This window comes from Embleya sp. AB8, assembly GCF_049739465.1.
Lineage (GTDB): Bacteria > Actinomycetota > Actinomycetes > Streptomycetales > Streptomycetaceae > Embleya.
In genome coordinates, this window is the sequence record NZ_JBMHHY010000028.1 from 112818 (window position 1) to 155723 (window position 42906).

The following is a 42906-nucleotide window of genomic DNA, read 5'->3' on the forward strand; positions in this document are numbered from 1 at the left end:
CGGACGCCGGTGATATCAACCATGCTTGGCGACTCTATGCCGCTCACCACAGGATCGCAGCGGTGCGTGCTGGCGAGCGCGTAGTCCTCGATCTCCCCCCGGAGTTGCGCGGCGATCGGCGATCGGCGTTGGTCGCTGTCCAGGAGCGCGGCGTGGACGCGGCGCGTGGACGCGACGATCCCGAACTTCCGGCGTTCGGTGCGGAGGTCGCATACGGGCCGTCAGCCCGTCGGTGCGTCCTGGTCGGGTCCGGACATGCGACCGCCCCGTCTCCAGTGGGGACAGGGCGGATGCGCGTTGTTCAGCGGTGCGAGTCGAGGAAGGCAGTCCATGCCTCGGTCCGGGTCGTGACGACCGGCGAGTCACCCACCTTGGTGTCGCGGACGCCGACCGCGCCGGTCAGCTCGGCGACCTCGACACAGTTGCCACCCTGGGTCCCGCTGTAGCTCGACTTCCGCCAGGCGGTGGTCAATTCGGATTCCATGGACTCCCCGCTATCTGCTCGAAGAGGGCGCGTGACTCTGTCTCGGACATCACGTGCGGGCGAACGACTCCGCACCGGATGTCCAGGATCCGGGCTCGCTTCGGATCCGCGATCGTCGAGCGTCCTCCGTGTCCCACAGCGTAGGCGGCATGCAGTCCGGTGTGCACCAGTCGACGCACTTCGACGAAGTACACGTCCGGTGCGCACCGTTCCGCTTCCGCCGTCAATCTGTCGGTGCTTCCTGCCCGGGCCCGGACATGTGACGGCCCCGGCTCCAGCGGACTTGGCGACAGGGCGGATGTGCGTTGTTCAGCGGTGCGAGTCGAGGAACGCGGCCCAAGCCTCGGCCCCGGTCGTGACGACCGGCGAATTGCCGACTTTGCTGTCGTGGACCCCTACCGTGCCGGTGAGTGGCGCGACCTCGACACAGTTGCCACCCTGGCTCCCGCTGTAGCTCGACTTCCGCCAGGCGGTGGTCAGTTCAGATTCCATGGACTCCCTGCCATCTGCTCGAAGAGGGCGCGTGACTCTGTCGCGGGTATCCCCTGCGAGCGAAAACGACTCCGCAGCGGACGCCCTGGATCCGGGCTCGTTCCGGATGCACGATGGTCGAGCCTCCGTCGTAGCCCTCAGCGTAGGCGGCATGCAGTCCGGCACGCACCAGTCGACGCACTTCGACGAAGTACACGCCCGGTGCGAGCCGTTCCGCCGTAGCTGTCAGCCTGTCGGTGTGTCCTGGTCGGGTCCGGACATGCGACCGCCCCGTCTCCAGTGGACCTGGTGACAGGGCGGATGCGCGTTGTTCAGCGGTGCGAGTCGAGGAAGGCGGACCATGCCTCGGGCCCGGTCGTGACGACCGGCGAGTCACTCACCTTGGTGTCGCGGACGCCGACCGCGCCGGTCAGCTCGGCGACCTCGACACAGTTGTCACCCTGGGTCCCGCTGTAGCTGCTCTTACGCCACACCGGGTTGGTCTCTGGCTTCATAGTTCTCCTGCCACTTTCCGGATGAGCGCGGTGGAGTCCGCGATCGTGAGCGCCTGCGCACGGATGATTCCATATCGCTGACGGAAGACCCTGACCTGTTCGGGATCGGTCACCTGCATGCCTCCGGCCTGGAACTCCAAGTGGGCGGTGACCTGACCGTCCGGCATCTCCAGCAACAACATCGGACCATCCAGCCCGACGTGCTCCATGCACTGTGTCGGCATGAGTTGGATTGACACGTTGCGCATGGCCGAGCATTCGAGGAGCCGTTCCAACTGGGCCTTCAGGATTGCCCTACTGCCGATGGGCCTGTGCAGAACCCACTCTTCTATGACGTAGCTACAGATCGCAGTTGGCTTGCGGGTGAGCAACTTCTGCCGCTCGACGCGACCCTGAACCCGCGCTTCGACGTCATCGTCATCGAGCGGTGGGTGACCGGCGCGAAGGAGCGCGCGCATGTAGTCCTCGGTCTGGAGCATGCCGGGGACGAGCGAGAGTTCGAGCGAATCCACGGCGACACACTTCTTCTCCAAGTCGGCCGTGTCGACGAAGGATTCGGCAACCTTCTCGCCGACCAGGTACTCGGCCGCGTCGACAAGGGCACCGCCTGCGTCGAGTTCCCGGTCGAGGTTTTCCAGGAGGGGTGAGAGCGCGGGGCGCCTGCCGCACTCGATGGCGTGGATGAGGGACGGCGACTGGTTCACCAACTCGGCCAGTCGCTCCTGGGTGAGTCCTTTCTTCTTGCGATGGAAGCGCACTTGCCCGCCGAAGAGCCGCTGGGCTGCGCTCGGGGATTTGGGCTTAGGTGGCATGGTTTCTGCCTCCCGTTTGTTGTGGTTACAGGAGATTGCCCGGACGGGACACGTGATTACGGATTTAGCCGTAGAAGGTACGGATCTGGGTGTAACCGCCGGTTGCCTCCTCACCGTATGTTGTTACGGGCAGTATCGGGGTCATGACAGTAGAACTCCCCGCGGTCGGGGTACCGCACGTCGCCTACCAGGCGTCATGGGTTCCTCGCGATCACATCGAACGGCGGCCCGCAGGCGTCGACTTCGACGCGGTTCGGGTGACCGGCCTCCTCGGTCTGGAAGTGGCGTGTGCGCTCGACGTTGCGACCGTGCGGCGCTCGGGCCCCGTCATCCGTGAGGACCCGGACGGTAGGGACGAGACGGCGGAATTGCTCTTCCTGGTGCCGGTGGGCGAGGGACTCGCCCGCCGCTGGCCGCCGGGAGTGCGGGTGTTCGGCTTCCCGACACAGGCCATCCGCGTCCCGGCCCTCTGGGGCAACACGTATCCGTTGCGGTGGCGTTCGACCCCGACGCGGGGTGCCGAACTGGTCGACGCCGAGCTGCTGCACCGCGCGCTGTGCGAGATCACGACCTGGTCCCCGCTGCCCGGCGGCACCTGAATCGTCTCTGTCGCCGCCCGTTCCCGACCGCACTTGGCGGGCGGCACCCGGTTCCGTAGTTGTCGGCGCGGCTGCGGGACCGGGCCCCACACTTCCTCGCCGGAGGTTTCCATGATTTCCGTGGCCCCGTCCGGGGACGAGGATCGGCCGATCCGGATCAGTGCGCCCGGCCGTGACCCGTTGGACGTGACGCGTGCCGAACTGACCGCGCTGGTCCACGAGTCGCGGGTGCATCTGATGCGTACGTTTCCGACGCCGCCGATCGGGGGCGGCATCACCGACTCGGGCGGCTGAGCCCCGCCCGACGCTGCCCGTCCCGGCCGTTTCCGGCGGGCGGCATCCCGGTCCCGTGGCCTTCGGCGAGGCTGCGGGACCGGGACCTTCTACCCCTTGTCCGGCCGGGTGCCTGAAGACCCCCGCACGCTCGGCCGGGCAAGGTCCGACCCGCCGCTCGGTCCGGCGACGTGCACCGCGACTGCGGGCCGCCTCGCCCAGGGACCCGACCAGGGGAGCCGTCCGGTCGGCGGCGCCGACCAAATACCCATGCCCACCCGCCCGTTGGAGCTCAAATGACCCAGGCCGAGGCACTCGTCCAGACCGTGACCATGCCCGCATGGAGCATCCACCTGAACCCGACCGACCACCCCCGGCCATGGCGCCTGGCCGTCACTACTTCGTCCTCCGACCCGGATGCGTTGCCGCGGGTCGCGTTCCACCTCACCGACGCCGAGGTGGCCGCGTTCGCCGCGACTCTGCTCCGCCCGCCGCGCCCGCAGGATTGGCCGCCGGGTCGAGCCCTGCTGATCAGGGACGGATTCGGGCTACGGCTGCGCGTGTTCGTCGACTCCATCCACGGCGAACGGCCCGAACCACGCGGGATCGTCCATGTCCAGGAACACCACCGCGAAGTTCTCCTCGACGACCTCGCCCGCCACCGCCCCGACCTGATCCCGACCGCCACCCCACCCGAACCCCGCCTGTGCCTCGACCCGATGCCCGTCACCGGGCTCACCATCGACCATGTCACCGAACTCCACGGCCGCCTGGGCCGATGGCTCGACAGCGAAGGCATCCGCGCCGCGATCGCCGACCGCGCCATCGCCCGCCGCCTCCACGCACCGGACACCGCCCGATGACCGAACCCGCCGCCCTCGCACACCTCGCCGCAGCCGCCGCCGAACGCAACCGGCTCGATGGCCGCCACCCGAACCCCGCAACGACATCCCACCGCGAACAACACGCCCACCGCTACCACTGCCGCACCGCCGGCGCCGCACTCCGCAGCGCAGTCGCCAACGCCCACCGCGACGGCGTACCCGTCGACACCATCGCCCGCACCACCGGCTTCTCGCCCGGCTACGTACGGATGATCCTGGAGCGCGAACACACCCCCATGCCGAACCGCCGCCAGGCACAGCCGGCCCGCACCGGACGCCCACTCCCCACGCACCCGGCCGCCGCCGCAATCGCTGTCCCCAACGGCCCGATTGCCCACGCCCCCAGCGTTCCACCAGCCCACATCGGCCCGATCGCGTGGAACACCCGATCCGCCGACCCGACCAGTTGACGGCAGCACTCGGTCTCGCGGCCGTCGGTGTGATCTTCCAGCCACACGCCGCGATGCCGGTCCCCGGCCGGCAGTCCGCGTCCATACGCGAAGGCGGCACCTGCCCCCAGCCGAGTTACGAGACCAACGCCCACACCAAGAAGAGCGGTTGACCCCGAAACAGGCCGACGAGGCCGAGAACATGAAGGCCCAGGCCCAGGCCCACCACCGGGATGCCGATCGCGAAGCGACGGCGGCGAAGGTATGCAGCCAGAGCCAGGCCGACGAGGGTTGCCAGATAGCCGATGCCGCACAGCCCGAGCAGCCATGTGACGCCGGTGCTTTCCGAGCCCCTGCCGAACCAGAGGAAAGCGTGCAGGTCCACCAGCGCCAACGCCACCATCACCCAGAACATCGCGATACCGCCCAGCATCGCCAGGAGTTCGCGAACACCGCCGCGCGGAGCGGAAACCGTCTTCGTCATGCCGAGCACGCTATGAAGACGGCCGGCCGCCGGACATCCGTACGAGTACTCAGTACGCCGCCCGAGTAGCGCCGCCGGCAGCCACCCCACCGGGTCGCCCTCGACTCCTGCCCCAGCAGGCGCAGGTGGCCAGGCGACCAGATCAGACAAGTCACCCGGCCACCCACCCAAACCCGTCACCCCACCCGCCGCGCCCCCGCCGCCGGCACCGCCTCGAAGAAGCGCGGCGCCGCAAAACCCCGTGCCGCGAAGGCCATCTCCACCGCTGCCGCCACCGCCCCACTCCGCCCGGCGTCCACCAACGCGATCGCCGACCCGCCGAAGCCCCCGCCGACCAGCCGCGCCCCCAACGCCCCCTCGCCCAACGCCGTGTCCACGGCCGTGTCCAGCTCCGGGCACGAGATCGTGTAGTCGTCCCGCATCGACGCATGCGACGCGGTCAACTCCGGTCCGATTGCCCGGACATCGCCCGCCCGCAGCGCCTCGACCACCCGCAACACCCGGGCATTCTCGGTGAATACGTGCCGCGCCCGCCGACGCAGCGGCCCGTCCGGGAGCGCCGCCAACGCCGCGTCCGGGTCGGCCACCTCGCGCAGCGACGGTACGCCCAGCAGCCGGGCCGCCTCCTCGCACGAGGCGCGGCGTTCCGCGTACCCGCCGTCCACCAACTCGTGCTGCGCCCGCGTGTCGATCACCAGCAGGCTCAGCCCGGCGCCCGCGCAGTCGAACGGGACTTGGCTGCCGGTCAAGTCTCGGCAATCCAGAAAGTACGCGTGCCCCTCGACGCAGCCGAGCGAGGCCATCTGGTCCAGCAGCCCGACCGGCACCCCCACGAAGTCGGTCTCCACCCGCTGTGCGATCCGGGCCAAGGAAACCCGATCCAGGCCCAGTTCGTACAGCTCGTCGACCGCGAGCGCAACCGCGCAGGACAGCGCCGCCGACGAGGACAGGCCCGCGCCCACCGGGACATCGCTGTCGATTCGGATGTCGGCGCCGCCGACCCGATGCCCCGCCGCCCGCAACGCCCAGAGCACGCCCGCCGGATAGGCCGTCCAGCCGGTCAGCGCACCCGGTGCCAAGTCGGCTACCGCGACGTCGACCGACTCGCTCCCGGGATGGCTGGACGCGAGCCGCAGTCGGCCGTCCGTACGCCGTCCCACCGACGCCCGCGCACTCTGCGGAATCGCGATCGGCAGCACGAACCCGTTGTTGTAGTCGGTGTGTTCGCCGATCACGTTGACCCGGCCGGGGGCCGCCCAGACCCCGTCCGCCGCGAAGTCCACGAACCCGCTCACCACCCCGCCTCGCCGTCCCGCAGGAACGACCACGCGTCCGCCACGATGTCCTCCAGCGAGGTGCGCGACGGCCGCCACCCGAGCACCTCCCGCGCCCGGTCCGCCGAGGCGACCAGCACCGGCGGATCGCCCGCCCGGCGCGGCGCCTCGTGGGCCGGCACCGCACACCCCGTCACCGTACGCACCGCATCCACCACATCGCGTACCGAGAACCCGGTCCCATTGCCGAGGTTGCACACCAGATGCCCACTCGCCGCGCCACCCTCGCCGGTCGCGTCGAGCGCGAGCAGATGCGCGTCGGCCAGGTCCGCGACGTGGATGTAGTCGCGCACGCAAGTCCCGTCCGGCGTCGGGTAGTCCGTGCCGTAGAGCGCCACCGACCCGCGCGTGCCGTTCGGCACCTGAAGCGCCAGCGGGATCAGGTGCGTCTCGGTCGCGTGCCGCTCGCCGTAACGCCCGTACGCACCCGCGACGTTGAAGTAGCGCAGGCTCACCGCGCGCAGTCCATAGGCGGTGCAATACGACGTGATCAGCTGATCCACCGTCAACTTCGAGGCACCGTAAGGGTTCGTCGGCGCACACGGCGCGTCCTCGGTGATCGGCGACACCTCGGGCGCGCCGTAGACGGCCGCCGTGGAGGAGAACACGAACCGGCCGATGCCGTGCGTACGCAGCGCGTCGAGCAAAGCCAGCGAGCCGCCGACATTGTTGTGCCAGTACTTCCCCGGATGCGTGACCGACTCGCCGACCAGGGAGGACGCCGCGAAGTGCAGCACCGCGTCGAACGACGCGTCCAGATACCGCGCGGCGTCCTGGACCCGCCCGTCGACGAACGCCGCCTTGTCCGGCACCGCGTCCCGATGCCCGGTGGACAGGTCGTCGAGCACCACCACGTCGTGCCCGGCCGCGACCAGATGGGCGGCCACGACGCTGCCCACGTAGCCCGCCCCGCCGGTGACCATGAGCCTCATTCGCCGACCTCCCGCAGTCGCGCCGCCGCGCTCTCCGGCGGTACGTCGCTGATGAATACGCCCATCCCGGACTCGCTTCCGGCAAGGTACTTCAGCTTGCCCGGTGCCCGGCGAATCGAGAAAAGCTCCAGGTGCAGTGCGAAGTCCACCCGCCCGGACCGGACCGGCGCCTGCTGCCACGCGGAGATGTACGGCGCGGGCTCACCGTCGAAGAGGCGGTCGAAGCGGCGCAGCAGATCCAGGTACATCCCGCCGAACTCGGCCCGCGCGGCCTCGTCGAGGGCGAGCAGGTCGGGCACCCGGCGGTTCGGGTAGAGGTGCACCTCGTACGGCCAGCGCGCGGCGGCCGGGACGAAGGCCGTCCAGTGCGCGCCCTCGGCCACGATCCGCGACCCGTCGGCACGCTCGGCGGCCAGTACGTCGTCGAACAGGTTACGGCCGGTGCGGTGCCGGTGTGCGGCGGTGTTGGCGATCATCGCGGCGGTACGCGGCGTGACGAACGGATAGGCGTAGATCTGGCCGTGCGAGTGCGGCAGCGTGACGCCGATCTCCCGGCCGCGATTCTCGAAGCAGTACACCTGCTCGACGCCGGCCAGCGCGGACAACTCGGCGGTCCGGTCGGTCCAGGTGTCCAGGACCAGGCGGGCGCGCTCGGGGGTGAGGTCCTTGAACGACGCGTCGTGCTCGGGCGTGAAGCACACCACCTCACACCGTCCGCCCGACGGCCGCCGCGGGAACGGCTCGTTCGCCCACCCGGGGTCGGCAGGAGCAGCAGCTCCGGCACCCGACATCGACGGGTCGGCCATCGACGGGTCGGCCATCGACGGGCCGGACATCGAAGGGCCGGACATCGAAGGGCCGGACATCGACGGGAAGCGATTCTCGAAGACGGCGACCTGATAGGACGCCTCCGGCACCTCCGTCGCCCGCTCCGGTGTGGACGGGCACAGCGGGCACGCGTCGGCGGCGGGCAGGTGGGTGCGGGTCTGCCGGTGCGACGCGACCAGGACCCACTCGTCGAGCAGCCGGTCGTAGCGCATCTCGGAGCCGCTGACCACGGGATCGAGATCACGCGTGTCGACGGCGGTGCGCAGCGCGTCGTCCCGTGAGTCGTAGTAGACGATCTCGCGACCGTCGGCCAACACGGCCTGCGTCTTCTTCATACATTTCATTTTGCGAAGCTTTCCAAATCTTGTCAATGAGAAAGCTTGAGCCAGCGCGTCACTTGCCATCGGCGCAGACGACCTGCGGTTTGACAAGTTTCGAAAGCTGTCCGCAAGATGCTGCCCATGCCAGACGACGACACCGACGGTCTCCCCGCCGAGGGCCGCCGTGCCCGGATGGCCGCGACGATCGCCGACCGGGGCTTCGCCAAGGTCACCGACCTGGCCGAGGCGTTCGGCATCTCGCGCGTGACGGTCCGCGCCGATCTGGAGGTACTGGAGCGGCAGGGCCGGCTGCGCCGGGTACGCGGCGGGGCGATGTTCACCGGCCGGGACCCGCGCGTCGAGCCGTCCTTCGAGGAGGCGTTGACCTCGGCGTCGCCCGCCAAGACGCTGATCGGGCAGGCCGCCGCGGCGCTGGTGTCCCCGTCGGAGAGTGTGGTCCTGGACGTCGGTACGACCACCACGTTCGTGGCCCGGGCCCTGGTGGACCGTGAGGATCTGCGCGACCTGGTGGTGTTCACCAACGGGCTGACCATCGCCCTCGAACTGGAGCGCGCCATCCCCCGGTTCTCGGTGGTGGTCACCGGCGGCACCCTGCGGCCGTTGCAGCACTCCCTGATCAATCCGCTCGCCGACCACATCCTGGAGCGGATCCACGCCGACACCGTCTTCGTGGGCTGCAACGGCGTACACCCCACCGGCGGCATCACCAACGTGAACCTGCCGGAAGCCGAGGCCAAGCGCGCGATGTTGCGCGCGGCCGGCCGCCGGGTCGTGGTCGCCGACGGCTCCAAGCTCGGCCGAATCGAACTCGCCGAGGTATGCCCGCTCGCCGACATCGACCTGCTGATCACCAGCGGCACGGCCGACCCCGAGGCCCTGGAGGCACTGCGCGACGCGGGTTTGGAAATCCTGATCGCCGAGTAGCCCGGCCGCCCCCTCGCGGGCCGGCGAACCGCCCATGGTCGGGCTGCCCTTGCGAACGGTTCACCGCAGCACGGCCCGCCGAGCCGACCGGTGCCGTCGAACGTGAATTCGGCCGGCCGTTCCGGTGTAGGCGGGGCATACGCTGTGTGGATTATCGGCCACGAAGCGCAGCTATCCGGAGCCCATTGCGGCGGTGTTGTCCGGACCGGAAAACCTTGCCGCGTATTCGCCGTGGCCATCCGTAAATGGATGGTGACAGTGGGGCAGTGCCGGGTCACCCGTGCGACCGACGCGACGGCTGCCCGGCACTTCGGCGGGCCCCGGCGATACCCGCGCCGACCCGTACTGACCTGCGCGGACGCCGCCCGGGGGTGGGCGGCGGACCACGACGTGGCGGTGCCCCCGGCAGGACTCGAACCTGCGACCAAGTGCTTAGAAGGCACCTGCTCTGTCCACTGAGCTACGAGGGCGTGGGCGAATCAGGATCTTGCACTGGATCCGGTCGCGGCACAACAGAATAGGGCCGTGTGCATGCCTCACCGACGTTTCGGTGGTCACCGTTACCTGATCAGACGCAGTTGGCGGCCAGAATGTGATCAGAGAAGGGCCGAAACGGACAGCGGGAGGCGCAGTGGGTCCCACCAGGACTGTACTTGTCGGTTACGGCGTAGGGGGCTCGGCCTTCCACGCACCGGTCGTGGCGGCCGTCGAGGGGCTGGAGCTGGCTGCCGTGGTGACCGGGAATCCGGCTCGGCAGGCCGAGGTGCGGGCGCGGTATCCGCGGGCCGAGGTGCTCGGGACGACCGACGAGATGTTCGCTCGCGCGGGTGACTTCGATCTCGTGGTGATCACCGTGCCGAACCGGTTCCATGTGCCGTTGGCCACTCGGGCGTTGGCGGCCGGGCTGCACGTGGTGGTGGACAAGCCGTTCGCGGGCAGCGCCGAGGAGGGGCGGGCGCTGGCGGCGACGGCGGTGCGTTACGAGCGGTTGCTGGGGGTGTACCAGAACCGTCGGTTCGACGGCGATTTCCGGACCGTTCGGCGACTGGTGGCGGAGGGTCGGCTCGGTGAAGTGCACCGGTTCGAGTCGCGGTTCGAGCGGTGGCGACCGCAGGTGCGTACGGCGGGGTGGAAGGAGCAGGCCGATCCGGCGGCGCTCGGCGGGATCCTGTACGACCTGGGGACACATCTGATCGACCAGGCGGTGGCGCTGTTCGGGCGGCCCACGCACGTGTACGCCGAGCTGGACACCCGGCGGGACGGGGCGCTCGTGGACGACGACAGCTTCGTGGCGCTCACCCACGTGGGTGGCGAGCGCTCGCACCTGTGGATGAGCGCGGCGGCGGCCGATCTCGGGCCGCGCTTTCGGGTGCTCGGCTCGACGGCGTCGTACCTGAAGTTCGGGATGGATCCGCAGGAGGACCTGCTGCGGACCGGGACCGGGGCCGGGGCCGGGACCGGGACCGGGGCCGGGGTCGAGGTCGGGACACCCGGGTGGGGGACCGAGCCGGCGGCGGCGTGGGGGGTGCTCGGTACGCCGGGCGACACCGTGCCGGTGGCGACCGAGCCGGGCGCCTATCAGGACTACTACGCCGCGATGGCGCGCGCGATCCGCGGCGAGGGGGCGCCGCCGGTGCCGATCGAGGACGCGGTGACCGTGCTGGAGACGATCGAGGCGGCGCAGCGGTCGTCCGCCGACGGAGTGACGGTCGCCATGTAGCGCCGGCGGCACGTTGGGAATGCGGACAATTCGGGCAGTGGTCGCCCGTGGTGATCATGGGCGGTGACCCCCTGTCCGCAGCCCTCGCCGACCTGCGGAATCGGGTCGTGGCGACGTGCTTCCCACTCGACCTGCCCGGTGCGGTACCGGCTCGCCTGGCCCGCCGCGAGTTGATCGACCAGCTCGGCGACTACCTGTTGCCGAGGTTGGCGGTGCCGCGCGCGCCGCTGCTCGCGGTGGTCGGCGGGTCCACCGGCGCCGGGCGGTCCACGCTGGTGAACGCGCTGGTCGGGCGCGAGGTCACGGCGGCCGGCGCGCTGCGGCCGACCACGCGGGTGCCGGTCCTGGTGTGCCGCTCCGGGGACCGGCACTGGTTCGCGGCGGGCGCCGGGGCCGGGGACTTCGGGGCTGCGGACGCCCGGGCTGCCGACGCCGGGGCCGCGGGCGCCGGGGCCGCGGATGTCGGGGCCGCGGATGTCGGGATCGAGCTGCGCCTGGACGAGCGGGTGCCGCCGGGGATGGCGCTGCTCGACGTACCGGACATCGACTCGGTCTCCGCGGACAATCGGCGGATCGCGGTACGGCTGCTCGGTGCCGCCGATCTGTGGATCTTCGTGACCACGGCGGCGCGGTACGCGGACGCGGCGCCGTGGCACCTGCTGCGGCTGGCGCGCGATCGGCACACGCGCCTGGCGATCGTGTTGAACCGGGTGCCGGCGGAGGTACTCGATCGGGTCCGGCCGGACTACGTACGCCTGTTGCGGCGGGCCGGGCTCGGCGGCGTGCCGCTGTATCCGATCGTGGAGACCGAGCCGGGGGCCGGGTTGCCCGAGCGCAACGTGGTGCCGATTCGTACCTGGCTCGCCGAACGCGGCGCGGATCCGGACGCGCGGGCAGCGGTGGTTCGGGGCACCCTCGGCGGGCTGCTGCACAGCCTGGAGCGGCGGGTGCCGCCGCTGGCCGAGGCGGCGGGGCGGCAGTACGCGGCGGCCGAGCGGGCGCGCGCGTGCGTGGATCGGGCCTACGCGGCGACCACGCGGTGGGCGCTGCGGGCGTTGGACGACGGCTCGTTGTTGCTCGGGGCGGCGACGGGGCGGTGGCGGACGGGGGACGTGGCGGGGGCCGCGCGGACGGTTCGGGAGAGCCTGGACGCGCTGGTGGCCGACGCGTTCGCGCGGGCCGCCGAGCGGTCGGCCGGCTGTGTCGTCCCGGCCGGTGGGGTGGATCGCCGCGGGCCCGGCCCACTCGACTGGCCCGACCCGGCCGAGCCGTTGGCGATGCTCGCGGCGATCGGCGGCCCGGGGCTGAGTCCGGGCATCGGCCGTGAGGCGGCGGGCCGGCTCGGCATCCGACTCGGCCCGGAGCCTGCCGCCCGGCTGATCCTCGACCTGCACCGATCGCTGCACGGCGTCATCGCGACCACCCTCGACGGCGAACGCGCCCGCCGGGTCGCGGCCGCGACCACGCTGCCGGCCGGGGCCGACGCGGAGTTGCTGGCGGCGCTGGACGCGGTGCGGAGGAGCGCGTGAGGGCGCGTGGGCAGTACGTGGACCGGTTCGTCGGGCGGCGGGCTCGGCAGGTGAGCGGGAGCGAGGAGTCGGGGCGGTTGGCGGCGCGGTTGGTGGCGTTGGAGCGGATGGCGGCGTTGGGTCGGGAGCGGCTGGCCGAAGCCGACCTGGCCTCCGTGGAGGATCTGCTCGGGCACGCCGAGACGCGGCTCGGTACCGCCGCGCGGCATACCGTGATCGCGCTCGCGGGGGCCACCGGTGGGGGCAAGTCGTCGTTGTTCAACGTGCTTTGCGGACTGCGCCTCGCGGATACCGGCGCCCACCGGCCCACCACCCGAACCACCCTCGCGTGCGCGTGGGATCCCGAGGGCGCCGCGCCGCTGCTCGACCTGCTCGGCATCGAACCGGCGCGTCGGGTGGCCCGGCACGGGGCGTTGGACGCGCGGCGCGGCGGTGGGATGCCGGTCGGGCTGATCCTGCTCGACCTGCCCGACCACGACTCGCTCGACCTCACCCACCGGGGTGAGGTGGACGCGGTGGTGGCGGTCGCGGACCACATCGTGTGGGTGCTGGATCCACAGAAGTACGCCGACGCGATCGTGCACGAGCGCTACCTGCGCGCGCTGCGCCGGCACGGGCGGTCGATGACCGTCGTGCTCAACCACGCGGACCGGCTGCCGGTGGGGGACCTCGCGGCGTGTCTGACCGACGTACGGGCGCTGCTCGCGGCGGACGGGCTCGCCGAGGTACGGGTGTTGGCCACCTCGCCGGAGACCGGGCTCGGGATCGCCGAGCTGCGCCGCGTGGTGGTGGGCGCGGCGGCGAGCGGTGCGGCGTCGGTGGCGCGGTTGGGCGCGGATCTGGACACGTTGACCGAACGCCTGGAGCCGTACTTCGCCGGTGTGGTGCCGAGCGTGGACGCGTTCACCGCCGAGGACCGGGACGCGCTGGTGACGGGGCTGTGCGACGCGGTCGGGGTGGGCGTGGTCGCGGCCGCCGCGGGGGAGGGGGCGCGGGTTCCTTCGGGGCCGCTGGCGCGGCGGGTACGGCGGGCGCCGGTGCGGCCCACGCCGGTCCAGGTGCATCGGGCCGAGCAGGTGATCCGGCGCGCCGGGGCGACGTTGACGCGGGGGGTGCCGGCGGCGTGGGTCGGCGGGGTGCATCGGGCGTTGGCGGAGGGGTTGCGGCGGTTGCCCGACGAGTTGGACGCGGTGCTGGTGGGGGCCGTGCCGGAGGCCGCGCCGACGGCGGGCGGGGTGCGGGCGGCGGCCGATGCGCAGTGGGTCGGGCTGCTCGCGCTGGTGGCCGGGGTGGTCGGCGCCGGGGCGGCGGTGACGGGCAAGCCGGTGGTGCGGTGGCTCGGGGTGCCGGGGCCGTGGTGGGTGGGGCTCGGCGGGCTGCTCGTGCTGGTCGTGGGGGCGTGGGTCGGGCGGCGCGCGGCGGCAGCGGCGGTGGCGCGGCGGACGGCGCGGGTGGCGGGGGCGCTGCAGACACGTGTGGGGGATGTGGCGGATCGGTTGTTGATCGGGCCGGCGGAGCTGGAGTTGGCGCGGTATCGGGAGGCGCACGTGTACTTCGTGGCGGCTCGGGAGCCGATGCGGCGGGGGTGAGGGGGCGGGTGGGGCGGGGGTGTCGCCCACGTGGGGGACGGCGGGGGCGGTCGTCACCCACGTGAGTGATGCCGCGTTGTCCACAGCGGCCGAGTTGTCCACAGCCCGCCGCGATCCGCCGCCGACCGACCGCCGCAGGGCGCATCGTCGAAGGCGGACGGCGATGTTGCGGGGCACGCCGGTGATCGAGGGAGGCAAGCGTGGACACCTACGTGACGGTGGTCGGCAACGCCGCGAGCGAGGTTCGGGTCCAGATGACCCAGAACGGCGTGCCGCTCGCGCGGTTTCGGATGGCGGTGTCGCCGAGACGCTATGACCGGGAGACGAGCCAGTGGGTGACGGGGGACGCGTCCTTCTACACGGTCGTCTGCTTCCGGGGGCTCGCGGAGAACGTGACGAGTTCGATCGACAAGGGCGACCCGCTCGTGGTCACGGGCCGACTGCGGGTGCGCGAGTGGGAGCGCGAGGGGCGGTGGTGGAGCGTCACCGAGATCGACGCGTCCTCGGTGGGACACGATCTGGCCCGGGGGGTCGCGGAGTTCCGCCGGGTGGGCCGACCGGCTCGACTGTCGGTGGTGGCGGACACGATCGCCGCCGGATCGGTGGCCGAACAGGGGAGCTTCGCGCTCGACACGGTGCCCGGATCCGGGCGCGAAGACGAGGCGGCATGAATTCCCGGGAGCGCCGACCGGATGTTCGGGAAAGCCATTCATTGGTGATAGCGAGGATAATTCGAGTCGGTTTCCGGGACGAATCTGAAACAGAATTGTGACGACCTTGCGCCAGGAATGATCCACATCGAACCGGGCCAACCGTCGCATGTCGAGCAACCGACCGGACGGAAGGGGCGGAAAGAGTCGGATCATGCCGGCAAATAGGGTCCGAGTCGAGGCATGGATCACTAAAAGACCGATTCCTTCGGTTATGCACCTTGACAAATCAATAGTGACCGAGATGCTCCTGATCATCAGCCATGCGGCTTGCCGCACCCCATAACCGGCTATATCCGTCGAGGACTTGTCGACTTCGCGATATCCGAATTGATGTCCTCGATGCGGATCTTCTCCCGAGGTAAAGAACGTGAAACAAATGCGTACCCCGGGTCGCGAGGGGTGGCCCGGCTGCTCATACCATTCAACGGTTCTTTACTCGCGCCGTGCTCGGGGGAACGATGCGCCGCGCGAGTCGGCTTACATTTTTCGAGGGGACCACCACATGTTCCGTACACCGGGACGGACGGCCACCCGCCTGTCGGCCATGGTCATTGCCACCGGCCTCGCGGCGGCCGGCGTGATCGGTTTCGCGGGTGCAGCCAGCGCGGAAGGCGCGAAGGGCGTCTATCAGGGTGGTGACGTCGGCGCGAACATCTTCCTGCAGGGCAAGAAGGACTCGATGCGCGCGTCGATCCTGAAGCTCCAGGTGGACGGAAAGATCCTCCGCACCTACTGCATCGACTTCCACACCATCGTGCGCAACGACGCGAAGTACGACGAGTCGAACTGGAAAGAGACCTCCTTCGGCACGAAGGCCGACAAGGCCAAGGTCAAGTGGGTCCTGCTGAACTCGTTCCCGACGGTGGACCTGGACACCGTCCGCACCACGGTCAAGGCTCCGAAGCTGAGCGAGGGCGAGGCCGCGGCCGCCACGCAGGCCGCCATCTGGCACTTCACCGACGGCCAGAACCTGGAAGAGACCAAGAACGACCCCGAGTTGGTCAAGCTGTACAAGTACCTGATCGGTGACGCCAACAAGGGCGACGTCAGCGAGCCCCCCGTCTCGCTCTCGATCTCGCCGGGCGAGAAGAGCGGCAAGATCAACGACAAGCCCGGTGTCGGCCCGTTCGAGATCAAGACGAACGCCGAGGGCAAGTCGATCAACGCGAAGCTGGTCGCAGGCGACTCCGACGGCAAGCCCGTGTTGGTGGACGCCGACGGCAAGGCCGTCGACAAGGTCGGCAACGGCGACAAGCTCTACGTGAACCCCGCCGGCGCGACCAAGGCGGGCAGCCAGACCGTCGAGGTCTCCGGCGAGTCGACCGTGCAGGCCGGTCGGGTCTTCCAGGGCACCAACAAGGACGGGTCGACCAGCCAACTGCTGATCGTCGCGGACAAGCAGAAGGTGCAGACCTCGGACAAGGCGATCGCCAAGTGGGGCATCCCCGGCAAGGGCGCGCTCCCCGAGATCAACGCCACCAAGGACTGCACCGTCGGCGGCGTGAAGGTCACCGTCAAGAACAACGGCGACGAGCCGTACAAGTTCAAGCTCGACGGCAAGGAAACCACCGTCGAGGCGGGCAAGTCGGTCGACCAGGTCGTCAAGGTCGAAGAGGACAAGGCGTACACGATCACGATCGTCGGCCCGGACGGGAAGACCGCCAAGGAGTTCACCGGCACCCTCGACTGCAAGCCCGCGGGCTCGTCCGAGGGCGTCACCGGTGGCACCACGGGTGGCAGCACGGGCGGGACCCCGGCTCCGGTGAACCCGAAGGGCCCGGACCTGGCCGCGACCGGTAGCGACAGCAGCAACACCCCGGCGATCCTGGGCGGCGCAGGCGCGCTCCTCCTCGCCGGCGGCGGCCTGGTGTTCTACATGCGCCGCCGCAACAACGGCTCCAACGGCGCCGCTGCGTAACCAGTAGCACCACCCCAAGATGACAGCCGGGCCCCGCCGCAACCCACCGCGCCGGGGCCCGCACCATCCGACGACACCCACACCACGTCCCACCCGAACCGCGACCCAATGCCCACGCGACACCCAACCCAGCCCGACCGGCCACTTGAGGACAGCCCCGCCGCAGGGGGCCGCGCCGGCCCGGCCCCGAGCGCACGCCTATGCAAAGCCGAGGCCGAGGCTCGTTCGGCAGCCTCAACCCAGCCCGTCCGCCGTTTGAGGACGCCCCGGCCGCAGGCCGCAGGTGCCGCGCCGGCCCTGTACCGAGCCCACGCCCAAGCCAAAGCCGAAGCTTGGTTGGCAGCCCCAACCCAGCCCGTCCAGGCGCTTGAGGACAGCCCCGCCGCAGGCCGCAGGGGGCCGTGCCGGCCCGGCATCGAGCGCACGCCCCAGCCAAAGCCGAGGCTCGTTCGGCAACCTCAAATCAGCCCGTCCGGCGTTTGAGGACCGGCGGGCCGCAGGCCGCCCGAGCCCGGCACCGAGCCAAGCCGAGGCCGAGGCTCGTTCGGCAGCCTCAACCCAGCCCGTCCGGCGTTTGAGGACGCCCCGGCCGCAGGCCGCAGGGGCCGCGCCGGCCCTGTACCGAGCCCACGCCCCAGCCAAAGCCGAGGCTCATTTGGCAGCCTCAAATCAGCCTGTCCGGCGTTTGAGGACCGGCGGGCCGCAGGTCGCCCGAGCCCGGCACCGAGCCCAAGCCCAGGCTCGTTCGGCAGTCCAACCCAGCCTGTCCGGCGTTTGAGGACGGCCCGGCCGCAGGCCGCAGGGGGTCGCGCCGGCCCGGTACGGAGGGGGCTCAGGCCCAAGCCGAGGCTCGTTCGGCAGCCTCAAATCAGCCCGTCCGGCGTTTGAGGACAAGCCCGGCCCCAGGCCGCGCGGACCGCCCCGGCCCAGCCCCCGTGCCAAAGCCCAACCGGAGCCTCGTCCGTCGGCGTCAATCCAGCCCGTCCGGCGTTTGAGGACAAGGCGAGACGTCCCCGACCGCCCCCGTAAGCCGAAAACCCGCGCCCTCCGGGCACCCATGCACGGGGACCGTCCGCCAGACCATAGGCTTGGACGCATGGCTGAGTACATCTACACCATGCGCAAGGCGCGTAAAGCGCACGGCGACAAGGTGATCCTCGACGACGTGACGCTCAGCTTCCTGCCGGGAGCCAAGATCGGCGTCGTCGGCCCGAACGGCGCGGGTAAGTCGACCGTTCTGAAGATCATGGCCGGGCTGGAGCAGCCGTCCAACGGCGACGCGTTTCTGTCCCCCGGCTACACCGTCGGAATCCTGCTCCAAGAGCCTCCGCTGGACGAGTCCAAGACCGTTCTGGAAAACGTCGAGGACGGCGTCAAGGAGATCAAGGGCAAGCTGGACCGGTTCAACGCCATCGCCGAGGAGATGGCCACGAACTACACCGACGAGCTGATGGCCGAGATGGGCGAGCTCCAGGACCAGCTCGACCACGCCAACGCGTGGGAGCTCGACTCGCAGCTCGAACAGGCCATGGACGCCCTGGGCTGCCCCCCCGGCGACTGGCCGATCGTGAACCTCTCCGGTGGTGAGAAGCGCCGCGTGGCACTGTGCAAGCTGCTCCTCGAGGCGCCCGACCTGCTGCTCCTGGACGAGCCGACCAACCACCTCGACGCGGAGAGCGTCCAGTGGCTGGAACAGCACCTGGAGAAGTACGCCGGCACCGTCGTCGCGGTCACCCACGACCGCTACTTCCTGAACAACGTCGCCCAGTGGATCTGCGAGGTCGACCGCGGCCGGCTGCACCCCTACGAGGGCAACTACTCCACCTACCTCGACACCAAGGCCACCCGCCTGAAGGTCGAAGGGCAGAAGGACGCCAAGCGGCAGAAGCGGCTCAAGGACGAGCTCGAGTGGGTCCGCTCCAACGCGAAGGGCCGCCAGGTCAAGAGCAAGGCGCGCCTGGCCCGCTACGAGGAGATGGCCGCCGAGGCGGACAAGATGCGGAAGCTGGACTTCGAGGAGATCCAGATCCCGCCGGGTCCGCGCCTGGGCAACGTGGTGATCGAGGTGAACCACCTCAGCAAGGGCTTCGACGAGAAGCTGCTGATCGACGACCTCTCCTTCACGCTGCCGCGCAACGGCATCGTCGGCATCATCGGCCCCAACGGCGCGGGCAAGACCACGCTGTTCAAGATGCTGATCGACGCCGAGACCCCCGACGCGGGCGACATCAAGGTCGGCGAGACCGTCAAGGTCTCCTACGTCGACCAGTCGCGCGGCGGCCTGGACCCGAAGAAGAACCTGTGGGAGGTCGTCTCCGACGGCCTGGACTACATCAAGGTCGGCAACGTCGAGGTGCCGTCCCGCGCCTACGTCAGCGCCTTCGGCTTCAAGGGTCCCGACCAGCAGAAGCCCACCGGGGTGCTCTCCGGCGGCGAGCGCAACCGGCTCAACCTGGCGCTGACCCTCAAGCAGGGCGGCAACCTGCTGCTGCTCGACGAACCGACCAACGACCTCGACGTGGAGACCCTCTCCAGCCTGGAGAACGCGCTCCTGGAGTTCCCGGGCTGCGCCGTGGTCGTCTCGCACGACCGCTGGTTCCTGGACCGGGTGACCACGCACATCCTCGCCTACGAGGGTGAGTCGAAGTGGTTCTGGTTCGAGGGCAACTTCGAGTCGTACGAGAAGAACAAGGTCGAGCGCCTGGGCGCGGACGCGGCCCGGCCGCACCGCGCGACCTACAAGAAGCTCAAGCGCAACTGACCCACCGGGTCGACACCGCGTAGCCGATGGCCTGTCGTATGTCCGCATACGGCAGGCCATCGGTCCGCATCCACAGAGCAGGAGGCCGGGCACGTGGCCAGGCACATCTACCAGGCGCCGCTTCGGTGGTCCGACATGGACGCCTACCGGCACATCAACAATGTGCAGTACCTCCGCTATCTGGAGGAGGCGCGCGTGGACATGATGTTCGTCCTCGGCGAGCGCGAGGGGGCCAAGACCCTCTCCGAAGGCGTGGTGATCGCCCGGCACGAGATCGACTACAAGCGGCCCATGGTGTGGCGGGCCGAGCCGGTGCGGGTGGAGACCTGGGTGACCGCGATCGGCGCCGCCCGCTTCACGCTGGCCTACGAGATCAGGGACGACGAGCAGCTGTACGCGACGGCGCTGTCCGTACTGGTGCCCTACTCGCTGGACGAGCAGCGCCCGCGCCGGCTGAACGAGGACGAACGCGCCTACCTGGAGCGCTTCCTGGAGCCGCAGGGCCGGCCGGCGGGGCGGTCGGCCCGGCCGTGAGCACACTCCGACTGGCCGATTCGGCCGCCGCCGCGGATCTGGGCGGCTACCTGGCCCGACTGCTGCGCTACGACCGTCGCGCGGTGGTGCGGATCCGGGCCGAGGGTTCGGTGCTGGGTACGTTCGGCCATCCGCCGTTCGGCGAGGCCGCGTCGGGGGTGATCACGCTGCGGGCGAGCGAGTTGGCCGAACCGGCGACGGTGGACGCCACCGTGTCCGCCGGGCAGCTGTTGGACGCGATCGCGGACGACGCGAGCGTGGTCCCGCCGGCGTCGGTGACCGGTCCCGGGTGGGCCGGGCTGCTGCCGCCGCGCACCGGCTGGGCGCGGGTCGCCGAACTCGGTGTGCTCGACCTGGCCCACGAAGTCGCGGCCGGTGTCGCCGAGTTCCGGGCCCGGACCGAACCGGGCATGGCGCGCGCCGACCTCGACCGGATCGCCGCCGGGATTTGGACCAGGCCGATGGCCGGCCGGCTGCCGCTGCGCGCCGCGCACGCCGCGCAGTCCTTCGGCTTCCTGGGCCCGCCGGACGCCGCGGCCCGGGTCGAGGTACTGCGGGCGGGCGCCTGGTTGCGGCTCGAGGCGCGCTACGGCTCGGTGTCGGTACGGCGTGAGGGCGCCCCGGGGTTGTTGTTCACCCGTTGACCCTCGACCCCGATCCCTGACCCGAGCCGCGCCTTCGGCCGGTCAGTCGAGGCGGTTGACCATCGACTGTGCGGCGTAGACCAGGTATTCCCACAGGGTGTTCTCCTGCTCGGCGGGCAGTGCGATGTCGTCCACCGCCGCGCGCATGTGCCGCAACCACGCGTCGCGGGCCTCCTCGGTCACCGCGAAGGGCGCGTGCCGCATCCGCAACCTCGGGTGGCCGCGCTGCTCGCTGTAGGTGCGCGGCCCGCCCCAGTACTGGACCAGGAACATCCGCAGCCGGTCCTCGGCTCCGGCGAGGTCCTCCTCCGGGTACATCGGGCGGAGCAGGGGATCCTCGCGCACGCCCTGGTAGAAGCGGTGCACGAGCTTGACGAACGTCTCCTCGCCGCCGACGGCATCGTAGAGACTCGGTTCCGGCTCTGGCATCTGGGTCACCGTCCCATCCTCCCAGATGGGCCGGCGAGCCGGGGGCGCTCAGCGCGATCGGGCCGCGGCGCGCGCGATGCTTCGGCGCATGCCGCCGAACACGATGCCGTGGAAGGGGAAGACGGCCCACCAGTACGCGTGCCCGAGCAGCCCTCGGGGATGGAACAGCGCACGCTGCCGGTAGTGCGTGGCGCCGCCGGCGGCGGTCACGGTGAACTCCAGCCAGGCCAGGCCCGGCAGCCGCATCTCGGCGCGCAGTCGGAGCAGCTCGCCGGGGATCACCTCCTCCACCCGCCAGAAGTCCAGCGCGTCGCCGACCCGGAGCCGGTGCGGATCCCGGCGGCCCCGGCGCAGCCCGACGCCGCCCACGATCCGGTCCAGCGCGCCGCGCACCGACCACGCGAGCGGCCACGAGTACCAGCCGTTGCTGCCGCCGATGCCCTCGATCACCCGCCACACCGCCGCCGGGGTTGCGGCGGGCCGGCCCTCGCGGACGTCCTCGTACAGCGTGCCGCCGGACCAGTCCGGGTCGGTGGGCAGCGGATCGCTGGGGGCGCCGGGCAGTGCGGCGGAGGACCAGCGGGTGGCCACGTTCGCGTCGCGGATACGTTCGAGGGCGAGTTCGAGCGCGCGGTCGAGGCCGGTCGGGCCGCCGGGTGGGTCCGGCACGTAGCGAACGATGTCGTGCTCGTGGCAGATCACCTCGCTGCGCAGCGACTCGACGAGCGGTCGGGCCAGACCACCGGGGACGGGGGTGATCAGGCCCACCCACAGGCTGGACAGCCGGGGCGAGAGCATCGGTACGGGCAACACCCGGCGCCGGGGCAGCCCGGCCACGGCCGCGTAGCGCTGCATCATCCGCTCGTAGGTGAGCACATCGGGGCCGCCGATGTCGAAGGCACGATTCACCTCCGGCGGGAGCGCGGCACAACCCACCAGGTAGTGCAGCACGTCGCGGACCGCGATCGGCTGGATCCGCGAGGTGACCCAGCGCGGGGTCACCATCACCGGAAGCCGCTCGGTCAGGTGTCGCAGTATCTCGAAGGACGCCGAACCCGACCCGATGATCACCGCGGCGCGCAACACGGCGGTGGGCACGGCGCCGGCGAGCAGGATCTCCCCCACCTCGGCGCGCGAGCGCAGATGCGGCGAGGAATCGCGGGCCGCGGACCCGGCCGCGGGGCCCAGGCCGCCGAGGTAGACCAGACGTCGGACACCCGCCTCCTCGGCCGCGGCGGCGAAGATCCGCGCGCTCTCCCGGTCGGTGTCCGCGAAGTGCGGTCCGGTGCCGAGCGCGTGGATCAGGTAGTAGGCGACGTCCACGCGCTCGAGGGCGCGACGCACCGCGTCCGGGTCGAGTGCGTCGGCCCGGACCAGCTCCACCCGATCCGCCCACGGATGATCCCGCAGCTTCCCCGGCGTCCGTGCCATGCACCGCACCCGATACCCGGCCGCCAACAACTCCGGCACCAACCGCCCACCGAGATAGCCGGTGGCCCCGGTGACCAAACAAAGAGGAGAGTCCACCCATCCAGTCTCGGCGTGCGACCCCGCGACCCCACCCACCCACGCCCACCGACAACCCGAACGGCCGCCCCCGACTCAGGAGCCCCCCGGTGCCCCCGGGCCCTGAGGCGTCGGCGGAGCCGGCGGCGGCGTCACCGGCACGGGCGCCGGTTCGGCCGGGGCGGGGGCCTGGCCCTCGTCGCCGGTCGGGCCCGTCGCGGAGGCGATCGGTTCGGTGATGCGGATGCCAGCGTCGTCGAAGGCGCGCTTGACGCGTCCGCGCAACTCCCGCGCGACCGGCAACTCCTGGCCCGGCATGGTCTTGATCTGGACCTGGAGGACCACCGCGTCCGCCGTCACCGACTCCATCCCGACCACGGTCGCCGAGCCCCAGACCCGCTCGTTCCACGGCTCGACCTCGGCCAGCGCCTCGGCGGTGGAGGCGATCACCGCGCGCACCTTGTCCACGTCCTCGTGGTAGCCGACCTGTACGTCCACCTTGGCGGTGCCCCAGCCCTGGCTCTTGTTGCCGATCCGCTTGATCTCGCCGTTGCGGATGTACCAGACGGTGCCGTCCACGTCGCGCAGCTTGGTGATCCGCAGGCCCACCTCGACCACCGTGCCGGTCGCCGGGCCCGCGTCGACCAGGTCACCCACGCCGTACTGGTCCTCCAGGATCATGAACATCCCGGACAGGAAGTCGGTCACCAGGTTGCGCGCGCCGAAGCCGATCGCGACACCGGCGATGCCCGCGCTGGCAAGCAGCGGTGCCAGGTTGACCTTGAACTCGCCGAGCACCATCAGCCCGGCGATGCCCAGGATCACGAACGACGCGGTGCTGCGCAGCACCGAGCCGACCGTCTCGGCGCGCTGTCGGCGGCGCTCGGCGTTGAGCAGGAAGCCGGTGACCGGCCGCCCGGTACTGTCCGTGCCGCTGTTCGCCATCCGGCCGACCAGCTGGGTGATCAGCTTCCGGGTCACCGCCCGCAGGATGAGCGCCACCAGGATGATCACGAGGATCCGGATCGGGGTCACCACGAGGGACTCGCCGTGCCGGTCGAACCAGGACGACACCCGTCCGTTGCTCGCGGCGACGTCGAGGGACAGCAGGCTTCCGGGGACGGGCGCGGACACGTACGAGACCTTTCGGACGGGGAGTGAGGGAGCCTTCCCCCGACGACGATCGTCCGTGACGACGATGACGACGACGGGGGATTCGCTCCCACAGTAGTCAGGAGGCGGTGTCGGCTACGTCATCGTTCGCCGCCTTCGTCGGTGCCGGGCCGAAGCGCGCCGAGGTCCAGGCCGGTGTGCGCGGCCAGGAAGGACAGCGTGTCCACGGTCAGTTCGACCGTGCGGGTGACCGAGCGGGCCGCGTGGCCGACCTCGGCCTCGGTGCGCAGGAGCACCGGGCGCGGGCTCGCCGTCGCGTGTTGCAGGGCCGCGCACATCTTGCGCGCGTGCAGCGGATCCACTCGGGTGTCGCCGTCGAACACGGTGAACAGCACGGCCGGGTAGGCCACCCCCGCGCGGACCCGGTGATAGGGCGAGTAGCCGAGCAGCCAGTCCAACTCCTCGGGCACCTCGGCGCTGCCGTACTCGTCCGACCACAACCGGCCGAGGCCGAACCGCTCGTAGCGGACCATGTCCAGGAGCGGCATCGAGCAGGCCACCGCCGCGTACAACTCCGGCCGCTGGGTCAGCGCGGCGCCCACAAGGAGTCCACCGTTGGAGCCGCCGGACGCGGCGAGCCGGTCGGGCGTGGTCCAGCCGCGGGCCACCAGATGCTCCGCCGCGGCGTGGAAATCGTCGAACACGCGTTGCTTGTGCCCGCGCATGCCCGCTCGATGCCACTCCTCGCCCTCCTCGGCGCCGCCGCGCAGATTCGCGATCGTGTACACCCCGCCCGCCGCCACCCAGGCCAGGATGCCCGCCGAGTAGGCCGGGCCGAGCGAGATGCCGAAGCCGCCGTATCCGTACAGCACCGCCGGTCGGGGACGGTCCGGCTCTGCGGTCGGCGCGATCACGAACATCCGCACCGTGGTGCCGTCGGCGGAACGGTACGACTCCTGGCGCACCCGCACCGCAGGCAACTCCGCGCTGCCGGGCGCCGCGGCCCACGTGTCGATCGCCCCGGTACGCGCGTCGTAGCGCAACACCGCCGACGGCGCGGTGTAGTCCGACCAGCCGAACCACGCCTCGTGCCCGCCCTCGGGCCGTTCGGCCAGGCCGCCGATCGATCCGGGGGTGCCGCCGGGCGTCGCGGGTTTCCCGAGTACCGCCCCGTCGGCCAGGTCGTACGCGGTCAACTCGCCCACCGCGTGCCGGGTCCGGCTGACCAGCAGGGTCGGCCGCGGCGCGTCGGGCCCGTCCAGGATGGTGTAGCCGGTGAGCACCGCGTCCGGCTCCTCGGCGACCAGGTCCCGCCAGTGCTCGGGCGCCGGCGTCGCCGGGTCGGCCACGCACAACCGGCCGCGCGGCGCGTCCAGATCGGTGAACACGTACAACCGCCCGTCCCGACCCACCCGCACCCCGGTGAGCGCGTCCAGGCCCACCGTCACCGGGCACAGCGCGGGCCGCTCGGCCGGGCTCGCGTGCAGATCGGCCAGCCACAGATCGTTGCGCGGCGCGGTGCCCAGCGAGGCGGACACGGTCAGCCAGCGGCCGTCCCGACTGACCCCGAGGCCGTAATAGGTGCCGGGTGCCCCGTCCGCGCCGAACACCTCGACGGCGGCGGCCGGATCGGCGCCGATCCGATGCAGGTAGACCCGGCGGTGGTGTTGTTCCTCACCCGCCGGCACCGCCTCGGGCAGCAGTCGGCGCACCAGATAACACGCGTCGCCGCCGGGCAGCCACGCGATCGAGGTGTCCCGCATCCGGTCGATCGGGCCGTCGAGTCGGTCGCCGGTGGCCACGTCGAGCACGTACAGGCGCGACTCCTCGTCACCGCCGGTGGAGAGCAGGTAGGCGAGCCGATCGCCCTCGTCCGAGGGCACCCACTGGTCCAGCGTGGTGGTGCCGCTCGGGTCGATCGCGATCGGGTCGACCAGGGCGCGTTCGGTCCCGTCCGACTCGACCACGAACAACACCGCGTGCTCGCGGCCCGGATCGCGGCGGATCAGGAAGTGCCGCCCGCCGCGCCAACAGGGCAGCCCGATCAGGCCGGTGGCCAGCAGTTCGGCCAGCCGCGCCCGCAACCGGTCGCGGCCGGGCAATTCGTCCACGTGCGCGTGGAACCACGCGTCCTGCGCGGCGGACCAGGCGCGGGTGGCGGGCGCGTCCGGATCCTCCAGGGCGCGATAGGGATCGGGTACGGCACGCCCGAACAGCACGTCGACCGTGTCGGCACGGGCGGCGGCGGGGGCGTGCGGGGTCTCGTGGGGGGCGTGTTCCGCGGGCTGCACAGAGCGCGTCATGGGCGCACCCTAAACGCCCGGGCCCGACGCCCGTTCGGGAGATGCGGACGGTCACCACTCCACCACACCCGGCCACCCGTGCAGGTGAACGCTCTGTGACCTTGTCGATTCCTGGTAGCGCATGGGGTATCCCGCCATGGACACTGGAGGCCGATCGTCCCCGGCGCGAGCCACGCGCTGTCGGCGTCACAGGGAGGCATACGTGCCGCATTCGCTGGTCCTCAACGCGTCGTACGAGCCCCTGTGCGTGGTGCCCGTACGCCGCGCACTGATCCTCGTGCTGAACGACAAGGCAATGTGCCTGGAAGAAACAGGCACCATCCTGCACAGCGCCACCACCGAGATTCCCGTACCCAGTGTGATCAGACTGACCCGTTTCGTCCGCATCCCCTTTCGGGGCCAAGTTCCGCTCACCCGCCGCGCGCTGTTCGCCCGCGACGGAGGGCGTTGTGTCTACTGCGGAAGCGCCGCCACCAGCGTCGACCACGTGGTCCCCCGCAGCCGCGGTGGGCAACACACGTGGGACAACGTGGTGTCGGCGTGCCGTCGCTGCAATCACGTCAAGAGCGACCGGTACATCGCCGAGCTGGGCTGGCGAATGCCGCGCACCCCATCCCAACCCACCGGTCTGGCGTGGCGGATCCTGGGCACCGGGTTCCGCGATCCACGCTGGGAGCCATACCTGGCGCCGTACGGCGCACAGGAAGCGGGCTTCGACCATTTCGACCAGGTCGCGAGCGCCTAGACGGCGGCGGATTTCCTCCGGGGAGCCCGTCGCCGTTTTTGTTTCGACAGGTTTCCCGGGGGACCCGACACACCCGCTCGCGTGTCGCTCGGACACGCCGACAGCCGAGGCGTTCGGGTGCGATGCTCGCGGGCATGGAGGAACCACGCGTATCGCAGTTGTCTCCCGAATTGGTCCGGCTCGCCGCCGCGTTCGGGGTGGCCACGGAGTATCAGGGGTGGCGCGGCGAGGCCGTGCACACCGACCCCGCGACGGTGACGGCGGTCCTGGACGCACTCGGGGTGGACGCGTCGACCCCCGAGACGGCGCGGGCCGCGCTCGCCGCGCACGACGAACTGCGCCGCACCCGGTTGTTGCCGCCGGTGCTGGTACTGCGCTCGGGACGAGCGGCCGAATTCACCGTCAATGTGCCCACCGGCCATCGGGTCGACCTGTGGATCGAACTGGAGGACGGCGGGATCCGGCGCGATCTGGGCCCGGGCCCCGGCCGCGGTCCGCTCGGTGACCCGATCGGCGCCCATCGGGTCCCCGCCGACCTGCCGCTGGGCTGGCACACCCTGCACGCGCGCTGCGTGCCCGCGCCCGAGGAGTCGCTCGGCTCGGGCGGCGTGCCGAGCACGACCGGCGAGGGCGTGCGCGCCTGCTGCCCGGTCGCGATCACCCCGGCGGTGCTGCCCGCGCTCGCCGGGCGCTCGTGGGGATACATGCTGCAGCTCTACTCGCTGCCCTCGCATCGCTCCTGGGGGATCGGCGACTTGGCCGATCTGGCCGACCTCGCGGTGTGGTCGGCGCGTACCCAAGGGGCCGGATTCGTCCTGGTCAACCCGCTGCACGCGGCCTCGCCGGTGCCGCCGGTGGAGCCCTCGCCGTATCTGCCGGTGAGCCGCCGGTTCCCGGACCCGATGTATGTACGGGTGGAGGCCATCCCCGAGTTCGCCTATCTGACCCCGGTCGAGCGGGCCGTCGCCGAGGAGTTGCGGGCCGAGGCGGGGGACGGGCAGGACGGCGCCGAGCACCTGGACCGGGACGCGGTACGGGTGGCCAAGCGGGAGGCGCTCGCGCTGGTCCACAAGGTGCCGCGCAGCCTGGGGCGGGACGCCGACTACCGCGCGTTCGTGGCGCGCGAGGGGCGGTGGTTGACCGACTTCGCCACGTGGTGCGCGCTGGTGGAGGAGTACGGGCCGACCTGGCGCGACTGGCCCGCCGAACTGCACGACCCGGACGCGCCCGAGGTCGAGGCCGAGCGCGAACGGCTCGCCGGCGCGCTCGACTTCCACCGCTGGACCCAGTGGGTGCTCGCCGACCAGTTGCGCGCGGCGCAGGACGCGGCGACCGGCGCGGGCATGCCGGTGGGCATCGTGCACGACCTCGCGGTGGGCGTGCACCCGGACGGGGCGGACGCGTGGGTGCTCGGCTCGGCGCGGGGCGGCCGGGTGCTCGCGCTCGGTGCCACCGGTGGTGCGCCGCCGGATGCGATGAACCAGCTCGGGCAGGACTGGAACCAGCCGCCGTGGCATCCGCTGCGGCTGGCCGAGGCGGGCTACGCGCCCTACCGGGAACTGCTGCGGGCGGTGTTCCGGCACGCCGGCGCGGTACGGGTGGACCATGTGCTCGGGCTGTTCCGGTTCTGGTGGGTGCCCAAGGGCAACAGCCCGGCGCAGGGCGCGTATGTGCGCTACGACCACGAGGCGATGGTCGGCATCCTGGCCCTGGAGGCCCAGCGCGCGGGTGCCGTCGTGATCGGGGAGGACCTGGGCACGGTCGAGCCGTGGGTGCGTACGTACCTGGCCGAGCGGGGCATCCTGGGCACGTCGGTGTTGTGGTTCGAACGCGACGACAAGGGGCGACCGTTGCCGCCCGAGCAGTGGCGGCCCACGTCGCTGGCCACGGTGACCACACACGACCTGCCGCCGACCGCGGCCCGGCTCGCGGGCGAGCACATCGACCTGTGGGCGCGGCTGCACCTGCTGGTGCGGGACGTGGACACCGAGCGGGCCGAGGACCTGGCCGATCGTGGGCAGTGGCTCGAACTGCTGCGCCGGCGCGGCTACCTGCGGCCCGGCGCGGGGGAGCGGGAGACGGTCGAGGCGCTGCATCGGCTGCTCGCTGCGACGCCGTGCCGGCTGCTTGGGGTATGGCTGCCGGACGGGGTGGGCGATCGGCGGCCGCAGAACGTGCCGGGGACGTGGAACCAGTATCCGAACTGGCTGTTGCCGGTGGCCGACGGGGCGGGGCGGCACGTCTACCTGGAGGATCTGCCGGCCGAGCCGCGGGCGGTGTCGCTGGCGCGGGCGTTTCGCGGGGTGTAGCACGTTCGTCCATACGGACGCGCCGAAGCCGCCGAGTGGGTGTACCCGTTCGGCGGCTTCGGGGGAGATTCGGTGTGCTCGGTGCCTAGTGGTGCTTCTTCTTGATGATGTCCGGAAGCATCACGAGACCGGCGATGATCAGGAACGACGCGATCGGGATGCCGACGAAGACACCAAGGGTGGTACCGAGGCTCATGCTGGGGCCCGGGTCGTCGCCGTCGTCGCGGATGTTCGCGAAGGCCGGCGTCGAGAGCACCGACATGAGCGTGACAACGGCCGACACGGCCCCGGCGCGAAGTGCATTCCTGTTCACCACGGGGGCCACGCTACCGGGCCGGTGGGTGCGGTCGCGCACCGGGTTAACCCTTACGTGGCCTCATACGCCGACCGGGCTGCTTTTGGCCTCAAGCGCCGGCCGGGCTGGGATGCCCGACCTTCGGCCGAGGCGGCCTCAAGCGCCGGCCGGGCTACTTGGCCTCAAACGCCGGCCGGGCTGGGATGCCTGGCCTTCGGCCGAGGCGGCCTCAAGCGCCGGCCGGGCTACTTGGCCTCAAACGCCGGCCGGGCTGGGATGCCTGGCCTTCGGCCGAGGCGGCCTCAAGCGCCGGCCGGGCTACTTGGCCTCAAACGCCGGCCGGGCTACTTGGCCTCAAACGCCGGCCGGGCTGATTGGCGTGGCTCGTTCGGCGACCCGCCCGATTGCCCACAGCAGCGTCGAACGCTGGCCGGGCCGAAAAATTCAGCCCGGCCGGCGTTTGAGGCCAAGCGGGCCGCAGGCCGGTGGCCCCGGCCGGACGCCGGCCGGGCCAATCCAGCCCGGCCGGCGTTTGAGGCCAAGTAGCCCGGCCGGCGCGTGAGGCCAAAGGAACAGCCCGGCCGGCGATTGAGGCCAAAGCGGGCCGCAGGCCGGCCGACCCCGCCCCTACCCCGCGTCCCGGGCCCGGGCCCGTAGGGACCTGGCCACCCCGTCGCGGCTTTCCAGGACCAGGCGGCGCAGGCCCGCCGGGTGGTCGGCGCTCGCGAGCCAGGTGTCGGTGCGGTCCAGGGTTTCCTCGCTCACCTGGAGCGTGGGGTACAGACCGATCACGATCTGCTGGGCGATCTCGTTGGTGCGGGTCGCCCACACCTCGGCGATCGCACCGAAGTACCGCTCGGTGTACGACGCGAGCAGGTCGCGCTGCGCCGGCTGGCCGAACCCGCCGATCACCGCCGCCTGGATCGCGTTCGGCAGCGCGTCGGAGTCGACCACCGACGCCCACGCCGCGTCCTTGGCCTCGGCCGTCGGCCGGGCCGCGCGCGCCGCCGCGGCGTGCCGCTGCCCGGCCGCCGTGGAGTCCCGCGCCAACTCGGCGGCCACGTCGGCCTCACCCGCCACCCCGGTCGCGGACAGCCGCAGCAGCAGCGCCCAGCGCAGGTCGGCGTCCACGGCCAGCCCCTCGATCTGCTCCGTGCCGTCGAGGAGGCCGCGCAGGATCGCCAGGTGGTCCGGGCGCGCCGCCACCGACGCCAGGCAGCGCGCCCAGGCCAGCTGATGGTCGCTGCCCGGCTGCGCCGCGCGCAACAACCGCTCGGCCGTGACCGCGAGTTCGGCCAGCGAGCGCTCGCGGTGCGCCGGGTCGACGTACAGCTCGAGCGCGCTGGTGACCTGGCGCTGCAACGACTGGACGATGTTGATGTCCTGCTCGGCGCCCGCGCCCGCCAGGACCAGCTTGAGATAGTCGCGCGCCGCCATCTCCGCGTCGCGCGTCATGTCCCACGCCGCCGCCCAGCACAACGCGCGCGGCAGCGGGTCGACGAACTCGCCGATCGTGTCGGTGACGAACGCGAGCGAGTCCTCGTCGAGCCGGATCTTGGTGTAGGTCAGGTCGTCGTCGTTGAGCAGCACCACGTCCGGCCGGGTCAGCCCGACCAGGTCCGCGACCTCGGTCCGCGCGCCGGTGACGTCGAGTTCGAGCCGGTGGGTGCGGACCAGACCCGCGTCGGTGCGGTTGTAGAAGCCGATCGCGATCCGGTGCGAGCGCAACGTCGGCCACGCCTCGGGGGCCTCCTGGAGCACCGCGAACGAGGTGATCACCCCGTCCCGGCCGGTGGAGATCGCGGGCCGCAGGGTGTTCACCCCCGCGGTCTCCAGCCATTCGCGCGACCACGCCTTCAGGTCCCGGCCCGAGGTCTCCTCCAGCGCGCCGAGCAGGTCGGCCAGCCGGCTGTTGCCCCACGCGTGCTTCTTGAAGTAGGTGCGCACGCCGGCGAAGAAGTTCTCGCTGCCCACGTAGGCGACCAACTGCTTGAGCACCGAGGCGCCCTTGGCGTAGGTGATCCCGTCGAAGTTGACCTCGACGTCCTCCAGGTCCCGGATGTCGGCGAAGATCGGGTGTGTGGACGGCAGTTGGTCCTGCCGGTAGGCCCACGTCTTCATCCGGTTGCCGAACGTGGCCCACGCGTGCGACCAGCGGGTCACCTCGGCCTGGCAGCGCACCGACGCGTAGGTGGCGAACGACTCGTTCAGCCACAGGTCGTCCCACCACTGCATGGTGACCAGGTCGCCGAACCACATGTGCGCCAGCTCGTGCAGGATGGTCTCCGCGCGCGTCTCGTAGGACGTGTCGGTGACCTTCGAGCGGAAGACGTAGTCCTCCAGGATCGTCACGCAGCCCGCGTTCTCCATCGCGCCGGCGTTGTACTCGGGGACGAAGAGCTGGTCGTACTTCCCGAACGGGTACGGGAAGTCGAACTGCTTCAGGAAGTAGTCGAAGCCCTGCCTCGTGACCTCGAGGATGGCGTCCGCGTCCAGGAACGGGGCCAGCGAGGAGCGGCAGTAGACGCCGAGCGGGACGACCGTGCCGTCCGCGGCGGTGTAGCTGTCGTGTACCGCGTGGTAGTGGCCCGCGACCAGCGCGGTGATGTAGGTCGAGATCCGCGGCGTCGGCTCGAACGCCCACACCGCGACGCCGTCGCCGGCCGCCGACGGCTCGGGCGTGGGCGAGCAGGAGACCACGTGCCAGTCGCTGGGCGCGCTGATCGTGAACGCGAACGTGGCCTTGAGGTCGGGCTGTTCGAAGCCCGCGAACACCCGCCGGGCGTCGGCCACCTCGAACTGGGTGTAGAGGTACGTCTTGCCGTCCACCGGGTCGACGAAGCGGTGCAGGCCCTCGCCGGTGTTCATGTACGCGCAGGACGCGACCACCCGCAGTTCGTTGTGCGCGGCCAGGTCGGTCAGCGCGATCCGGCTGTCCGCGTACACCGACGCGACGTCGAGCGCCTTGCCGTTGAGGGTGATCTCGTGCACCTCTGGGGCGATCAGATCGACGAAGGTGCTCGCGCCGGGTTCGGCGCAGTCGAACCTGAGCACCGTCGTGGACGGGAACGTGGCTCCCGTGCCGGTCAGATCGAGGGTGACGGCATACGAGTCGACGTCGATGATCCGGGCCCGCTCGCGGGCCTCGTCACGCGTCAGGTTGGTACCGGGCACGCTGCGCTCCTTGTGGATTGGCGCCGCCGAGGGTGGGCGGCCGACGGGAGCGGACCCCGCCCGCGATGGCGGCGGGGTCCGCGAGGGACTTCAGTTGCGCCGGTCGCGCCCGCGGGCCCGGAGGGCGCGGGCCACGTCGTCGCGGCATTCCAGGACCAGCCGGCGCAACGCCGGGACCGGCTCGGTGGCGGCCAGCCAGTCGTCGGTGCGGCGCAGCGTGTCGGCGTCGACCCGACCCGAGGGGTACAGGCCGACCACGACCCGGCGGGCGATCTCGATCGAGCGCTCCCGCCACACCGGCGCGAGCGCGGCGAAGTAGCGGTCGGTGTACGCCTCGGTCAGCTCCTCCTGGCCGGCGGTGGCGAAGCCCGCGATCACCGCGCCGAGCATCGCGTTGGGCAACTCGTCGGTGTCCACCACCAGATGCCAGGCCTCGGCCTTGGCCTCGGGCGTGGGCCGCGCGGCCCGGCACTCGATGGCGTGCCGCCGGCCCGCCGCGGTGCCGTCGCGCTCCAGCTCGGCGGCGATCTCCGGCTCGTCGGCGATCCCGCCCGCGCACAGCGCGCGCAATATCGCCCAGCGCAGTTCGGTGTCCACGACCAGCCCGGCGACCTGCTGCGCACCGGTCAACAGCTCGCCCAGGAAGGCGAGTTCGTCCGCCGTCGGGGCGGCCGTGGTCAGGCAGCGGGCCCAGGCGAGCTGGTGGTCGCCGCCGGCCGGCGCGGCCCGCAGCTCGGTCCGCGCGCCGGCCGCGAGCAGCCGCAGGCCCTCGGCCCGAAACGCCGGGTCGGTGTAGCGGTCCAGGCCGGTCTTGACCTGGGTCTGGAGCTTTTGCACGACCCCCACGTCGCTCTCCCGGCCCGCGTGCCGCAACACCAGGGCCAGGTAGTCGCGCGCGGACAACTCGCCGTCGCGGGTCATGTCCCACGCCGCGCCCCAGCACAGGGCGCGCGCGAGCGAGGAGTCCAGCTCGCCGAGCGAGTCGAGCACGCTCTGCCACGACTCGGCGTCGAAGCGCACCTTCGCGTAGGTGAGGTCGTCGTCGTTGAGCAGGATCAGCGGGGTGCGGGCCCGGCCGACCAGCTCGGGTACCTCGGTGCGCGCCCCGACCACGTCCACCTCGACCCGGGCGACCCGGTCCGCGCCGGCGTAGAGGCCGATCGCGATCCGGTGCGGGCGCAGCGTCGGGAATTCCGCGGACGCCTCCTGGAGCACCGCGAACGAGGTGATCACGCCGTTCGCGTCGGTCTCGATCGCAGGTCGCAGGGTGTTCACCCCCGAGGTCTCCAGCCAGTCCGCCGACCAGGACTTCAGGTCGCGCCCGGAGGTCTCCTCCAGGGCGGTCAGGAAGTCGGCGAGGGTGGTGTTGCCCCACGCGTGCTTTTGGAAGTACGAGCGGGCGCCCGCGAAGAACTCGTCCTCGCCGACGTAGGCGACCAGTTGCTTGAGCACCGAGGCGCCCTTGGCGTAGGTGATGCCGTCGAAGTTGAGCTTGGCGTCCTCCAGGTCGTCGATCACCGCCACGATCGGGTGGGTGGTGGGCAACTGGTCCTGGCGATACGCCCAGTCCTTGCGGCGGGCGGCGAAGGTGGTCCAGTGGTCGGTCCAGCGGGTGGCCGCGCCCTGCGCGTAGGAGCCCATGAAGTCCGCGAAGGACTCCTTCAGCCACAGGTCGTCCCACCAGCGCGGGGTGACCAGGTCGCCGAACCACATGTGTGCCATCTCGTGCAGGAGCACGTTGGCGCGGCCCTCGTGCGCCGAGTCGGTGACCTTGGAGCGGAAGACGTACTCCTCGGTGAAGGTGACCGCGCCCGGGTTCTCCATCGCGCCGAGGTTGTACTCGGGCACGAAGAGCTGGTCGTACTTGCCGAACGGATACGGGAAGCCGAACCGGTCGTGGAACAGGTCCAGGCCCTGCTTGGTGACCTCGAAGATCTCCTCGTGGTCGAACCACTCGGCCAGGGACGCTCGGCAGAACCCGCCGAGCGGGACGACCAGGCCCGCCGCGCTCGTGTAGCTGTCGAAGACCGCGTGGTAGGGGCCGGCCACGACGGCGGTCAGGTAGGTGGAGATGCGCGGGGTCGGCGCGAAGTCCCAGCGGGCGACCCCCTCGCGCACCGGTACCGGGTCGGGCGTGGTCGAGTTGGACACCACTCGCCAGTCCGCCGGCGCGGTCACCGAGAAGCGGAACGAGGCCTTGAGGTCGGGCTGTTCGAAGTTCGCGAACACCCGGCGCGAGTCGGCCGGTTCGTACTGGGTGTAGAGGTAGACCCGATCGTCGACCGGGTCGACGAAGCGGTGCAGGCCCTCGCCGGTGCGGCTGTACGCGCACGACGCGAGCACGCGCAGTTCGTTGCCGCCCTCGAGCAGGTCGTCCAGCGCCACCCGGGTGCCGTCGAAGACCTTCGCCGGGTCGAGCGGGCGGCCGTTGAGTTCGACCTCGTGTACTTCCGGGGCGAGCAGGTCCACGAAGGTGGCGGCACCCGCCTCTCGGCAGCCGAAACGAATCGTCGTCTCGGAGCGGAACGTCTCCGTGCTGTCGGTGGTGACATCGAGCCTGACGTCGTAGTCCTCGACGCTCAGGATCCGGGCCCGCGTGCGGGCCTCCTCGCGGGTCAGATTCCTGCCGGGCACTGGATCACTCCCTGGTTGGCTGCGGTCCGGGCGATCCTTTCACGGCGGAGGCGGGCATGGGATCCCGGTTCTCGGGTGGGTTCGTCGGCCGCCGTGCGCGGTGCAGGAATGGCGGGCCGTGCTCGCGGGTTGCACAGCAGGCATCGCGAACCAGGCTTCAGGATCGAGAGGAACCCGCAGTGACCACCAAGGCAGACGGATCCGCCCGCGACATCGCGCACTTCTGGTTCGACCCGCTGTGTCCGTGGGCGTGGATGACCTCGCGCTGGATGCTCGAGGTGGAGCGGATCCGCCCCGTGGACGTGCAGTGGCACGTGATGAGCCTGTCCGTGCTCAACAGCGGCCGGGACGACATACCGGAGGCGTACCGCGAGATGCTGGAGCGCGGCTGGGGTCCGGTGCGGGTGTGCATCGCCGCCGAGCAGCGATTCGGCAACGAGGTACTGCTGCCGCTCTACACCGCGCTGGGCAACCGCAGGCACCCGGGCGGCCAGGAGTTCACCCGCGAGGTGATCGAGGCCGCGCTGACCGAGGCCGGGCTGCCCACCGAGCTTGCCGACGCGGCGGACACGACCGAGTACGACGAGGCGCTGATCAAGTCGCACCACGACGGCATGGACCGGGTCGGGATGGACGTCGGCACCCCGGTGATCAGCGTCAACGGTGTGTCGTTCTTCGGCCCGGTGGTGACGCCGGCGCCCAAGGGCGAGGACGCGGGCAAGCTCTGGGACGGCGTGCTGCTGGTCGCGGGCACCCCGGGCTTCTTCGAGATCAAGCGCACCCGGGACCAAGGACCGATCTTCGACTGACCGGATGAAACCGGCCGGTGCGGACACGGGATCGGCTACGAAGTGAAGCAAAGCTAATTAATCTGGATAAATGACGGCTCCGGAACGCCAGAGCAGCGTGATCCACACCTCCCGTACCGGGCGGCCGGATCCGCGCACGCCCAACGGCAACGCCCCCTACGCATCCCGCATGCCGCGCCTGCGCGACCGTGCGCTCGCCTTCGGGCTGCGCGCGGTCGTGCCGCTGTGGCGGTGGGTGGGACTGCGCACGGGGGCGGCCTCGCTGCACCACTACCTGATGGGGCGCGGCGCGCCGCTGGTGATCGACCCGGCCCAGCCGCTGCGGGCCAAGCCGTTTCGCCGCGCGGCGCTCACCCACTTCGAGGAGTGGTGGGCGCTCGCGGCGATCCGGTGGCACGACAGCGACGGTGCGGAGCGGGTCTTCGAGACCACGACGCACTGGCACGGGGTGCTGATCCGGCGGGCCGACGACACCGACTGGTGGTTGGCGATGCGCGGGCTGCAATACCGGATCACCGGCCGGCTCGAGGTGTTGCCGGGCGCCGAGGCGATCCCCGGCTCGGCCGTGCTGCCGGACGTGCGGCTGGTGTACCGGGTCGAGGTGTACAAGGACTGGGGTTTCGACAAGGGCGAGGCCGAGTACGGGGTGTCCTTCACGCCGCTCGCGCGACTGCACGAGGTGGGGCTGGCCCGCGAGTTCGCGGTCACCGGGCGGAGCGAGGAACTGGTGTGGACGTCGAACGGGCCGCGCGGTTGAGCCCCGGCGGGCTGCCTCTGTAGCGCCGACACGGGTCGCCGTACGCTCGGGTACGTCCCCAGTGGCGAACGGCGAGGAGTCCGGCGGCATGAGCAAGGCTTACGACACCATCTACATCGACGGCGCGTGGACGGCGCCCTCGTCGACCGAGACCATCGACGTCGTCGACCCCAATACCGAGCGGGTCGTGGCGACCGTGCCGCAGTGCACGCCCGCCGACGTGGACCGGGCGGTGGCCGCGGCCAGGCGCGCGTTCCCCGGCTGGGCCGCGACGGCGCCGGCCGAGCGGGCCGCGCTCCTGACCAAGGCGCGGGACCTGCTCGCCGAGCGCTCGGCCGAACTGGCCGCGGTGATCACCGAGGACATGGGCGCACCGCCGGTCCTGGCCGAGCGGGTGCAGGTGGGCCTGCCGCTGACCGTGCTCGGCAGCTTCGTTGCGCTCGCCGACGAGTTCCCGTGGGAGGAGCGGATCGGCTCCTCGCTCGTGGTGCGCGAGCCGGTCGGCGTGGTCGGCGCGATCACGCCGTGGAACTACCCGCTGCACCAGATCACCAACAAGCTCGGCCCGGCGCTGATCGCGGGCTGCACGGTGGTGGTCAAGGCCAGCGAGGTGGCCCCGCAGGCCGCGCACCTGTTCTTCGCGATCCTGCACGACGCGGGTTTCCCGCCCGGCGTGGTGAACCTGGTCTCCGGCACCGGTCCGGTGGTCGGCGAGGCGATCGCGACCCACCCGGACGTGGACATGGTCTCGTTCACCGGCTCGACCCGGGCCGGCACCCGGGTGTCCGAGCTCGCGTCCGCGACGGTCAAGCGGGTCGCGCTGGAGCTGGGCGGCAAGTCGGCCAACGTGATCCTGCCCGGCGCCGACCTGGACCAGGCGGTGCGCGCGGGCGTCGGCGGCGCGTACCGCAACAGCGGCCAGACGTGCAGCGCGCTCACCCGCATGCTGGTGCACCGCGACGACCTGCCGCGCGCGGTCGAGGTGGCCGTCGAGGCGGCCGACGCCATGGCCGGCAAGCTCGGCCCGCTGGTCAACGCGACCCAATTCGAGCGGGTGCGCGGCTACATCGCCAAGGGCGTCGAGGAGGGCGCGACGCTGGCGACCGGCGGCGCGGACCTGCCCGAGGGCGTCGAGGTCGGCTACCACGTGCGGCCCACGGTGTTCACCGACGTGACGCCCGAGATGACCATCGCGCGCGAGGAGATCTTCGGCCCGGTGTTGTCGATCCTGGCCTACGACACCGAGGAGGAGGCCGAGCGGATCGCCAACGACACCCCCTACGGCCTGGCCGGCGGGGTGTGGGGGCCGACCTCGGAGGCGGCGGTGGCGTTCGCCCGCAAGCTGCGCACCGGACAGGTGGAGATCAACGGCGGCGCGTTCAACCCGATCGCGCCGTTCGGCGGGTACAAGCAGTCCGGCAACGGGCGCGAACTGGGCCGCTACGGCCTGGAGGAGTACCTGGAGGTCAAGGCGCTGCAACTCTGAGGGCTCTTGGCCCGGTTGGGACCTTTCGTCGAGTGCTTTCGGTGGTGTCCGACAAAGTACGGCTGCGTACCTTGTCGGGCACCACTGTGATCGTCGGATGTCCGATTGGTTAAGTTCACAGGGTCCCGCAACACAAGAGTGTGGAGTCCGCTGTGAGTACTGCCCTTCTCGACGCGCGCCGCCCCGTCCTGGCCGACCTCGTGCCGGCCCGAGTCTTCCGCGGCGCCGCCGTGCGCGACGCGGCCCTGGTGGTCGGCGCGTCCGCGTTCGTCGGCCTCGCCGCCCAGCTCTCCGTGCCGGTGCCCGGCTCGCCGGTACCGGTCACCGGTCAGACGTTCGCCGTGCTGCTCGCCGGCAGCGCGCTCGGCGCCTGGCGTGGGCTCGCCGCGATGGTGCTCTACCTGGGTCTGGGCGCGGCGGGCATGCCGTGGTTCGCCGAGGGTCACTCCGGGACCGGGTTCCCGACCCTGGGCTACGTGCTCGGCATGGTGCTCGCCGCGGCCAGCGCCGGTTGGCTGGCCCAGCGCGGCACGGACCGCAGCCCGCTGCGCACCGCCGGCACGATGGTGCTCGGCAACGCGGTGATCTACGCGGTCGGCCTCACCTACCTCGCGCACGACCTGGGCATCTCGATGTCCAAGGCGTACGAGATCGGCATGCAGAACTACCTCTTCGGCGACGCGGTCAAGATCGTGCTCGCGATGGCACTGCTGCCCGCGGCCTGGAAGCTGGTCGGCCGGCGCGGCTGACCCACCGTCGAATTCGGCAACACCCGGACCCCGTTTCCCCGTTCGTGGGAGACGGGGTCCGAATTTATGCCGCGCGGCGGGTACGAAGGCGCCTACCCTCGAGTCATGAGACCGGGGGCAACCAGGCGCAGCACCGTCAGCGGGACCATCGTCGCCCTTCTCCTCGTGGGCGGACTGGGCAACCAGTGGACGGTCAAGGAGGTGTTCGACCCGAGCGACGACAGCACCAAGTGGTACAAGGTGCTGTTGCGGGCCGTGTGCTATCCGCTGTGGATCGTGGACAAGGGCGACTTCGAGAAGACGTTCCCGGACGACGTCACCGGGAAGGTGATCACCTCCGGCTATGTCGGCATCGCGCTGCTGCTCGTCGTGGTCGCCGTCGTGCTCGCGCTCGGTACCCGGGGACTGGGCGAACGGGCGGGCGGGTTCGCGGCGTTCGTGCTCGGCTGGTTCTCCGTGGTGCTCGGCGGCGCGCTGCACTCGTTGATGGTGTTCGCGATCGCGCACGACTCGGCCACGGACAACGATTCGGACTTCGAGGCGGCGCTGCGCGGGACCTCGTCGGGGGCCCACTTCGGGCTGCTGACCGGCTGGCTCGTGGGGCTCGCGGTGGCCGCCGGCTACGCGTCCGCGCGTCGGGCGGTGGACGGTGGCGGCGGGTATGCGCCGCCGAACGGGTACGGCCCACCCGTCGGGTACGCCGCCCCCGACTACGCCGCGCCGCCGCCGCAGACCCCCTACCAGGCTCCGTACCAGGCTCCCTACCAGGCGCCCGCCACGATCCGCCCGGCCGGGCCGCCGCCCGCCGCGCCGCCTCGGCCGCCGGGGCCGCCGGACACGCCGCCGGGTGGATACCGGCCCTGACGGTACGTCCGGGACCGGGCCTGAGAGACTGCGCCCCATGCGCGTTTACCTCGGCTCCGACCATGCCGGCTACGACCTCAAGCAGCACCTCATCGCGTGGCTCGACGCCAATGGCCACGAGGCCGTCGACTGCGGCCCGGCCGTGCAGGCCGACTCCTACGACTACCCCGTCTACTGCCTGCGCGCCGGCGAGCGCGTCGCGGCCGACCCCGGCAGCCTGGGCGTGGTCCTCGGCGGCTCCGGCAACGGCGAGGCGATCGCGGCGAACAAGGTCAAGGGCGTGCGCTGCGCCCTGGTGTGGAGCGAGGAGACCGCGTCGCTGGCCCGCGAGCACAACAACGCCAACGTGATCTCGATGGGCGCGCGCATGCATTCCCTCGACGACGCCACGAAATTCCTCGAGGTCTTCGTGAACACCCCGTACAGCGAGGCCGAGCGGCACACCCGCCGGATCAACATGCTCACCAAGTACGAGAACACCGGCGAACTGCCGGCCCTGCCGTAGTCCGGCGGCCCGCCCGGCGGCGCCCCCGATCGGTTCGTTCGGTCGGGGGCGTCGGCATGTCGGTGCGAGTCGGTAGCGTTGGCGGGAGTCGATTCCCGCATCCGTCGTCTGCGCTGGAGGCCGCGTGCCCGAGGGTCACACCATTCACCGACTCGCCACCGATCACCTGGAGCGGTTCGGCGGGTCGTCGCTGCGGCTGAGCAGCCCGCAGGGGCGGTTCGCGGAGAGCGCGGCGCTGCTCGACGGCGAAAAGCTGGTGGACACCGACGCGCACGGCAAACATCTGTTCCTGGAGTTTCCCGGCGAGCGCTGGATCCACGTGCATCTGGGCCTCTACGGCCAGTTCACCTTCGGCGCGGGCGAGCAACTGCCCGACCCGGTCGGCCAGGTCCGGCTGCGGCTGGCCGCGAAGGTGCCGGGCGGCGCGGCCTGGGCGGACCTGCGCGGGCCGACCGCCTGCCGACTGCTCGACCGGGCCGAGAAGGACGCGATACACGCGCGCCTGGGCCCCGACCCGCTGCGCGCGGACGCGGACCCGGTGGCGGCCTGGCGGCGGATCGGGCGCAGCGCCAAGCCGATCGGCGCACTGCTGATGGAGCAGGACGTGCTCGCGGGGGTGGGCAACGTCTACCGGGCCGAGGTGCTGTTCCGGTTCGGCGTCGACCCCACACTGCCGGGCAAGCGGCTGGAGCGGGCGACCTGGGACGCGATCTGGGCCGACCTGGTGCTGCTGATGCACGAGGGCGTACGGCTGGGCCGGATCGACACGGTGCGGCCCGAGCACACCCCCGAGGCGATGGGTCGCGAGCCGCGCAAGGACGACCACGGCGGCGAGGTATACGTCTATCGGCGCACCGACGCGCCCTGTCTGATCTGTGAAACCCCGGTCCGCACGGCCGAGTTGGTCGGCCGGAATCTGTTCTGGTGTCCCACCTGCCAGCCTTCGGGGTAACCTCCGGTCGATTCCCGTTCGGTAGTGTCGCGGGGTGGCCGCGCCGACGAGCAGGGGAAATCGAGTAGGCCGGACCGGATGGCGCGCGACCGCGGCCCGGTGGGGTCGGCGGCTCGTGTCCTGGTTGCGCCACCGAGTCTTCCCCTCGGACCGCTTCGCCCTGGCCGGGCTGCTGGCCTCGGTCACCGCGTGCGGGTTGCTCTCCGATGTGAACGCGGCCTGGTTTCCGGCGACGATGCCGGTGGTGCCGATCCTGATCGGCGGCCTGGTGTTGCGGATGCCGAGCCTGCTCCTGCTCTACGCGGCGACGGCCGGGGTGCTGGTCGCGCAATATCAGGTGCACGATCCCGACGAGGTCACCGGCGGCACCATCCTGGTGGTCGCGGCGATCGCGGGCATCGTGCTGCTGATGGCGCGGATGCGTACCCGGCTGGGTGTGCAGTGGACGCGCGGCGAGTCGATGTTGTTCGACCTGCGGGACCGGTTGCGGGCGCAGGGGGAGATGCCGGTGTTGCCGCCGCAGTGGCATACCGAGGTGGTGTTGCGGCCAGCGGGTGGGCAGTCCTTCTCGGGTGACTTCCTGGTCGCCACGCGCGGGTCGGCCGGTGGGCGGGTGCTCGAGGTGGTGCTGGTCGACGTCTCCGGCAAGGGGTTGGCCGCGGGGTCGCGGGCGTTGATGTTGTCCGGCGCGTTCGGCGGGCTGCTCGGGTCGTTGCCGCCGCACGGGTTCCTGCCGGCGGCGAACGACTACCTGCTGCGCCAGGAGTGGGCGGAGGGGTTCGCGACCGCGGTACACGTGGTCCTGGACCTGGAGTCGGGCGACTACGAGCTGATCTCGGCCGGCCACCCACCGGGCGTGCACTGGCTGGCCGGGAGCGGTCAATGGCAGGTGATCGAGGCCGTCGGCCCACTGCTCGGCGTCCTCGAGGACGCCACCTTCGAAGGTGTGCGGGGCCGCCTCGGCACCGGCGACGCACTGCTGCTGTTCACCGACGGCATGGTCGAACTCCCCGGCGAGGACATCGCCACCGGCATCGACCGCTTCCTCGGCGAAGCGGAACGCCTGGTCAGGGACGACTTCAAGGACGCCGCGCGCCGAATCGTCGCCGCCGCGGGCCGCAATGTCGGCGACGACCGCGCGGTGGTCCTCCTCCGGCGGCGCTGAGCGCACGAGCTTTTGGCCGGCCTCATGCGCCGGCCGGGCTCTTTGGCCTCAAACGCCGGCCCGGCCGAGCTGCCCGGCCTCCGGCCGAGGCGGCCTCAAGCGCCGGCCGGACTACTTGGCCTCAAACGCCGGCCGGGCTGGAATGCCTGACCTCCGGCCGAGGCGGCCTCAAGCGCCGGCCGGGCTGGAGGTGCTCGGCATGGTCCTGAACCGACACTTCAGATGTCGACGGCGTCGCAACCTTCAACGCCTGCCAAGCCAAATCCAGCCCGGCCGGCGTTTGAGGCCACCTCGGCCGGAGGCCGGGTAGGTAGCCTGGCCGGCGTTTGAGGCCATTCAGCCTGGCCGGCGTTTGAGGCCATTCAGCCTGGCCGGCGTTTGAGGCCATTCAGCCTGGCCGGCGTTTGAGGCCATTCAGCCTGGCCGGCGTTTG

General features: G+C 71.3%; 39 protein-coding genes and 1 tRNA gene (1 of these 40 cut by a window edge). 23 read left to right on the forward strand and 17 right to left on the reverse strand.

Translation table 11 applies throughout. From position 1 onward, the window contains the following. The 5 genes from ABIA38_RS34830 to ABIA38_RS34850 form a co-directional block, all read right to left on the reverse strand. Positions 1 to 23, reverse strand: partial view of a GNAT family N-acetyltransferase gene (locus ABIA38_RS34830; protein ID WP_424642931.1) — the 5' portion only. The gene continues 529 nt to the left of window position 1, outside the view; 23 of the gene's 552 nt are visible here — the first part of the coding sequence; its start codon is at positions 21 to 23; its stop codon lies off the left edge, out of view. A gap of 278 nt (positions 24 to 301) precedes the next feature. After that, a complete protein-coding gene (locus tag ABIA38_RS34835) occupies positions 302 to 484 on the reverse strand; it encodes a DUF397 domain-containing protein (protein ID WP_424642932.1) in 183 nt (60 codons plus the stop codon). Positions 485 to 793: 309 nt separating this feature from the next. Further along, positions 794 to 976 (reverse strand): DUF397 domain-containing protein, encoded by a 183-nt coding sequence (locus ABIA38_RS34840; protein ID WP_424642933.1) that lies wholly within the window; start codon positions 974 to 976, stop codon positions 794 to 796. 311 nt (positions 977 to 1287) lie between these two features. Then, a complete protein-coding gene (locus ABIA38_RS34845; RefSeq protein WP_424642934.1) occupies positions 1288 to 1470 on the reverse strand; it encodes a DUF397 domain-containing protein in 183 nt (60 codons plus the stop codon). After that, entirely contained in the window at positions 1467 to 2282 is an 816-nt protein-coding gene (locus ABIA38_RS34850) for a helix-turn-helix domain-containing protein (RefSeq protein WP_424642935.1), read from the reverse strand. Before ABIA38_RS34850 ends, ABIA38_RS34845 begins: the two co-directional genes overlap by 4 nt. 143 nt (positions 2283 to 2425) lie before the next feature. Here ABIA38_RS34850 and ABIA38_RS34855 point away from each other — a divergent pair, with 143 nt between their 5' ends. From ABIA38_RS34855 to ABIA38_RS34870, 4 genes are all read left to right on the forward strand, one after another. Further along, a complete protein-coding gene (locus ABIA38_RS34855) occupies positions 2426 to 2881 on the forward strand; it encodes a hypothetical protein (RefSeq protein WP_424642936.1) in 456 nt (151 codons plus the stop codon). A 111-nt stretch (positions 2882 to 2992) separates the two neighbouring features. Then, entirely contained in the window at positions 2993 to 3175 is a 183-nt protein-coding gene (locus ABIA38_RS34860; RefSeq protein WP_424642937.1) for a hypothetical protein, read from the forward strand. Between the two features lie 275 nt (positions 3176 to 3450). After that, the gene (locus ABIA38_RS34865; RefSeq protein WP_424642938.1) at positions 3451 to 4017 is read left to right on the forward strand and encodes a hypothetical protein; all 567 of its coding nucleotides are present in this window, start codon (positions 3451 to 3453) and stop codon (positions 4015 to 4017) included. Next, positions 4014 to 4448, forward strand: coding sequence for a hypothetical protein (locus ABIA38_RS34870; RefSeq protein WP_424642939.1), 435 nt, complete (start codon positions 4014 to 4016; stop codon positions 4446 to 4448). Before ABIA38_RS34865 ends, ABIA38_RS34870 begins: the two co-directional genes overlap by 4 nt. 115 nt (positions 4449 to 4563) lie before the next feature. Here ABIA38_RS34870 and ABIA38_RS34875 read toward each other — a convergent pair whose 3' ends face one another. From ABIA38_RS34875 to galT, 4 genes are all read right to left on the reverse strand, one after another. Then, positions 4564 to 4911, reverse strand: a complete 348-nt coding sequence (locus ABIA38_RS34875; RefSeq protein ID WP_424642940.1) for a hypothetical protein — start codon at positions 4909 to 4911, stop codon at positions 4564 to 4566. A gap of 176 nt (positions 4912 to 5087) precedes the next feature. Next, complete coding sequence (gene galK, locus ABIA38_RS34880; protein ID WP_424642941.1) at positions 5088 to 6206, reverse strand: galactokinase; 1119 nt, start codon at positions 6204 to 6206, stop codon at positions 5088 to 5090. Then, positions 6203 to 7168: a UDP-glucose 4-epimerase GalE gene (gene galE / locus ABIA38_RS34885; protein ID WP_424642971.1), complete on the reverse strand. Its 966-nt coding sequence runs from the start codon at positions 7166 to 7168 to the stop codon at positions 6203 to 6205. The genes galK and galE overlap by 4 nt, the downstream gene beginning before the upstream one ends. A gap of 5 nt (positions 7169 to 7173) precedes the next feature. Further along, entirely contained in the window at positions 7174 to 8340 is a 1167-nt protein-coding gene (gene galT / locus ABIA38_RS34890) for a galactose-1-phosphate uridylyltransferase (protein ID WP_424642942.1), read from the reverse strand. 126 nt (positions 8341 to 8466) lie between these two features. Between galT and ABIA38_RS34895 the strand changes: the two genes are divergently transcribed. Continuing rightward, the gene (locus tag ABIA38_RS34895; RefSeq protein WP_424642943.1) at positions 8467 to 9270 is read left to right on the forward strand and encodes a DeoR/GlpR family DNA-binding transcription regulator; all 804 of its coding nucleotides are present in this window, start codon (positions 8467 to 8469) and stop codon (positions 9268 to 9270) included. A 397-nt stretch (positions 9271 to 9667) separates the two neighbouring features. On the opposite strand, the gene ABIA38_RS34900 is transcribed toward ABIA38_RS34895, so the two are convergent. After that, a tRNA-Arg gene (locus tag ABIA38_RS34900) sits at positions 9668 to 9740 on the reverse strand. Positions 9741 to 9901: 161 nt separating this feature from the next. Here ABIA38_RS34900 and ABIA38_RS34905 point away from each other — a divergent pair. The 8 genes from ABIA38_RS34905 to ABIA38_RS34940 all read left to right on the forward strand — a co-directional run bounded on the left by ABIA38_RS34905 (position 9902) and on the right by ABIA38_RS34940 (position 20678). Further along, positions 9902 to 10990: a Gfo/Idh/MocA family oxidoreductase gene (locus tag ABIA38_RS34905; protein ID WP_424642944.1), complete on the forward strand. Its 1089-nt coding sequence runs from the start codon at positions 9902 to 9904 to the stop codon at positions 10988 to 10990. Positions 10991 to 11046: 56 nt separating this feature from the next. After that, positions 11047 to 12519: a dynamin family protein gene (locus ABIA38_RS34910; RefSeq protein WP_424642945.1), complete on the forward strand. Its 1473-nt coding sequence runs from the start codon at positions 11047 to 11049 to the stop codon at positions 12517 to 12519. Next, entirely contained in the window at positions 12516 to 14108 is a 1593-nt protein-coding gene (locus ABIA38_RS34915) for a GTPase (RefSeq protein ID WP_424642946.1), read from the forward strand. The genes ABIA38_RS34910 and ABIA38_RS34915 overlap by 4 nt, the downstream gene beginning before the upstream one ends. Positions 14109 to 14308: 200 nt before the next feature. Then, the gene (locus ABIA38_RS34920; protein WP_424642947.1) at positions 14309 to 14779 is read left to right on the forward strand and encodes a single-stranded DNA-binding protein; all 471 of its coding nucleotides are present in this window, start codon (positions 14309 to 14311) and stop codon (positions 14777 to 14779) included. A gap of 586 nt (positions 14780 to 15365) precedes the next feature. Next, entirely contained in the window at positions 15366 to 16739 is a 1374-nt protein-coding gene (locus tag ABIA38_RS34925; protein ID WP_424642948.1) for a thioester domain-containing protein, read from the forward strand. A 1096-nt stretch (positions 16740 to 17835) separates the two neighbouring features. Next, positions 17836 to 19500: an energy-dependent translational throttle protein EttA gene (ettA, locus tag ABIA38_RS34930; protein WP_424642949.1), complete on the forward strand. Its 1665-nt coding sequence runs from the start codon at positions 17836 to 17838 to the stop codon at positions 19498 to 19500. A gap of 93 nt (positions 19501 to 19593) precedes the next feature. Further along, a complete protein-coding gene (locus tag ABIA38_RS34935) occupies positions 19594 to 20034 on the forward strand; it encodes an acyl-CoA thioesterase (RefSeq protein WP_424642950.1) in 441 nt (146 codons plus the stop codon). Beyond that, positions 20031 to 20678 (forward strand): hypothetical protein, encoded by a 648-nt coding sequence (locus tag ABIA38_RS34940; RefSeq protein WP_424642951.1) that lies wholly within the window; start codon positions 20031 to 20033, stop codon positions 20676 to 20678. The genes ABIA38_RS34935 and ABIA38_RS34940 overlap by 4 nt, the downstream gene beginning before the upstream one ends. 42 nt (positions 20679 to 20720) lie before the next feature. Here the strand turns inward: ABIA38_RS34940 and ABIA38_RS34945 are convergent, their stop codons facing one another. The 4 genes from ABIA38_RS34945 to ABIA38_RS34960 all read right to left on the reverse strand — a co-directional run bounded on the left by ABIA38_RS34945 (position 20721) and on the right by ABIA38_RS34960 (position 26029). Continuing rightward, positions 20721 to 21107 (reverse strand): globin, encoded by a 387-nt coding sequence (locus ABIA38_RS34945; RefSeq protein ID WP_424642972.1) that lies wholly within the window; start codon positions 21105 to 21107, stop codon positions 20721 to 20723. A gap of 48 nt (positions 21108 to 21155) precedes the next feature. Further along, complete coding sequence (locus ABIA38_RS34950; protein WP_424642952.1) at positions 21156 to 22634, reverse strand: SDR family oxidoreductase; 1479 nt, start codon at positions 22632 to 22634, stop codon at positions 21156 to 21158. A 75-nt stretch (positions 22635 to 22709) separates the two neighbouring features. After that, positions 22710 to 23747: a mechanosensitive ion channel family protein gene (locus tag ABIA38_RS34955; protein WP_424642953.1), complete on the reverse strand. Its 1038-nt coding sequence runs from the start codon at positions 23745 to 23747 to the stop codon at positions 22710 to 22712. Between the two features lie 119 nt (positions 23748 to 23866). After that, a complete protein-coding gene (locus ABIA38_RS34960; RefSeq protein ID WP_424642954.1) occupies positions 23867 to 26029 on the reverse strand; it encodes a prolyl oligopeptidase family serine peptidase in 2163 nt (720 codons plus the stop codon). A 202-nt stretch (positions 26030 to 26231) separates the two neighbouring features. Here ABIA38_RS34960 and ABIA38_RS34965 point away from each other — a divergent pair, with 202 nt between their 5' ends. After that, a complete protein-coding gene (locus ABIA38_RS34965) occupies positions 26232 to 26774 on the forward strand; it encodes an HNH endonuclease (RefSeq protein ID WP_391582935.1) in 543 nt (180 codons plus the stop codon). A gap of 134 nt (positions 26775 to 26908) precedes the next feature. Continuing rightward, the gene (gene malQ, locus ABIA38_RS34970) at positions 26909 to 29083 is read left to right on the forward strand and encodes a 4-alpha-glucanotransferase (RefSeq protein ID WP_424642955.1); all 2175 of its coding nucleotides are present in this window, start codon (positions 26909 to 26911) and stop codon (positions 29081 to 29083) included. Between the two features lie 85 nt (positions 29084 to 29168). Here malQ and ABIA38_RS34975 read toward each other — a convergent pair whose 3' ends face one another. From ABIA38_RS34975 to pepN (ABIA38_RS34985), 3 genes are all read right to left on the reverse strand, one after another. Further along, positions 29169 to 29438, reverse strand: coding sequence for a hypothetical protein (locus ABIA38_RS34975; protein ID WP_424642956.1), 270 nt, complete (start codon positions 29436 to 29438; stop codon positions 29169 to 29171). A 567-nt stretch (positions 29439 to 30005) separates the two neighbouring features. Further along, on the reverse strand, positions 30006 to 32552 hold the full coding sequence (gene pepN / locus ABIA38_RS34980; RefSeq protein ID WP_424642957.1) for an aminopeptidase N: 2547 nt from the start codon (positions 32550 to 32552) through the stop codon (positions 30006 to 30008). 90 nt (positions 32553 to 32642) lie between these two features. After that, entirely contained in the window at positions 32643 to 35186 is a 2544-nt protein-coding gene (gene pepN, locus ABIA38_RS34985) for an aminopeptidase N (protein WP_424642958.1), read from the reverse strand. Positions 35187 to 35365: 179 nt separating this feature from the next. Between pepN (ABIA38_RS34985) and ABIA38_RS34990 the strand changes: the two genes are divergently transcribed. The 8 genes from ABIA38_RS34990 (at position 35366) to ABIA38_RS35025 (ending at position 42473) form a co-directional block, all read left to right on the forward strand. Next, complete coding sequence (locus ABIA38_RS34990; protein WP_424642959.1) at positions 35366 to 35995, forward strand: disulfide bond formation protein DsbA; 630 nt, start codon at positions 35366 to 35368, stop codon at positions 35993 to 35995. Positions 35996 to 36065: 70 nt separating this feature from the next. Next, positions 36066 to 36752, forward strand: a complete 687-nt coding sequence (locus ABIA38_RS34995) for a hypothetical protein (protein WP_424642960.1) — start codon at positions 36066 to 36068, stop codon at positions 36750 to 36752. A gap of 88 nt (positions 36753 to 36840) precedes the next feature. After that, positions 36841 to 38238, forward strand: coding sequence for an aldehyde dehydrogenase family protein (locus ABIA38_RS35000; protein ID WP_424642961.1), 1398 nt, complete (start codon positions 36841 to 36843; stop codon positions 38236 to 38238). 152 nt (positions 38239 to 38390) lie between these two features. Continuing rightward, on the forward strand, positions 38391 to 38987 hold the full coding sequence (locus ABIA38_RS35005; protein WP_424642962.1) for a biotin transporter BioY: 597 nt from the start codon (positions 38391 to 38393) through the stop codon (positions 38985 to 38987). Positions 38988 to 39092: 105 nt separating this feature from the next. Next, positions 39093 to 39851, forward strand: coding sequence for a hypothetical protein (locus tag ABIA38_RS35010; RefSeq protein WP_424642963.1), 759 nt, complete (start codon positions 39093 to 39095; stop codon positions 39849 to 39851). A 37-nt stretch (positions 39852 to 39888) separates the two neighbouring features. Beyond that, positions 39889 to 40356, forward strand: coding sequence for a ribose-5-phosphate isomerase (locus tag ABIA38_RS35015; RefSeq protein ID WP_424642964.1), 468 nt, complete (start codon positions 39889 to 39891; stop codon positions 40354 to 40356). Positions 40357 to 40480: 124 nt separating this feature from the next. Beyond that, entirely contained in the window at positions 40481 to 41308 is an 828-nt protein-coding gene (locus tag ABIA38_RS35020) for an Fpg/Nei family DNA glycosylase (protein WP_424642965.1), read from the forward strand. A 115-nt stretch (positions 41309 to 41423) separates the two neighbouring features. After that, complete coding sequence (locus tag ABIA38_RS35025; protein WP_424642966.1) at positions 41424 to 42473, forward strand: PP2C family protein-serine/threonine phosphatase; 1050 nt, start codon at positions 41424 to 41426, stop codon at positions 42471 to 42473. Positions 42474 to 42906: the final 433 nt, after the last annotated feature.

Bases quoted from the DNA above. Each gene is read 5' to 3' on its own strand.
- ABIA38_RS34835 (WP_424642932.1), bottom strand. From the start codon at position 484: ATGGAATCCGAATTGACCACCGCCTGGCGGAAGTCGAGCTACAGCGGG.
- ABIA38_RS34840 (WP_424642933.1), bottom strand. From the start codon at position 976: ATGGAATCTGAACTGACCACCGCCTGGCGGAAGTCGAGCTACAGCGGG.
- ABIA38_RS34845 (WP_424642934.1), bottom strand. From the start codon at position 1,470: ATGAAGCCAGAGACCAACCCGGTGTGGCGTAAGAGCAGCTACAGCGGG.
- ABIA38_RS34850 (WP_424642935.1), bottom strand. From the start codon at position 2,282: ATGCCACCTAAGCCCAAATCCCCGAGCGCAGCCCAGCGGCTCTTCGGC.
- ABIA38_RS34855 (WP_424642936.1), top strand. From the start codon at position 2,426: ATGACAGTAGAACTCCCCGCGGTCGGGGTACCGCACGTCGCCTACCAG.
- ABIA38_RS34860 (WP_424642937.1), top strand. From the start codon at position 2,993: ATGATTTCCGTGGCCCCGTCCGGGGACGAGGATCGGCCGATCCGGATC.
- ABIA38_RS34865 (WP_424642938.1), top strand. From the start codon at position 3,451: ATGACCCAGGCCGAGGCACTCGTCCAGACCGTGACCATGCCCGCATGG.
- ABIA38_RS34870 (WP_424642939.1), top strand. From the start codon at position 4,014: ATGACCGAACCCGCCGCCCTCGCACACCTCGCCGCAGCCGCCGCCGAA.
- ABIA38_RS34875 (WP_424642940.1), bottom strand. From the start codon at position 4,911: ATGACGAAGACGGTTTCCGCTCCGCGCGGCGGTGTTCGCGAACTCCTG.
- galE (WP_424642971.1), bottom strand. From the start codon at position 7,168: ATGGTCACCGGCGGGGCGGGCTACGTGGGCAGCGTCGTGGCCGCCCAT.
- galT (WP_424642942.1), bottom strand. From the start codon at position 8,340: ATGAAGAAGACGCAGGCCGTGTTGGCCGACGGTCGCGAGATCGTCTAC.
- ABIA38_RS34895 (WP_424642943.1), top strand. From the start codon at position 8,467: ATGCCAGACGACGACACCGACGGTCTCCCCGCCGAGGGCCGCCGTGCC.
- ABIA38_RS34910 (WP_424642945.1), top strand. From the start codon at position 11,047: ATGGGCGGTGACCCCCTGTCCGCAGCCCTCGCCGACCTGCGGAATCGG.
- ABIA38_RS34925 (WP_424642948.1), top strand. From the start codon at position 15,366: ATGGTCATTGCCACCGGCCTCGCGGCGGCCGGCGTGATCGGTTTCGCG.
- ettA (WP_424642949.1), top strand. From the start codon at position 17,836: ATGGCTGAGTACATCTACACCATGCGCAAGGCGCGTAAAGCGCACGGC.
- ABIA38_RS34945 (WP_424642972.1), bottom strand. From the start codon at position 21,107: ATGCCAGAGCCGGAACCGAGTCTCTACGATGCCGTCGGCGGCGAGGAG.
- ABIA38_RS34960 (WP_424642954.1), bottom strand. From the start codon at position 26,029: ATGACGCGCTCTGTGCAGCCCGCGGAACACGCCCCCCACGAGACCCCG.
- malQ (WP_424642955.1), top strand. From the start codon at position 26,909: ATGGAGGAACCACGCGTATCGCAGTTGTCTCCCGAATTGGTCCGGCTC.
- ABIA38_RS34995 (WP_424642960.1), top strand. From the start codon at position 36,066: ATGACGGCTCCGGAACGCCAGAGCAGCGTGATCCACACCTCCCGTACC.
- ABIA38_RS35000 (WP_424642961.1), top strand. From the start codon at position 36,841: ATGAGCAAGGCTTACGACACCATCTACATCGACGGCGCGTGGACGGCG.
- ABIA38_RS35010 (WP_424642963.1), top strand. From the start codon at position 39,093: ATGAGACCGGGGGCAACCAGGCGCAGCACCGTCAGCGGGACCATCGTC.
- ABIA38_RS35015 (WP_424642964.1), top strand. From the start codon at position 39,889: ATGCGCGTTTACCTCGGCTCCGACCATGCCGGCTACGACCTCAAGCAG.